47 protein-coding genes and 1 pseudogene (1 of these 48 cut by a window edge) are annotated in these 56,284 nt (G+C 67.9%); 16 read left to right on the top strand and 32 right to left on the bottom strand.

All coding sequences use genetic code 11. The features are described from left to right. Positions 1–564: the 5' portion of a methionine--tRNA ligase gene (metG, locus tag CJZ80_RS09935; RefSeq protein ID WP_094512864.1), read on the bottom strand. It extends 1,023 nt beyond the left edge of the window; the window shows 564 of its 1,587 coding nt (coding positions 1–564); the start codon lies at positions 562–564; its stop codon lies off the left edge, out of view. 201 nt (positions 565–765) lie between these two features. Here metG and CJZ80_RS09930 point away from each other — a divergent pair, with 201 nt between their 5' ends. Continuing rightward, positions 766–2,574 (top strand): FAD-dependent oxidoreductase, encoded by a 1,809-nt coding sequence (locus tag CJZ80_RS09930; protein ID WP_094513014.1) that lies wholly within the window; start codon positions 766–768, stop codon positions 2,572–2,574. 30 nt (positions 2,575–2,604) lie between these two features. Here CJZ80_RS09930 and CJZ80_RS09925 read toward each other — a convergent pair whose 3' ends face one another. The 3 genes from CJZ80_RS09925 to rpmG form a co-directional block, all read right to left on the bottom strand. Next, positions 2,605–4,671, bottom strand: a complete 2,067-nt coding sequence (locus CJZ80_RS09925) for an RNB domain-containing ribonuclease (protein WP_233132969.1) — start codon at positions 4,669–4,671, stop codon at positions 2,605–2,607. Between the two features lie 7 nt (positions 4,672–4,678). Beyond that, the gene (gene rpsR / locus CJZ80_RS09920) at positions 4,679–4,900 is read right to left on the bottom strand and encodes a 30S ribosomal protein S18 (RefSeq protein ID WP_094512863.1); all 222 of its coding nucleotides are present in this window, start codon (positions 4,898–4,900) and stop codon (positions 4,679–4,681) included. Between the two features lie 76 nt (positions 4,901–4,976). After that, positions 4,977–5,171 (bottom strand): 50S ribosomal protein L33, encoded by a 195-nt coding sequence (gene rpmG, locus CJZ80_RS09915; RefSeq protein WP_094512862.1) that lies wholly within the window; start codon positions 5,169–5,171, stop codon positions 4,977–4,979. A 109-nt stretch (positions 5,172–5,280) separates the two neighbouring features. Between rpmG and pheT the strand changes: the two genes are divergently transcribed. Continuing rightward, a complete protein-coding gene (gene pheT, locus CJZ80_RS09910; RefSeq protein ID WP_094512861.1) occupies positions 5,281–7,779 on the top strand; it encodes a phenylalanine--tRNA ligase subunit beta in 2,499 nt (832 codons plus the stop codon). Between the two features lie 22 nt (positions 7,780–7,801). Here the strand turns inward: pheT and rlmD are convergent, their stop codons facing one another. Next, positions 7,802–9,190, bottom strand: a complete 1,389-nt coding sequence (rlmD, locus tag CJZ80_RS09905; protein ID WP_198948284.1) for a 23S rRNA (uracil(1939)-C(5))-methyltransferase RlmD — start codon at positions 9,188–9,190, stop codon at positions 7,802–7,804. 135 nt (positions 9,191–9,325) lie between these two features. Between rlmD and apcD the strand changes: the two genes are divergently transcribed. Continuing rightward, positions 9,326–9,820, top strand: coding sequence for an allophycocyanin subunit alpha-B (gene apcD / locus CJZ80_RS09900; RefSeq protein WP_094512860.1), 495 nt, complete (start codon positions 9,326–9,328; stop codon positions 9,818–9,820). 1,434 nt (positions 9,821–11,254) lie between these two features. Beyond that, positions 11,255–11,398: a hypothetical protein gene (locus CJZ80_RS15340; RefSeq protein ID WP_158217466.1), complete on the top strand. Its 144-nt coding sequence runs from the start codon at positions 11,255–11,257 to the stop codon at positions 11,396–11,398. Between the two features lie 252 nt (positions 11,399–11,650). On the opposite strand, the gene CJZ80_RS09890 is transcribed toward CJZ80_RS15340, so the two are convergent. Beyond that, positions 11,651–12,718: a J domain-containing protein gene (locus CJZ80_RS09890; RefSeq protein ID WP_094512858.1), complete on the bottom strand. Its 1,068-nt coding sequence runs from the start codon at positions 12,716–12,718 to the stop codon at positions 11,651–11,653. Between the two features lie 61 nt (positions 12,719–12,779). Next, positions 12,780–14,447, bottom strand: coding sequence for a DUF3370 family protein (locus CJZ80_RS09885; protein ID WP_233132968.1), 1,668 nt, complete (start codon positions 14,445–14,447; stop codon positions 12,780–12,782). Positions 14,448–14,640: 193 nt separating this feature from the next. On the opposite strand from CJZ80_RS09885, the gene CJZ80_RS09880 reads away from it, so the two are divergent. Then, positions 14,641–14,835: a sigma factor SigF gene (locus CJZ80_RS09880; protein ID WP_094512857.1), complete on the top strand. Its 195-nt coding sequence runs from the start codon at positions 14,641–14,643 to the stop codon at positions 14,833–14,835. Here the strand turns inward: CJZ80_RS09880 and CJZ80_RS09875 are convergent. After that, on the bottom strand, positions 14,783–15,505 hold the full coding sequence (locus tag CJZ80_RS09875) for a sigma-70 family RNA polymerase sigma factor (protein WP_158217465.1): 723 nt from the start codon (positions 15,503–15,505) through the stop codon (positions 14,783–14,785). The two genes, CJZ80_RS09880 and CJZ80_RS09875, sit on opposite strands and share 53 nt — an antisense overlap. A gap of 34 nt (positions 15,506–15,539) precedes the next feature. On the opposite strand from CJZ80_RS09875, the gene CJZ80_RS15335 reads away from it, so the two are divergent. After that, complete coding sequence (locus tag CJZ80_RS15335; protein ID WP_158217464.1) at positions 15,540–15,833, top strand: hypothetical protein; 294 nt, start codon at positions 15,540–15,542, stop codon at positions 15,831–15,833. A 304-nt stretch (positions 15,834–16,137) separates the two neighbouring features. Here CJZ80_RS15335 and CJZ80_RS09870 read toward each other — a convergent pair whose 3' ends face one another. From CJZ80_RS09870 to CJZ80_RS09860, 3 genes are all read right to left on the bottom strand, one after another. Beyond that, entirely contained in the window at positions 16,138–16,980 is an 843-nt protein-coding gene (locus tag CJZ80_RS09870) for an ATP adenylyltransferase (RefSeq protein ID WP_233132967.1), read from the bottom strand. A gap of 19 nt (positions 16,981–16,999) precedes the next feature. Beyond that, a complete protein-coding gene (locus tag CJZ80_RS09865; RefSeq protein WP_094512854.1) occupies positions 17,000–18,094 on the bottom strand; it encodes a SpoIID/LytB domain-containing protein in 1,095 nt (364 codons plus the stop codon). A 149-nt stretch (positions 18,095–18,243) separates the two neighbouring features. Beyond that, positions 18,244–19,155 (bottom strand): NAD(P)H-dependent glycerol-3-phosphate dehydrogenase, encoded by a 912-nt coding sequence (locus CJZ80_RS09860; protein ID WP_369803024.1) that lies wholly within the window; start codon positions 19,153–19,155, stop codon positions 18,244–18,246. A gap of 49 nt (positions 19,156–19,204) precedes the next feature. On the opposite strand from CJZ80_RS09860, the gene CJZ80_RS09855 reads away from it, so the two are divergent. Continuing rightward, a complete protein-coding gene (locus tag CJZ80_RS09855) occupies positions 19,205–19,975 on the top strand; it encodes an SDR family NAD(P)-dependent oxidoreductase (protein ID WP_094512852.1) in 771 nt (256 codons plus the stop codon). Between the two features lie 116 nt (positions 19,976–20,091). On the opposite strand, the gene CJZ80_RS09850 is transcribed toward CJZ80_RS09855, so the two are convergent. Next, positions 20,092–20,502, bottom strand: coding sequence for a DUF2237 family protein (locus tag CJZ80_RS09850; RefSeq protein ID WP_094512851.1), 411 nt, complete (start codon positions 20,500–20,502; stop codon positions 20,092–20,094). 136 nt (positions 20,503–20,638) lie between these two features. Between CJZ80_RS09850 and CJZ80_RS09845 the strand changes: the two genes are divergently transcribed. After that, complete coding sequence (locus CJZ80_RS09845; protein WP_094512850.1) at positions 20,639–20,860, top strand: hypothetical protein; 222 nt, start codon at positions 20,639–20,641, stop codon at positions 20,858–20,860. Positions 20,861–21,125: 265 nt separating this feature from the next. On the opposite strand, the gene CJZ80_RS09840 is transcribed toward CJZ80_RS09845, so the two are convergent. From CJZ80_RS09840 to CJZ80_RS09830, 3 genes are all read right to left on the bottom strand, one after another. Next, positions 21,126–21,398, bottom strand: a complete 273-nt coding sequence (locus CJZ80_RS09840) for a DUF4090 family protein (protein WP_094512849.1) — start codon at positions 21,396–21,398, stop codon at positions 21,126–21,128. A gap of 71 nt (positions 21,399–21,469) precedes the next feature. Then, the gene (gene metH, locus CJZ80_RS09835) at positions 21,470–25,192 is read right to left on the bottom strand and encodes a methionine synthase (protein WP_094512848.1); all 3,723 of its coding nucleotides are present in this window, start codon (positions 25,190–25,192) and stop codon (positions 21,470–21,472) included. 47 nt (positions 25,193–25,239) lie between these two features. Next, a complete protein-coding gene (locus CJZ80_RS09830) occupies positions 25,240–26,157 on the bottom strand; it encodes a branched-chain amino acid transaminase (RefSeq protein WP_094512847.1) in 918 nt (305 codons plus the stop codon). 77 nt (positions 26,158–26,234) lie between these two features. Here CJZ80_RS09830 and cobN point away from each other — a divergent pair, with 77 nt between their 5' ends. Next, a complete protein-coding gene (cobN, locus tag CJZ80_RS09825; RefSeq protein ID WP_094512846.1) occupies positions 26,235–30,095 on the top strand; it encodes a cobaltochelatase subunit CobN in 3,861 nt (1,286 codons plus the stop codon). 60 nt (positions 30,096–30,155) lie between these two features. Here the strand turns inward: cobN and CJZ80_RS09820 are convergent, their stop codons facing one another. The 6 genes and pseudogenes from CJZ80_RS09820 to CJZ80_RS09795 all read right to left on the bottom strand — a co-directional run bounded on the left by CJZ80_RS09820 (position 30,156) and on the right by CJZ80_RS09795 (position 36,194). Beyond that, positions 30,156–30,698: a hypothetical protein gene (locus CJZ80_RS09820; protein ID WP_094512845.1), complete on the bottom strand. Its 543-nt coding sequence runs from the start codon at positions 30,696–30,698 to the stop codon at positions 30,156–30,158. A gap of 29 nt (positions 30,699–30,727) precedes the next feature. Next, the gene (locus tag CJZ80_RS09815) at positions 30,728–31,381 is read right to left on the bottom strand and encodes a PHP domain-containing protein (RefSeq protein ID WP_369803023.1); all 654 of its coding nucleotides are present in this window, start codon (positions 31,379–31,381) and stop codon (positions 30,728–30,730) included. Continuing rightward, the gene (gene hemJ / locus CJZ80_RS09810) at positions 31,371–31,961 is read right to left on the bottom strand and encodes a protoporphyrinogen oxidase HemJ (RefSeq protein ID WP_094512843.1); all 591 of its coding nucleotides are present in this window, start codon (positions 31,959–31,961) and stop codon (positions 31,371–31,373) included. The genes CJZ80_RS09815 and hemJ overlap by 11 nt, the downstream gene beginning before the upstream one ends. 27 nt (positions 31,962–31,988) lie before the next feature. Beyond that, complete coding sequence (locus CJZ80_RS09805) at positions 31,989–33,572, bottom strand: cryptochrome/photolyase family protein (protein WP_094512842.1); 1,584 nt, start codon at positions 33,570–33,572, stop codon at positions 31,989–31,991. Between the two features lie 155 nt (positions 33,573–33,727). Then, positions 33,728–35,725 (bottom strand): annotated as a pseudogene (gene uvrC, locus CJZ80_RS09800) (excinuclease ABC subunit UvrC); the annotation flags it as partial. Next, positions 35,676–36,194: a flavin reductase family protein gene (locus CJZ80_RS09795; protein WP_094512840.1), complete on the bottom strand. Its 519-nt coding sequence runs from the start codon at positions 36,192–36,194 to the stop codon at positions 35,676–35,678. The pseudogene uvrC and the gene CJZ80_RS09795, both read right to left, overlap by 50 nt. 130 nt (positions 36,195–36,324) lie before the next feature. On the opposite strand from CJZ80_RS09795, the gene coaD reads away from it, so the two are divergent. Both coaD and CJZ80_RS09785 read left to right on the top strand, forming a co-directional pair. Continuing rightward, the gene (gene coaD, locus CJZ80_RS09790) at positions 36,325–36,816 is read left to right on the top strand and encodes a pantetheine-phosphate adenylyltransferase (RefSeq protein ID WP_094512839.1); all 492 of its coding nucleotides are present in this window, start codon (positions 36,325–36,327) and stop codon (positions 36,814–36,816) included. 1 nt (position 36,817) lies between these two features. Then, complete coding sequence (locus CJZ80_RS09785; RefSeq protein ID WP_094512838.1) at positions 36,818–37,771, top strand: hypothetical protein; 954 nt, start codon at positions 36,818–36,820, stop codon at positions 37,769–37,771. On the opposite strand, the gene CJZ80_RS09780 is transcribed toward CJZ80_RS09785, so the two are convergent. The 4 genes from CJZ80_RS09780 to dapF form a co-directional block, all read right to left on the bottom strand. Then, positions 37,746–39,017, bottom strand: a complete 1,272-nt coding sequence (locus tag CJZ80_RS09780) for a D-alanyl-D-alanine carboxypeptidase/D-alanyl-D-alanine-endopeptidase (RefSeq protein ID WP_094512837.1) — start codon at positions 39,015–39,017, stop codon at positions 37,746–37,748. The genes CJZ80_RS09785 and CJZ80_RS09780 overlap by 26 nt on opposite strands. A gap of 1 nt (position 39,018) precedes the next feature. Then, positions 39,019–39,546: a DUF4330 domain-containing protein gene (locus CJZ80_RS09775; RefSeq protein ID WP_094512836.1), complete on the bottom strand. Its 528-nt coding sequence runs from the start codon at positions 39,544–39,546 to the stop codon at positions 39,019–39,021. A 96-nt stretch (positions 39,547–39,642) separates the two neighbouring features. Next, positions 39,643–40,461: a DUF1995 family protein gene (locus CJZ80_RS09770; RefSeq protein ID WP_198948283.1), complete on the bottom strand. Its 819-nt coding sequence runs from the start codon at positions 40,459–40,461 to the stop codon at positions 39,643–39,645. A 40-nt stretch (positions 40,462–40,501) separates the two neighbouring features. Continuing rightward, positions 40,502–41,704 (bottom strand): diaminopimelate epimerase, encoded by a 1,203-nt coding sequence (gene dapF / locus CJZ80_RS09765; RefSeq protein WP_094512835.1) that lies wholly within the window; start codon positions 41,702–41,704, stop codon positions 40,502–40,504. A 32-nt stretch (positions 41,705–41,736) separates the two neighbouring features. Between dapF and CJZ80_RS09760 the strand changes: the two genes are divergently transcribed. Next, a complete protein-coding gene (locus CJZ80_RS09760; RefSeq protein WP_094512834.1) occupies positions 41,737–41,958 on the top strand; it encodes a hypothetical protein in 222 nt (73 codons plus the stop codon). A 177-nt stretch (positions 41,959–42,135) separates the two neighbouring features. Then, positions 42,136–44,766 (top strand): leucine--tRNA ligase, encoded by a 2,631-nt coding sequence (gene leuS / locus CJZ80_RS09755; RefSeq protein ID WP_233133016.1) that lies wholly within the window; start codon positions 42,136–42,138, stop codon positions 44,764–44,766. A gap of 35 nt (positions 44,767–44,801) precedes the next feature. Here leuS and fghA read toward each other — a convergent pair whose 3' ends face one another. From fghA to CJZ80_RS09740, 3 genes are all read right to left on the bottom strand, one after another. Further along, positions 44,802–45,656, bottom strand: a complete 855-nt coding sequence (gene fghA, locus CJZ80_RS09750; RefSeq protein WP_094512833.1) for an S-formylglutathione hydrolase — start codon at positions 45,654–45,656, stop codon at positions 44,802–44,804. A 124-nt stretch (positions 45,657–45,780) separates the two neighbouring features. Continuing rightward, positions 45,781–46,899, bottom strand: a complete 1,119-nt coding sequence (locus CJZ80_RS09745) for an S-(hydroxymethyl)glutathione dehydrogenase/class III alcohol dehydrogenase (protein ID WP_094512832.1) — start codon at positions 46,897–46,899, stop codon at positions 45,781–45,783. 47 nt (positions 46,900–46,946) lie between these two features. After that, complete coding sequence (locus CJZ80_RS09740) at positions 46,947–48,548, bottom strand: glucose-6-phosphate isomerase (protein ID WP_094512831.1); 1,602 nt, start codon at positions 48,546–48,548, stop codon at positions 46,947–46,949. A gap of 210 nt (positions 48,549–48,758) precedes the next feature. Here CJZ80_RS09740 and CJZ80_RS09735 point away from each other — a divergent pair, with 210 nt between their 5' ends. Further along, complete coding sequence (locus CJZ80_RS09735) at positions 48,759–49,616, top strand: helicase DnaB (protein WP_233132965.1); 858 nt, start codon at positions 48,759–48,761, stop codon at positions 49,614–49,616. A gap of 60 nt (positions 49,617–49,676) precedes the next feature. Here the strand turns inward: CJZ80_RS09735 and CJZ80_RS09730 are convergent, their stop codons facing one another. From CJZ80_RS09730 to CJZ80_RS09720, 3 genes are read right to left on the bottom strand one after another with little or no spacing between them, the layout of a single operon-like run. Further along, the gene (locus CJZ80_RS09730) at positions 49,677–50,612 is read right to left on the bottom strand and encodes an N-acetylmuramoyl-L-alanine amidase (RefSeq protein WP_094512830.1); all 936 of its coding nucleotides are present in this window, start codon (positions 50,610–50,612) and stop codon (positions 49,677–49,679) included. Beyond that, the gene (locus CJZ80_RS09725; RefSeq protein WP_094513007.1) at positions 50,606–52,333 is read right to left on the bottom strand and encodes a M61 family metallopeptidase; all 1,728 of its coding nucleotides are present in this window, start codon (positions 52,331–52,333) and stop codon (positions 50,606–50,608) included. The genes CJZ80_RS09730 and CJZ80_RS09725 overlap by 7 nt, the downstream gene beginning before the upstream one ends. 14 nt (positions 52,334–52,347) lie before the next feature. Further along, positions 52,348–52,689 (bottom strand): DUF1257 domain-containing protein, encoded by a 342-nt coding sequence (locus CJZ80_RS09720; protein ID WP_094512829.1) that lies wholly within the window; start codon positions 52,687–52,689, stop codon positions 52,348–52,350. 7 nt (positions 52,690–52,696) lie between these two features. Here CJZ80_RS09720 and purN point away from each other — a divergent pair, with 7 nt between their 5' ends. Then, positions 52,697–53,362, top strand: a complete 666-nt coding sequence (purN, locus tag CJZ80_RS09715; protein ID WP_094513006.1) for a phosphoribosylglycinamide formyltransferase — start codon at positions 52,697–52,699, stop codon at positions 53,360–53,362. On the opposite strand, the gene argC is transcribed toward purN, so the two are convergent. Further along, positions 53,353–54,429, bottom strand: coding sequence for an N-acetyl-gamma-glutamyl-phosphate reductase (gene argC / locus CJZ80_RS09710; protein WP_094512828.1), 1,077 nt, complete (start codon positions 54,427–54,429; stop codon positions 53,353–53,355). The two genes, purN and argC, sit on opposite strands and share 10 nt — an antisense overlap. Before the next feature lie 247 nt (positions 54,430–54,676). Between argC and ribBA the strand changes: the two genes are divergently transcribed. Then, positions 54,677–56,269 carry a bifunctional 3,4-dihydroxy-2-butanone-4-phosphate synthase/GTP cyclohydrolase II gene (ribBA, locus tag CJZ80_RS09705; RefSeq protein WP_233133015.1) on the top strand — a complete coding sequence of 531 codons (1,593 nt, stop codon included), beginning with the start codon at positions 54,677–54,679 and terminating at the stop codon, positions 56,267–56,269. Positions 56,270–56,284: the final 15 nt, after the last annotated feature.

The raw sequence follows: 56,284 nt of genomic DNA, 5'->3' as shown, positions 1-56,284 counted from the left end.
CACCTCCTTCTGCCGGCCGGGCGGGGCGATGAAGCCAGGACGGCGGATCAGCTCCTCGATCGGCTGCTGGTAGCGGGAGAGCCGGAAGAAGAGATTGGTTTCATCGCGCCACTCCAGCGGGCGGTGGTGAATGCTGCAGTTGGGGGCATCGGCACCGGCGGCCTCGTCCTTGAATTCCTCGCAGGCCACGCAGTACCAGCCCTGCTGGCGGCCCTCCACCACGTCGCCGGCGGCCTCGACCCGCCGGAAGAACTGATCCACGAGTTGGCGATGGCGTGGATCGGTGGTGCGGATGAAGCGGTCGTTGCTGATCTCCCACGCCTGCCACAGCTCCCTGTACTGAGCGCTGACGCGGTCGCAGTGGGCCTGGGGCGTGAGCCCGGCCTGTTCTGCGGTGCGCTGGATCTTCAGGCCGTGCTCGTCGCAGCCGGTGATGAAGATCACCCGTTCCCCCTGGAGGCGCTGGAACCGGGCCAGGGCGTCACAGGCCAGGGTCGTGTACGCGCTGCCGAGGTGCGGCTTGTCGTTGACGTAGTAAAGGGGGGTGGTGAGCGTGTAGGTCATTCGGCGGGGATCAAGGGCTCGCTGGCCCGCCAAAGCGGCCCTGCGCCGGCGACGGATCCTACCGAGCGTCTCTTGGCGCCGGCCTTTCTGCCAACGGTGCCTCAGCACTTTCGGGCACTCTGACAACCTTTCCCCACCAGCCGCCCTGCCGCCGATGGCCTTGCTTCTGTGTGACCGCCTCCCGCTGCCCGGTTGCCGCTGATGGGCGCCGCAGCGGAACAAGCCCAGGTGGTGGTCTGGGGCGGTGGCAGCGGCGGCGTGGCAGCGGCGCTGCAGGCGGCCCGCGCCGGCGCCGACACCCTGCTGCTCACCCCCGGCGGCTGGCTGGGGGGAATGGTGAGCGCTGCAGGGGTCTGCGCGCCCGACGGCAATGAGCTCACCCCCTGGCAGACCGGTCTCTGGGGGGCGCTGCTGCGGGCCTTGCAGCAGGCGGAAGCCGAAGGGCTCGATCACAACTGGGTGAGCTGCTTCGGTTGGCGGCCGGCCACGGCCGAACGGATCCTGCGCGGCTGGGTGGCGGCAGAACCGCGCCTGCGCTGGTGGCCGTGCTGCACGCTGCGCGGCGTACGGCGCCAGGGACGGCGGGTCACCGCCGTGGAGATCGAGCGGGAGCACGAGCCCCAGTCGATCGCTCTGGAGGTGCTGATCGATGGCAGCGACCGAGGCGATCTGCTGCCCCTGGCGGAGGTGCCGTTCCGCTGCGGCTGGGAACCCCGCGAACAGTGGGGGGAACCCAGCGCTCCGCCACAGCAACAGCTGGAAAACGACGCCTTCTTCCAACGGCAGCCGGTGCAGTCGCCCACCTGGGTGGTGCTGGGCCAGCTCGGGCAGGGCCCCTGCCCCTCCGGCCGGCCGCCGGCCCCACCCTTCGCGCGCTCCACCGAGGCCCACGGCCTGCTGCGCACGCTCACCTATGGGCGCCTGCCGGGCGGGCTGGTGATGCTGAACTGGCCCTTGCACGGCAACGACTGGCACGACGGGCTGGAGCGGGCCTTCAGCGCCGATCCGCAGCAGCAGCAGGCGCTGCAGGCGGAGATGCGGGCCCACAGCCTCGCGTTTGCTGCGGCCCTGGGCGAAGCCAGTGACGGCTGGGTAAAGACGGCGGCGGTGTTCCCGGAGGCGGCGGCAGCGGCGGCCCTGCAGGGCTCCTCGGCCTTGGCGTTGATGCCCTACTGGCGCGAGGGCCGGCGCCTGCACGGTCTGGCCACTGTCACTGAACGGGATCTGTTGCCCCAGGCCTGCGCCGGCGGCACAGCCGAGGCACGCCTGGCCCCGCTGGCCACCGGCCCAGACGGGACGATCAGCTCCATTGCCGTGGGCAATTACCCCAACGATCACCACTACCCCGGCCCTGACTGGCCCCTGGCCCCGAAGAGCTGCCGTTGGGGCGGACGCTGGAGCGGCACCCCCTTCACGATTCCCTATGGCGCACTGGTGTGCGCCGACCTCGACAACCTGCTGGCCGCCGACAAGTCCTTCAGCACCAGCCACATGGCCAACGGCGCCACCCGGCTGCAGCCGCTGATCCTCAACATCGGCCAGGCGGCGGGAGCGGCGGCGGCGTTGTGCGTGGCCCACGCACTGCTGCCGGCCGAGCTGCCGGTGCGCCAGCTGCAGGAGGCCCTGATCAACGACCCGCAGGCGCCTGCCGGGCCGCTACCGCTCTGGGACACCCCCTGGCATCACCCCGAGTGGCGCCTGCGCCAGCACGCGGCGCTGGCCGCGCCCGAGCGCCTGTCGCCGGGTGGCGAGCTGCTTGGCGCCGCGCCAACGGATCCCGGTGTTGCCCCAGCGGAGCCCCACGAACGCCTGTTCCAGGGCAGCCTGCAGAGCGATGGCAACGGCGGCTTTCTCCTCGGCACCGGCGAGCGCCCCTGGCCTGTGATCACGCTCGAACCCGGTCTGCACCGCTGGCTGGCCGCTGTTGAGCTACCTCGCACGGTGCAGCTGATCGGCTGCGCCAATCCCTGGGGGCCCTGGCTGCGGGTGTCACGGCTCGTCGCAGACTGACGCCTGCGCTGGCCATCGCCTGAGGCCCCCTCAGCGCGCCTCGAGGCGCAGCAGATCCGACAGCGAATCCACCATCTGCACGTGCACGGTGAGGGTGGTGCCAGGTTCGGCGGCGGCGGGGCAGCGGGCAGCCACGTCCAGCGCCAGCGCTTCGAGATGCACGAGGCCCAGCCGGTCCTGCTCCCGCAGCCAACGCAGGAACACCCCCTCCAGACGTTCCTGGGGGTGCTGCTCAAACCACACCTGCTGCCAGTGGCGCTGGTCTTCGCGGCTGATCTGCACCCCCTCCCGCAGCGGCGGATCGAGTTGATCGAGCAGGGCGCCGAGGTCGGTTCCATCCAGGGGCGGCTGGTGCTGATGATGGGCCGCCAGCTGGCGTTGCACCACCAGATCGGCGTAGCGACGGATCGGTGAGGTGGCCTGCACGTAGGCGCTCAGCCCGAGGCTGAAGTGATGGCAGGGCTGCACACCGGTGACACCTCGGGTGAGGCAGCGGCGCAGGGCCATGTGTCGCACCGGACCAGGGGGCAGGGCCTCCAGCTGGGCAGCGGGCGGCAGCTCGGCGCTGGGCTGGCCCCGGTAAGGAAGGGCCAGACCCTCGCTCACGCCATAGGCGGCGATCACGGCGCCGTTGAGGATCATCGCTTCGGCCACCAGCGCCCGGGCCGGGCTCGGGTCGGTGATCTCCACGCTTGTCTGCCCGTCCACCGCGCGGATGCGGCCCTCCGGTTGCTCCATCTGCAGGGCACCCTGGCCCACACGCCAGCGGCGACGGCGCTCCAGCAGGGCGTCGATGCTGGCCAGATCCGGTTCTTCCTTTGGAGCCAGTTCGATCAGGGCATCGCCGTCGGCGTAGGAGAGGCGATAGGTGGGCAGCACCCAGCTGCGCACAATCTCCACGGCAGCCACTGCACCTTCGTCATCCAGCTCGATCGCGGTGCTCCAGGCGGCACAACGGTGACCCTGGCGCAGGCTGAAGGGGCCGGTGGCCAGAGGAAAGGGAAACATCGGCACCACCCGGTCGGCCAGGTAGAGGCTGGAGGCGCGGCGTCGTGCCTCCAGATCCAGGGGCGACTCCGGTGGCACCAGCCGCCCAGGATCGGCGATGTGCACCCACAGACGCTGACGGCCATCGCCCAGCTGCTCCAGGGAGAGGGCGTCGTCGATCTCCAGGGTGTCGGGATCGTCGAGGGTGTAGGTGCGCAGGGTGGTGAGGTCGCGGCGCTGGTCGTCGCCGGGTTGCGGGTCAGCGGCGGCCGCGATCAACCGCTCGGCCTCGGCCAGCAGCTCGGGCACGAAGCCCTGTTCCCACACGGTGCGCTGCAGCGAGGGAAGTGCGTGGGGCTCCCACTGGCCCAGATCCACCAGCAGGCGTCGCACCGCCCTCGGCTCCGCACTGCAGTGGGCGCCGTGCAAGGCCTGGCGCAGGGCCACCGGCAACGGCGTGGTGGTATCCCCGCCGGCCAGGGCCAGCAGGTGGTCGAGCTGGGCACGGGCCTGGGCGTCGAGGCTGCTCGGATCGAGCGGCTGACGTTGCTGCAGCAAGGCTTGCCAGCGCTGTTCGCGCAGCCGGCTCAGGCGTTCGAGGTGACGCTCCCGGCGCAGCTGGCGGAGATCCCGCAGCGTGCGGGGCTGAACCGCGCCGTGGCGCCAGCGAAAAAAGTGCTGCTCCTGGTGCTGCAGGACCAACCAGCAGGCGGCTCGAGCCGCCGGTGTGTCGGCAGGGGCCACCAGGGCCACGAGCTCCTCCAGTGGCATGGCAGCAGGAGGTGCGCCATGGGAAGAAGCCCCGGAGGCGGCAGGCGACGCCGGCTCACTGAGCAGCAGCCAAGCGGCGCCGAGATCACGGCTGGAGGGCCGTTGCTGTTGCAGCAGCTCCGCTGTGAGCCCCCAGGGGGGGGCGACCATAGAGGCGGGCGGGTTGAAGGTGCCTGGCAACGACACCAGGGGATCAAGCTCACGCAACGGCACCTGTTGGGGTCTGGCCTCAAAGCCGACCCGCAGGGCCGCTTTGCTGCCGGACAGGGTGTCGATGACGGCAAGCTCAGGCCCTCTGGTGCCGTTCAGACCGACCAGGTCGCCGGGCTGAAACGCCAAGGCGAACTCAGCCCTCTGGGTTCACGAAGGGAAGCAGCGCCAGGATGCGGGCGCGCTTCACGGAATTGGTGAGGTCGCGTTGCTGCTGGGCGGTGAGCCCGGTGAGCCGGCGGGGCAGGATCTTGCCGCGTTCGGTGATGAACTTCTTGAGCAGATCAACGTCTTTGTAGTCGATCGGATCGCCGGGTTTGATCGGCGAAAGACGCTTCTTGAAGAAGGAGCTGGACATGGGGAAGGGCAGAAAGGAAGAAGACGTGGGGAGAGGAAAAGCTGTGGGGCTGGCGGTGATAACCGCCAGCCCTCACTCACTTGATCTCCTTGTGGTTCGTGCTCTTGTTGCAGTGAGGGCAGAACTTCTTCAATTCGAGCCGTTCGGTGGTGTTGCGGCGGTTCTTCTGGGTGGTGTAACGAGACACACCAGGAGACCGCTTGGCGGGGTTGGACCGGCATTCGGTGCACTCAAGAGTGATCACGAGCCGGACGCCCTTGTTCTTTGCCATGGAAGGACGTGCGCCGCTGAAGCGAGGCGAGCTGACAGCTGAACAACATACTCTCCGGCCTGCACCGGGCCGGTCATTAGGATCTCGGCGACTGGACGCCGTGGATTCGATGCAGGTCTCGCTCCAATGGCTGCGGGAGCTGGTGGCCTGCTCCATGCCCGCCGCTGAACTGGCCGAACGTCTATCGATGGCCGGCTTTGAAGTCGATGCGATCGAGGATCTTGCTGCCCGCGCCGCCGGCGTGGTGGTGGGCTTCGTGGAGGAGCGCAGCCCCCATCCCAACGCCGACAAACTCAGCGTCTGCCGGGTGCGTTTCTCGGCCGCTCCAGGCGACGACCTGCTGCAGATCGTCTGCGGCGCCCCCAATGTGCGGGCCGGAATCCATGTGCCCGTGGCGATGGTGGGCGCCCACCTGCCGGCGGTGGATCTCACCATCAAACCCGCCGAACTGCGTGGCGTGGCCAGCAGCGGCATGATCTGCTCGCTGCGGGAGCTGGGACTGCCCGAAAGCAGCGATGGCATCGCCGTGCTCGACGATTTGCTCAGCGACGTGCCGCCCCTGGGCACCCCGGTGGGACCCAGCCTCGGACTTGACGATCAGGTGCTGGAACTGGCGATCACCGCCAACCGCCCCGATGGGCTTTCGATGCAGGGCATCGCCCGCGAGGTGGCGGCCCTCACCGGCGCAGCGCTCACGCTCACAGCGCCGGCTCCGCAGGTCTCCGCCGTGCCGTTGCCGGTGGCGGCTGCTGACGCCGCCGCGATCGAAGCCGGTGGTCTCTACAGCCTCACGGCCATCACCGGCGTGAAGGTCGGCCCTTCGCCGGACTGGCTGCAGCAGCGCCTGGAGCGGGCCGGCCTGCGGGCGATCAACAACGTGGTCGATGTCACCAATCTGGTGATGCTGGAATTTGGCCAGCCCCTGCATGCCTTCGACAGCGAGCGGCTCGCCCTGCTCGGCCCGGCAGGCTCTGTCAGCGCCGATCCCGGCGCCATCGGCGTGCGTCAGGCCGGCGACGGCGAGGCCTTCGAGGCGCTTGATGGCAGCAGCCATCGCCTCACCCCTGAAGCGCTGCTGATCACCTACGCCAACCAGCCGGTGGCCCTGGCGGGGGTGATCGGTGGAAGCAACGCCTCGGTGCACCCCGGCACCGGCGCCATCTGGCTGGAAGCCGCTGTGTTCGCGCCCCAGGCGGTGCGCCGCAGCGCCCGCAGCGTGGGCCTGCGCACCGATGCCAGCCATCGGTTCGAGAAAGGCCTGCCACGGGAGGTCACCCTGGCGGCGGCGGATCGTGCCGCCGCCCTGCTGGTGGAGCTTGCCGGCGGCGAGATCCAGGGCCGCTGGCTGCACCAGGCGCCTGTGGATCCCCGCCCACCGCTGGCCTTGCGCCGCGATGCCCTGCACCAGCTGCTGGGTCCCGTGCTCGTCGATGGCGTGGCGGACGACCTGGCCGATGAACGCATCACGGCCACCCTGGAGGCCCTGGGCTGCCAGCTGGAGGACAGCGAGGAGGGCTGGTGGGTCACAGTGCCCCCGTCGCGGGCGATGGATCTGCAGCGGGAGGTGGATCTGATCGAGGAGGTGGCCCGGCTCGTGGGTTACGACCATTTCGCCACCCATCTGCCGGACCCGATCTGCCCAGGCGGCCTGGAGCCTGCCCAGAAGGCCGAGCGTCTGTTGCGCCGTGCCCTTTGCGCCGCCGGACTGCAGGAATGCTGCTCGCTGTCGCTCGGGCCGGCCCACGCCCCGGTGAGCAGGGGCATTGGGCTGACGACGGCAGAGCGGGTGGCGCTGGCCAATCCTCTTCTGGCTGAATACGGCCACCTGCGTGATTCGCTGATCGACGACCTGCTGCTGGCGGCACGCCGCAACCTGCAGGCCTCACAGCCAGGCTTCTGGGCCTTCGAGATCGGCCATGTGTTCCGTGCCAACGGCGATGCCGCCGACACCGATGCGATCAGCGAGGCGAAGCTGGCGGGGGTGATCTGCGGGGAACGGCGCTCCGAGCTGTGGAGCAGCGCCGGCAAGCCCCGGCCGTTGGGGTACTACGAAGCGCGGGGTGTCCTGCAGCAGGCTCTCGGCCAGTTGTCGCTGACCTGCGACGACCGCCCCCTGCAGGGCCATGCGCTGCTGCACCCGGGCCGGGCGGCGGAGCTGGTGCTCGAAGGCCGCGCGGTGGGCTGGTTTGCACAACTGCACCCGGCCCAGGCCGAAGCCCTCGACCTGCCGGAAGCCACCCATCTGTTTGAGCTCTCGCTGGAGCCGCTGCTGCGCGCGGCCACCCGCAGCAACCGCTGGCAGCCCAGCTTCAGCCCCTATCCCACCGTTCCCGCCTCTGAACGTGACCTGGCCGTGGTGATCCCTGCCAGCGTTACGGCTGCCCAGCTGCTCACGGTGATGCGCAAGGCCGGCCGGCCGTTGCTGGAGTCGGCGGAACTGATCGACCGCTATGCCGGCAGCCAGGTGGCGGAGGGAGCCGCCAGCCAGGCCTTCCGCCTGCGCTACCGCGATGCGCGCCGCACCCTCACCGAAGCGGAGGTGGAGCAGGCCCACGCGGCGGTGCGCCAGGCCGTCGAGAAGCAGTTCGACGCCCAGCTGCGAGCCTGATCTTCAGCAGCGGGCCTGACACTCAGCTGGCGGTCAGCACCGCCAGCGCCTCCACATGGCTGGTCTGGGGGAAGAAGTCGACGGGTTGCACGCTCTGCAGCGTCAGCCCCCCGTCCTGTGTGAGGCGGGCCAGGTCGCGGGCAAGTGTGGCGGGGTTACAGCTGAGGTAGGCGACCCGTCGGGGGGGGCAGGCACGGATCACGGCCGTGACCTGCTCGGGAAGGCCTTTGCGCGGTGGATCGAGCAGCAGCCCATCCGCCTCCGGCAGCAGCTCCACCAGCGCAGTGGCCACGTCGGCGCTCTCCACCGACAACCCATTGAGACCGTTGAGCGCCGCATTGAGCCGGGCCTGCTCAACGCTGGGCAGGTGCAGCTCCAGCCCCCGCACGCTTGCCCCGGCGGCCGCCAGAGGCAAGCCGAAGGTGCCGATGCCGCAGTAGGCCTCCACCAGCGTGCGTCCGGCGCGTGGTTCAAGCGCGTCCAGCAGCAGCGGCACCAGCCGCTCGGCCTGGGGGGTGTGCACCTGAAAGAAGGTGTCCGGCGCGATGCGCAGCTCGTGCCCGCAGAAGCGTTCGCTCAGCCAGCCCCGCCCGGCGATCACCTCGGTGCGCGGACCCATCAAGGTGTTGGTGGGCAGGGGCTGGAGGTTCAGGCACACGCCCACCAGTTCAGGCCAGCGCTCCATCCAGGCGTCTGCACGTTCGCTCAGCCCGGGCAGCTGGCTGTGGCTGCTGATCAGGGTCACCAGCACCTCGCCGCTGTGATGCCCGACGCGCAGGCCCAGATGGCGAAGACCACCGCCTTCGCTCAGGTCCGAGTCCACGGGCCAGCCGCTGGCTTCCAGCTCCTGCTTCAGTGGCGCGATCAGCGAGTCGATGCGCGCATCGAGCACCGGACAGCGGTTCATATTGACGATCTTGTGGCTGCCGCTGCGGTAGAAGCCGGCTCTCAGGGTGCCGTCGGGCCCGCGCTCCAGCGGAATCACGGCCCGGTTGCGATAGGCAAGCGGCTCAGCCGCCGCCAGGATCGGCTGCACCGCCAGGGAAAAGCCACCGATCCGCTGCAGGGCCTGCTGGACCAGATCCTGTTTCCAGCGGGCTTGGGCCTCATCGACGAGATGCTGGACGCTGCAGCCGCCGCAGCGCTCGGCAAGGATGCAGGGAGGACGCCGGCGCTCTGCCGCCGTGTTGTGCCGCTCGATCAGCTCCGCCACCACGTGGCCTTTGGCCTGGTAGGTCACGCGGGCCGTCACCGCCTCACCGGGCAGGGCCTGTGGCACAAACACCACCACGCCCCGCTCGCCTCCCCCTTCCGTGGCTGCGCCCCAGCGACCGACACCCTCGCCGAGGTGGTTCAACCCGGTGATGCTCAGCTCCAGGGCCGTGCCGGAGGGGGGCAAGAGAAGGGCCATCCAAAGACCTGCGACACAACGGGCAGCCCCTGACCCTAAAGGCCCCCCCGGATGCAAAGGGCCGTTACACAAAGGCGCTTCCGGCCATCGCGAGGGACTCTTCTCGGTAAGATCGGCCCCAGCGTGGTGCTTTCGATGAGCGTCGTCAGGGACCTGATCCTGCAAGCCGATGATCAGTTGCGCTACCCCAGCGGCGGTGAATTGCGCTCCATGGCGGAGTACCTCTCCGGCGGAAACCAGCGCATTCGTGTCGCCCGCGTGCTCACGGAAAACGAGAAAAAGATCGTCAATGAGGCGGCGCGGCAGCTGTTTCTGCGCAAGCCCGAATACGTGGCCCAGGGCGGCAATGCCTATGGCCAGCGCCAAAGGGCCCAGTGCCTGCGCGATTTCAGCTGGTACCTCCGCCTGGTCACCTACGGCGTGCTTGCCGGCAGCACCGAAAAGATCCAGGACATCGGCCTGATCGGAGCCCGCGAGATGTACAACAGCCTCGGGGTGCCCATGGCGGGCATGGTCGAAAGCATGCGCACACTCAAGGAGGCGTCACTGGCGCTGCTTGCCACCGAGGATGCCGTCATGGCTGGCCCCTACTTCGACTTCCTGATCCAGGGGATGCAGACGCCCGGCTGATCTGCCTGCCCCGTCGGATCTGATCGTGTCTGGCCTGGCCTGATGATCTTCTGCTCTTGAGCCAGCAACCCAGCTTGCGTTGAGGTGTTTCATGGTCTCGTCTGCTTCGGTGGCGCCACCCTCATCGACAGGTGAAGGCCCTTCGCAAGCCCTCTGACATCTAGGCAACTGTTCAGCTGGCTGCGCACACCTCTGACAGGGAGTGCAGCGTCTGCACCTGCCCTGGGGTGAGATCAAAGCTGAGGTCTTCCAGGGAACTGGGCAGCACGATTTGAAGGCTCATCCCAGCTGCAGGGATCGGATCCAGGCAACCGGCCTCGAACTGGGACGACCTCATCGCAACCAAGGCGCCCAGCCTTTGGCTCGCACCGTTGTCAAGGTTCCAGTTGCCGGGCTCGTCCTCTTGAACGGCTGCCAAGAAGAAAAGCGCAGCGCAGAACAGAAGCGCCGTGCCTGCCATCCCTGTGCCGAATCAGGCCAAGCAGGATCGCCATTGCCTCTGTCCGGCAAGAGGTAATGAGTCCATTGGCTTCTGCGCTGAGGCCAGTCGTGGAGTCGTCTCTTCTCCACTGTCTCACTCTGGACATGTAGTAGGTCCCGAGCTGGTTCTGTCGTGAGGAACATGAGATCCAATGAAAGCCACAGCAGGATCGCCCTAAGCAGCGGTTAAGAGAACGATCGAGCCGCGCCTCGTGGATCGGTGAGGCGAGGCAAGGGCGTCATTTCCGGCTGTGTCTCGCACATCGGAAATCGTTCAGGTGCGCAGAAGAGGTTCGATAGGAACAACTCACCCAGACGTTCCCTCATCGCGCAGGCTTTGTCGGCAGTCACCTCGTCATGGCTTAGCTGCGTTGTTTCCTGGGTCGCCTGGCGCTGGACGCCCAGTGTTCGCCGAAGGCCGCACTCTCCCAGCTGTCTCATACGCGACCAGTAGCAGGTCCAGTACCGAGTCTTATCTGCGCTGCTTGAAAACCAGATTTTCCTGCGATTCCACCTGTGCAGACCGACCTTTTCCCCTCTGAGTCTGCAGAGATGGTCAGCCTGGTCATGGGGCTGGCTGGAGTTTCTTCCTGTTCATCTGTGCCGCCTTGGACGTTCAGTGCTGATCGCCGTCGACCGTGACCCATACAACCCCCGGCTCTCTGCGAGCCTGGCGGATCCTGAGCTGGTCCAGCCAGCAACATGGCACTCCACCACAGAGTCTTCGAGCCGGCTCACCCCTTCGCTGCCTGTGGCTTCATGCCACGCCATCGTGATTTCGCACGCGCTCACTCCGGTGCAGCCCGTCGAAGCTGCGCCTTGGTCAACCCTCTGCGTACCTGTGTCTTACGCAGGTACGCAGCTGAACTTTTGCTCGATGCTCCCCTGCTCTAATTGGGTTTTCAGGTCCTCCCGATTCCATGCCCACCTGCTGGACAGCTGCCCTGTTGGCTGGTGGACAAGCCGCTGCAGGACAAAGGTGTCATTGGCGCGGTGATCCGTAGCCAGACGATTGCGGAACTGATGGTCAGTGGTTGCCTCTTCTCATCAGCGATCCGCCCGGGGCTTTGGCTGGGTACCGAGTGCATGGCGCTCTGATGGTTTTCGATCTGGAGGGTGTTGTGTCTGTGCTGGGACGGTGCGGCTGCATCGTTTTGCGGCTGGGGGTGTTCCCCCTCAGGGGCGACAGAATCGCCACAATGTGCCACTAATCTCATACGGGTCCTGATGCGAGACTCTTACCGCGTCTCACCGTGGACAGATGAGCGAAGCCTTTCAGGCGGAGGCTGGCAGAGGCCTCCGCCTGAAAGGACCATGAGCCAAGCAGGAGCTCTGGGCCAGGCCAGAGGGTCAGCTGGATTTGCGATAAAGCTCCTTGAGCAGTTGGTAGGCCTCATTCAGGCGGCGCATCGTGTCGGCGCTGCCGCCGGAATCGGGGTGGTGCCGTTGGGCCTGCTCCCGATAGGCCTCGCGGATCCGTTTCAACGTGAGCCGTTCGCCGACCTCGAAGGGAATCTCCAGCACCTTGAGGGCTCCCTGCAGCGTCATCGTGTGCTCCAGCGTCTGGAAGGAGGTGCCCTGCCGGCGGCGGCGGAAGCGATGCACGAAGCGCCTGATCAAGGTGGGCAGTCGCAGGCTCAACGTGGCCGGGCTGAACGGATCCTCCAGCAGCCCGGCGCCCACCATCACCCGCTCGAAGCTGGGCGGGCCAGCCGGCCAGCTCGGAGCACAGCCCACGATCCAGTGTTCCAGCGCCGACCACGTGAAAGGTCGCCCTTCCGCCTGGTCGGACTGGGGCCAGATCTCCTGGCCCAGCCATACCATCGCCGCTTCCAGGACAGCGTCGTTGGCGGCCGTGCCGTACAGGCCCACCCAGTGGGCTGTGGCGGCAGTGAGGGCGGCGCTCAGATCGTGCTCAGAGATTTCTGGAAAAGGATCATTGGGCCGTGTTGGCGTGCTCGGCTGCGGGTGGAGGCTCTGGCGCAGCCGTGCCGACCGTTGCTGCACGAATCCAGGCAGATCGATGCCACCTCCCATGCCTCGGCTTCCGGATCCGCCGCTGCCAGTTGCGGCCGTCTCCCGCCCCTTGTGCGGACCCGGCAGTGTTCGAGGCTGTTTGCGGGTCTCACTTGAGACCTCTTCTGAGTCTCGTGTCAGGTCTAACCCGAATTCGGTGAGACCGTCCTCGGTAGTGAGCACGAGTTGCGTGCTTTCGCCGCTGGACGCCAGCACCAGAGCTCCCCGTTCAAGCAGCACCTCATGTTCTTGATCGTCGCCGTCGTCCTGCTCCGCCTCCTGGTCGGGGGATTCAGGCAGCAGTAACTCCAGCAGGTGCTCCATGGCCTGCCCGTGGGTGGAGAAGCCCCATTCGCGCTGGAGTTGCTTGAACTGCGCGATCCTTGCGGTCGGCAGCGTCATCGACAGAGTTTTGCGCTCCTTTCGTACCGGCTCAGCCACGTCGGAACCGATGGGAGTGGACCTAGCGCCCCATCATCTCCCTGAGGAACCGCTGTTGGGCCTCGGCCGCTTCCCGATAACGGCCAAGCAGCACGGTCTGGGTGCCGTCGTTGGGGCCCTCACCCGGCAGCTGGTTGAGCAGGGGGAGCGGGATGGCCGGCAGCGGGCGGATCCAGGCCGGCACCAAGGTGGGCAGAAAACGGGGGGCGGCAGCCGGTGCCGGGGGTGGAGGCGTGGGACGCGCGGGTGCTGGTGCCGGGGGCGGTGCGCTGGCGGTGCGGCCGGAGGCGGGACGGGTAACCGGCACTGGGGCCGCCAGGGTGGGGGGAGCTTTGGGAGCGGGCCGTTGGCGGGCGGCTTCCGCGGCGGCGGCACGGGCCATGGCGATGCGCTGTTCCCGCTCGCGCAGCTGAGCCAGCTGGTAGCTGGGCACCACGCTCAGCAGGTGTCCGGGCGTGGCATCGGCTGGGTACACCATGCTCACCCGCACAGGGTTGTTCACACCGGGGACCAGGTTCAACGAGGCCAGAGAAAGACTCTCGCCTGAACGCAGGCCTACGTGCACGTCGTTGTAGCCCTCCTTGGTACGGATGCCGATCGAGCCGCGGAAGGCCGTGAACTGGCGGCCGTTCGCGGTGGGATGGCTCATCACCAGCTCATGGGGCCCGTTGCCTTTGAGATTCAGATCCACATCGAAACGCACGCCATAGGTGCCCACGTTGTCGAGGGAGGAATCAATCATGCGGCTGGCCAGCGGGTTCACCTGCACTTCGCGGGTGCCGAAGGTGTGGCGGTTCGTGCTCGTGAAGGGCACGTGCAATGGGCCCTGATTGAGATCGTGCACCAGGCTCGCCTGGTACTCATCGCCGATCGCCACGCCACCGACCCGTGAGAACACCTGGCCGTAGTGGATCTTTGAGAGCATGTCGAGGTAGATGCGGCCTGGCGCGAGCATCCCTTGATCCAGCACTGCGAACAGATCGGCATCAGTTTCCGGATCCTCCGCTGCCACCACCGCCATCTGGAACGGCCCGTCACTGCGGCCTTTCAGTAGGCCATTGGCGATGCCCCGGGCGGGCAGACGGGTGTGGAACAGTACCCGGCGGCTATAGGGAGGAACCACCAGAGTTTCCGGCATCTTGGGATCCAGCTCCCCGCGCAACATGATCACCGAGGTGGCATCACCCGGTCCGGTGTTCCAGGGGCGCCGCCCCAGTGGTTTCACGCCCATCAGGTGGTTGCCTAGATAAGGCGCTTCAAAGCTGTTGCGAACGGCGCCGCGCTCCATCTCAAGGGTGACAGGACGCGAGCCCGGGTTCATCACGATCGTGGCGATCGTGAGCTTGCCGCGCACATAACGGCCGCCGAGACGGCTGGCATTTTCTGGGAAATACTTGTGATGAACGTGGAGCCCGAAATCTCCGTTGAAAGTGTAAGTAGCGTTGTTGAGATATTGACGGGTTTCCGTGGCGATAGCCTGGCCAGGCGCTGTGTTCACCAGAATTCCCGGGCCGAAGACCTCCTCAGGCTGGTTGGAATGCAGCACCGGCACGGTGTTGAACGCGCCGTTGAGTGGACGGGCTGACTGGCCCGCCATCAAGGCCACGTAGGCGTGGGCGGCAGGCGCCTGCAGCACGAGCGTGCCGGCGATCACCACCAGACAGGGGCGAAGAAACCTTGTGGGAATCATGGGTCCCATTTGATTGATCTGGCGGGGGGACAACGGCAAAACGGTGGCGGTGCGGGGGTGGATGTGGTGGGCCAGTATTCCCTGCCTGCCTTTGGTTTCGACGCTTGAAGGCCGAGTTCACCAACGGGTGGGGCAGGGAACGCATGGGCACCAGAGCACTGGCTAGAACCTTCAGGCACTGTGAAATTTTCCCATGTTCCCGCCCTTTGCCTGTTACGGATCCAGCAGCGGTGATCATGAAGCGATGCGCCGCCATCATCAGCAGCGCAAGATGCGCATGCTTACCTACTGGCGCGACGGAGTGGAGCGTCAGCTCGCTGCCGTGAATGCGGCGATCAGCACCCTGGAGAAGCAGATGCAGCGTGATGGGGTACAGCCGGCGGAGTAACCACCTGCTGAAGGCCGCGGTCCAGTTCCTGCCTGAGCCGCTCCAGACCTTTGTGCAGGGCCCTGTGCACGGTCATCGGGCTGAGCTGAAGCCGGCGGGCCGCCTCCCGCAGGCTCCGCCCCTCCAGCACCACCTGCTCCACCACTTGACGCTGCCGGTTCTCCAGCTGCGTCAGCAGGGCCATTGCCTGGGCGGTTCCGCCATCGACGCAGTCGTCGTCGTCATGGTCTGCCGCAAGGCCCTCCATCGAGGCTTCGAGCGGTGCCAGGCGGCGCAGCCGCTCCAGCCGCTCGAACGTGCACCATTGGCCCACGGACAGCTCCAGGCCGCTGCGCAGTTCGGCCTCACTCGGGCTCTGCCCGAATCGCGTCTGCCAGTCACGGGTGAACTGCCGCATCCGGTCCTGAAGCTCCTGCTGACGCCGCGGCAGCCGGATGGGCGGGGCCTGATCCCGCAGGTAGTGCAGGATCGCGCCCCGGACGTGCTGGCGAGCAAAGGCGGAAAACGGCGTTCCGGTGCACGGTTCGAACCGCTCCGCGGCGCGGATCAGGCCCAGCAGGCCCACCTGGATCAGATCGTCCGCCCCTTCCCGACAAAGGGCGGCGTAGTGGAGAGCGATCGGCCGTACCAGCTCCCTGTAGGCCTCCACCCGCTGGTTGCGTTGTCGCACGGTGGCGTGCTGGCTGGCATGAGTGCCGGCATTCGTGTTCGTCCTGCGCTTCGTGGTCGGCGTGTTCGCCTTGGTGACGTTTGTGGCCGTATGGACGGCGCTCAGGCGGCTTGCTGAAGCAGCGGTCTTGCTGCTGGTCGATCGGCCAGGCAAGAGCAAAGCCGATGCCGATGCTGCAGCCGAAGCGTTGGTGGGTGGAGTGTTGGTGGGTGGAGCGCTGGTTGGCGGGACACGTGTTGGCGCGACGCTCAGTGGGATGGTGGAGCGCTGGGCCGCCAGTGGGGAGCAGGTCATGATCAGGGAAGCGGAGATGAGAAGGAAGCTGTAGGGAGAACCGCCGGTCGTTCCGTCCGGTTCCTTTTCCAGAAAGATCCCTTGCTGCCACCATGTGCAACCGTGCTTTCACTGAACTTTTTTGAAGAGGGTTCAGGACGAGACCGAGTTCTTCACCCCCAGAGCACCAACTGGAGGGGGCTGCAGGCTCCTCGTCCACAGGCTCCAAGGCGCTGAGGGTCCTTGGTCAGCCTCATCCAGACCGTTTCCTTTGCGCCTACCGAAATCAGCCGCGGCGCACAGGGCTCGGCGAAGATCGGAGCCCACCTCCATGCCCAATCACTGGCCCACTGCCTCGCTCAGTGCCTCGTCTGAGGCGGGCCTTCTGCAGGCTCCAACGCGGCGTCCACGGCCGGCGCCACGGCGCGGAGCAGCTGCCATGGTCCATGTTCCTTCAGCCACGGCAGATCCGACTGTTCCGTCAGCAGCAGGTAGCCAGCGAAGCCCAGCGCATTGAGGCTGAACCCGGCGGCATGTTCGCGGGTTCGCAGGATGGTGAGAAACCAGGAGCTGGTGAACAGCAGGTTGTAGGGATGGCTGGGCTCCCCACCATCCGCCGGATCACCCAGCCCGAGCTCCAGGGCATGGCGGCGGTAGAGCATCGCCAGGTCGGCGGGTCCGCCGCCCTCGGGGCGCGGGCTGAGCCGGTAGCGCCAGGGCCAGGGTGGCGCCTGGCCCTGCAGCTGGGCGCGTAGGGCGGGCTCCAGCGGGCAGTTGGGTGCCCCGCGATGGCGGGGCAACAGCTGCAGATGCCGGTGAGGCTGGCTGGCGCCGGCCCGCCCGCTGCTGTTGAAGAACCACAGACCGGTGGTGTCCGCATCGACATGGGCCACCGCCTGCCAGTCGGCCGCTCTCAGCCAGCCGCTCTGCGGCGCCCAGCCCTGGGTGATCAGCAGCAGATGGCCGGCTTGCACCGGGTACTTGTTCAGGATCACCGCATGGCTGTCGCCCAGTCGCGTCACCTCCAGTTGCCGCTCCCAGGGGAGAAACGGGTTGGGCCGGGGCCCACCGCTGCGCAGGTGGCGCGGCACGGGCGAGTCGAGCTGGCGCAGCTGGAAGGGTGCCCAGGCTCCCGGCGGCAGCACCCTGGTGACGAGCGGCACCAGGGCACCGCGTTCGCGCGCGGCCTGGCTCTGCTGCAAGGCCGTTCGCCACAGGCGCTCAGTTCGCTCCACCGATCTGCAGGCGTGCCAGCGAGGCCCCACGGTAGTAGTGGCCCAGGATCTCGTTGTAACGCCGGCCCGCGAGGGCCAGTTCCTGGGCGCCTTCCTGGCTCATGCTCGCTCCCAGGTGCCCGTGCGCTTCCAGCGTGATCTGGCTGTTGGCCGCATACAGGCTTTCCACAATGCCCCCCTGGTAGCTGAGGATTAAGCCGTTGGTGCGCGCGGCAGCTTCGGTGGTGCGGCCATTCACCGAGGTGAGGCCCCGGTAGGCCTGCCAGCGGGTGGTGTCCCCCAGATGCCAGAACTTATTGGCCGGTCGGGCCAGGTGGGCCAGGGCGTAGGAGCGGGCCGCCACCGCCTGGGCCTTGAGGGCCTCCATCGACCAGGACGTGGGCATTTCCGCCCCCACCACCGAGGCGATGTAGGCCTCCAGTGGCAGGTGATTGATCGGTGTGATGCCTCCCCGCTCCGCCAGCAGACGCAGGCGACCGGTGTACGGCTGGCCGTTCACCAGCAACGCTTCCCCGGGTGCGGTGTCCAACCAGAGATCGTTGGCGCCGGTGCCGGCGCTGAGATCGACAGGGCTGCGGGCCTGACCCTGGGCCAGCACCTGCCCGTCGCCGTTGCGCAGCCACCAGGGGCCGGTGGCCGAAAAGCTGGGCTGGCCGGCCTGACGCAGCAGGGCCACCCGCACCTCAAGCGGAACCGGGCGGCCAGCGGCCGGTTCCACCAGGGAGGCGGGGGCATCCGGCAGCTGGGCCGGAGCGGGAGGCTGCTGGGCGCGGCGCGCTTCGATCGCCCGCAGGCGGCTCTCCTCCCCCGCCGGGTCGGTGGCTTCACCGGTGGTGCTGGCCGGCAGCAGCGCCTCCATCACTCGTGCGTCAAGGTCGGGCTTCGGCTGGCTGAACGATTGGGCATAGAAGCCGATACCCAGAGCCACCACGCTCAAGGGTGTGGTGAGCAGCAGCGTGGTGCGGCGTTGAGGGCTGAGAGTCCGCTGCAGGCGTCGCGCCAGCCGCTCGCTGCCGAGCTTCAACGGACGCAGGGCACGTGCGCCCTGTGCCACCAACTGCTGCCCTGCCGGCCAGTTCATGAACCTTTCCCTCTGTTCACATCCCTGTCCCACTAGTCGTTGGAGCGATCATGGCTGAGAACGGCCGCGAACATACGGTTGTCGCGCAGACGTGGGCCCTGGATGGGCGCTGGTAGGAGCTGTGGGGCCTCTGGATGTGGCCCTGCGACTCACACCCATTCCCGGCGCAGGTCACGCTCCATCAGCGCCCGCACGGCTTCCTGCGGGGTGTTGCGCCGCTGCAGCAGGCCCACCACTTGCTCACAGATCGGCAGGTGCAGGGCATGCCGATGGGCCAGCACCAGCGCGGCTTCGGCCGTGGCGGGTCCCTCCACCGTGGCGCCGATGCGGGTGAAGGCCGCCGCTGCAGAGTCACCTTCGGCCAGATGCAGCCCGAAGCGGTAGTTGCGGCTCAGGGGGCTGTTGGCGGTGGCCAGGAGGTCGCCAAGGCCGGCCAGGCCGTAGAGGGTGGCGGGATCGCCGCCCAGCAGCTGGCTGAGCCGCCCCATTTCGGCCAGCCCGCGGGTCAGCAGGGAGGCCTTGGCATTGGCCCCCAGCCCGAGACCATCGCAGATGCCGGCCGCCACCGCCATGACGTTCTTGAGCGCGCCGGCCAGTTCGGTGCCGATCGGATCGGCGTTGGTGTACAGCCTCAGCCGCTGGCTGCTGAGCTGGCGTTGCAGCTCGCTGGCCAGTTCGGTGTGGATGGAGGCCAGCACGCTGGCGGCCGGCAGGCCCTGATCCAGCTCAGCCGCCAGGTTGGGCCCGCTCAGCACCAGGCACGCCATCGACGGAATGGCCTGCTGCCACAACTGGCTGGCTGTGCAGTGCTGCTGAAGGTCGATGCCCTTGCTGCAGCTCACCAGGGGCACAGCCCCGGGCCAGCCGGCGCTCAGTTGCTGCGCCAGCGCCGGCACCCCGGCCATGGCCACCGCTGAGAGCACCAGGTCCTGCCGCTGGAGCACCGCGGCTGGATCGCTGCCGTGGGAGCGCGACCACACCGCGAGCTCATGGCCCTGCTGGCGCAGCACGCTGGCCAGGGTGCGCCCCCAGGCCCCTTGCCCCAGAACGGCGATCCTCATTGCCATCGCGCCATCATGCGCCATCCCCTCCACCGCTTCGCCCCAGGTGTTGCCCCCGCTCCCGTCCCGGCCGTCCCTCAGCAGCTGGAACGGCCATGCCCTGGTGGTGGGTGCCGGCGGCATCGGCCGCGCCCTGGTGCAGGCCCTGGCCGAGCGGGCCCCCGGGCTCTGCCTCTGGGGCGCCAGCCGCCGCGGCTGGCCTGCCCGGCCGGGAGAGCCGCAGCTGGGCGCGCGCGCCCTGCAGCTCGACCTCTGCGCGGACGCCAGTCTGCAGGCCGCTGCCGCCACGCTGCAGGCCCAGGCCGGCACCTTGCGCCTCGTGATCAACACGGCGGGCCTCCTGCACGACGGCCCGGCTCTGCAACCGGAAAAGCGGCTCAGCCAGCTGAACCGCGCCGCCCTGGAGCGAGTGTTCGCGGTGAATGCCTACGGTCCGATTCTGCTGGCCCAGGCCCTGGAGCCGCTGCTGCCGGCCGCAGAGCCGGCGCTGTTCGCCAGCCTGTCGGCACGGGTCGGCAGCATCGGCGACAACGGGCTGGGGGGCTGGTACGGCTACCGCAGTGCCAAGGCCGCCCAGAATCAGTTGCTGCGTTGCCTGGCCCTGGAGTGGCGCCGCCGCCGACCCCTCGCCACCGTGACCCTGCTGCATCCCGGCACCACGGCCACCGATCTCTCAGCGCCTTTCAGCAGCGGCGTGCCGCCGGAGCGCCTGTTCAGCCCCGAGCGAACCGCCCACCACCTCCTGGACGTGCTGGAACTGCAGGGGCCGGAGCAGAGCGGCAGCTTCCTGGCCTGGGACGGGAGCCCGGTTCCGTGGTGAAGGCGGGGTGTGAAGACGGTGGAGTGTTCGGCTGACGCGGGCTGATGTGACTGGGGTGACGTGAAGGGTGGTGCTGGTGGCGGGAGAAAGGTGATGCCGCGGCTGCGGCGCGGCGCTCACCCCACGTGGGCCAGCTCCTTCAGCAACTCCAGCGGGATCACCTCAAGTGCAGACGCTTCCGTGGCCTCCAGCCGCACCGGCGGCGCCACCCCGTCCTGGTAGGCCTCCAGCCAGCGGGCGGCACAGATGCACCAGTGGTTTCCGGGCTGAAGACCCGGAAAGCCGTAGGCCGGCATCGGTGTGGAAAGGTCGTTGCCGCGGGAACGGCTGTAGCGCAGGAAGACATCGTTCACCACACAGCAGACGGTGTGGCGTCCCGTGTCGCTGCTGTCGGTACGGCAGAAACCATCGCGGTACCAGCCGGTGCGGGGTGTGCATCCGCAGATCTCAAGCGTCTCACCGAGCACATTGCGGGCCACCACTGGCGCTGAAGAAGAACGCGGTTCCACGGATCGTGCCGAAATCATCCCAAAGTCTGCAGGACCAATGGCGGGAATGGCCCTGGGAGGTTGACGGAATCGGGGGGGCAGGCGTTAAAGGTCATTGTGCAGTGGTGCTGGAAGGCTCCCTTCTGCCGCCCTTACGACTTGCGATACCCCCTTCATGAGCTGGGATTTCACCGAAGATGCTGCCTTCATGGCGCTGCTCGACGCCTTCAAGGAAAGCGGTGAAAGCTCCGCGATGGAGTTTCTTGCCCACGGTGAAGGCGCTTTCCATTTCCAGGAGCTCACCCAGAATGCCGCCGGTGAGGGGGTTGACCTGAGTGATTCGACCGATCTCCAGGCGTTTCAACAAGAGGTGATCGACACCCTCGAAGATCTCTGATCCGGCTATGGCGCTGAAACCTCTCCGTTCAGTGCGTTGCCTTGATGGCTCGCTGACGGAGCTTCGGTGTTGGAGGTTCTGTGTCGAACCCGCATGACTGAATGCTGAGGGCCAGTGGCTCCCGGCCAAAGGCTTGGGGCTGAGATAAACGCATCGCTTGAACTGCCGCCTGCTGGTTGCGCTGACGCGGCGGACTCAAGCGCTGACGCAACGCAGGGCACGTCAGCGGCCCGGTTCCTCCAGTACCTGATTGAACCCAAGCGATTCAGCCGTAGAAGAAGGCGATTTCCTTGTCCTTGAGGCCATCCCAGCCGGCGGCCTTGAGGCGGGCATCAAGGCTGGCCTGATCGAAATGCTTGGCCCCGGTTTTCACCACCCGGTTGCGCATCGATTTCTTCACGCCGCTGCGGGCCCGTTGGGCCTCCAGTGCCATCACCTCGCGGTACAGGCTCAGCATCTCGGCCGGAATCGGCGAGCCGTCAAGGTCGAGTCCGGCTGCGATGGCCGCATCCACTCCGTCAGGTCCGGCAATGGCCATAGCAGCAGTGCAAGAGAGCCTCCCCAGCCTGCCACCGCGCCCCTACCTGCCATCGCCTCGGGATGGCTTCCTCAGGCGCTGAAGTAGCGCGCCTGGCTGTGCAGGGCCACCAGGGCGGTGGTGCTCTGCTCGGGCTCCAACTGGTCGCTTTCGTCCATGCTCAGCCCGATGCGCTCCGCCCCCAGCCACTGCAGCTGGGGACGGGAATCGGCCACGTTGGGGCAGGCGGGATAGCCGAAGGAGTAGCGGCTGCCGCGATAGCGCTGGGCAAGCACATCGCGCAGGGCGCTGGGTTCCTCGGCGACGAAGCCCAGTTCGCGTCGGATGCGTGCATGGGTCCACTCGGCCAGCGCTTCTGCCATCTGCACCCCCAGACCGTGGAAATAGAGATAGTCGGTGTAGCGATCGGCGGCGAAGAGTTCGCGCGCAAACCCTGTGGCCTTCTCCCCCATCGTGACGGCCTGCATCGGCAGCACATCGGTGGGCCGCCCCTGGCGGAGGTCGCGGTAGAAATCGGCGACGCAGTAGCGGTTGCCGCCCCTCTGGCGCGGCAGCTCGAAACGGCCCAGCTCCCGCTCAGGCGCGGCCGGATCGAAGACCACCAGCGCGTTGCCGAGCCGGCCACAGGGGAAGTAGCCGTAGGCCACCCGTGGAGTGAGCAACTTCTCCTCCACGCAGCGCTGCATCCAGTGCTGCAACACCGGTTCGGCCTTGGCCGCCAGCATCTGCTCGTAGTCGTCGCGGCTCTGCTGCTGCGTCTTGCGCAACTGCCACTGCCCGGCGAACAGGGCGTTGCGATCCAGGTAGCCGAATACCTCAGCCAACGGAATCGCCTGTTCATCGAGCACGCGGCTGCCCAGGAACGGCGGCTGGATGGTGGCCTCTTCTGGAACGGCCTCGGAGCGATGGTCGTTGAGCGGCCCTGCTGCGCTGGATGGCGTCTCTGGCACGACTGCGGCAGCCGCTGGGTCCTCGGCATCAGGGACTGTCTGGGCCGCTGCTGCTGATCCCGGAGCTGCCGGTGCCGGTGCCCCTTCCGTACCGGCGGGGGCGGTTGTCGTGGCGTCATCGGCCGTGTCTTCACCGCGCTCCAGCCCAAGTCCGGGCGGAATCTCACCGCTGAAGCCTTCCGCATCACTCCAGCGATTGTTCTGCTTGGCCTCCACCAGCGCGTCCATGAAGCGCAGGTCGGCGAAGGCATCCCGGCCGTAGATCACCTGACCCCGGTAGACCGCGCGGCAATCCTTGTTGACGAATCGGGGTGTCAGCGCCGCCCCACCAAGAATCACCGGCACCTGAATGCCCGCCTCATTGAAGGCCTGGAGGTTGTCTTTCATGAAGGCGGTGGACTTCACCAGGAGGCCGCTCATGGCGATACAATCGGCCTGGTGCAGCTTCTGGGCTTCGATGATCGCTTCCACCGACTGCTTGATGCCGAGATTCACCACCTCATAACCGTTGTTGGTGAGAATGATGTCCACCAGATTCTTGCCGATGTCATGAACGTCACCTTTTACCGTGGCGATCAGAAACTTGGCCTTGGCGCTACTCTCCCCTTCCACCCGTTCCATGAAGGGTTCAAGGAACGCCACGGCGAACTTCATCGTCTCAGCGCTCTGCAACACGAAGGGCAACTGCATCTGGCCGGAACCGAACAGCTCACCCACCACCTTCATGCCATCGAGCAGGAAGGTGTTGATGATCTGCAGCGGCGGGTACTTGGCGAGGGCTTCGTTGAGTGAAGCTTCGAGGCCGATGCGCTCCCCATCGATGATGTGCTGGGTGAGGCGTTTCTCCACCTCCAGATCCGCCAGCTGCGGCCCCGCGTCGCGTGCTTCCCGGGCGCTCACCCCCTCGAACAGGGTGCTGAGCGTGGTGAGCGGGTCGTAGACGCAGACATCCCCGTCGAAACGTCGTGCATCGGCGATCAGATCACGGCATACCTGTTGGTGTTCCTCGCTGATCTTGATCAGCGGCAGGATCTTGGCCGGGCTGATGATCGCCGCATCCATGCCGGCGGCACAGCACGCGTGCAGAAACACGGAGTTGAGCGTGATCCGCGCCGCTGGTGACAGCCCGAAGCTGATGTTGCTCACCCCCAGCACCACGTGCACGCCAGGAAGCTCGCTGCGGATGCGGCGGATCGCCTCGATCGTGGCGGCTCCATTGAGGCGGTCTTCCTCGATGCCGGTGGAGATCGGCAGCGCCAGGGGGTCGTAGAAGATTTCGTGCGCTGGAATGCCGAATTCCAGGGCATCGCGATAGGCGCGCTGGGCAATGGCGAACTTGCGCTCGGCGGTGCGCGCCATCCCCTCTTCATCAATCGTGCCGATCACCACGGCAGCGCCGTAGCGCCGCGCCAGTTCGAGCACCTTGAAGAAGCGCTCATCCCCATCTTCGTAGTTGGTGGAGTTCAGCAGACATTTCCCGCCTGCCACCTTCAGGCCGGCTTCCATCTTCTGCCACTCGGTGGAATCGAGCATCAGCGGCAGGTTCACGTTCGTGACCAGCCGGCTGACCAGCTCATGCATGTCACGCTCACCGTCGCGGCCCACATAATCAACGTTGACGTCGAGCACGTGGGCGTTTTCCTTCACCTGGCCGCGTGCCACGGCCACCAGCCCGTCCCAGTCTTCTGCGTTGAGCAGATCACGCACCTTGCGCGAGCCACTGGCGTTGAGCCGCTCACCGATGATCAGGAACGAGTTGTCCTGGTGGTATGGAGTGACGCCATAAATCGAGGCGGCCGCAGGTTCGTAGTGGAAAGCCGGCCGCTCCAGCCGTTGCTCCGGACGCCGCACGGCCCGCTGGCGGGGTAGCAGATCGGCGGTGAGCTCGGAGAGGGCTGCGATGTGGGCTGGGGTGGTGCCGCAGCAACCGCCGATCACCTGCACGCCGAGATCATTGACGAAGTGCATCAGCTGCAGCTTCAGCTCCAGCGGTGTCAGCCGGTAGTGGGCCACGCCGCCCACGTTTTCGGGCAGCCCGGCGTTGGGAATGCAACTCACCACGAACGGACTGTGCTCGCTCAGGTAGCGCATGTGCTCCTTCATCTGCTCGGGCCCGGTGGCGCAGTTGAGGCCGAGCACATCGATCGGGAACGGCTCCAGGATCGACACCACCGCGGCGATGTCGGAGCCCACGAGCATGGTGCCGGTGGTTTCCATCGTGACCGACACCATCAGCGGCCGCCGCTGCCCGGTGGCGCTGAAGGCCGCTTCAATTCCCTGCAGGGCAGCCTTGATCTGCAGCACGTCCTGGCACGTTTCCACGATCAGCAGGTCCACGTCGCCCGCAATCAGGCCTTCCGCCTGCTCCCGGAAGGCGTCGCGCATCGTGTCGAAGTCGATGTGCCCAAGCGTGGGCAACTTGGTGGTGGGCCCCATCGAGCCGGCCACGAAGCGGGGTTTGGCGGGGCTGCTGTATTCAGCAGCGCAGGCGCGGGCCAGTTCGGCCGCCCGCTTGTTGATCGTGAAGGCCTGGTCTTCCAGGCCGTATTCGGCCAGCACGATCGAGGCAGCGCCGAAGGTATTGGTTTCGATCACATCACAGCCGGCCTCCAGGAACTGGCGGTGCACGGCTTGCACGGCATCCGGCCGGGTGAACACCAGCTGCTCGTTGCACCCCTCCAGGGCTGCGCCACCGAAGTCGGCGGCGCTGAGATCCATCTGCTGGAGTGAGGTGCCGGTGGCCCCGTCAAACACCAGCACCGGCCGCTCAGGTGCGTGGAGACGCTCCAGAAACCCCATGCGCTGGGTCGCTGGCGCCCCTGCCTGCTGCACCGCTGCCGTCATCGATTACGCGCTCAAGGCCAGCTGTCACTGTAGGAAGTGCCGCTGGCTTACCCATCGAGCCGCACGCGGGTCACCCAGTGCTCGTAGGCCGGATCGCGGCCCTCGGTGATCGCGGTGAGGGCGCTGCGCAGCTTCTCCATGATCGGCCGCGGTCCAGCCAGATCCGTTGTTTCCACCCGGCGCACTGGCGTGACCCGGGCGGCGGTGCCGCTGAGGAACACCTCGTCGGCGACGAACAGCTCCGTTTTGTCGACCGCGCGTTCCAGGGTGGGGATGCCCATGGCCTGCGCCAGCTCGAGGATGCTGGCGCGGGTGATCCCCTCGAGGATGTCCTGGTCGACGCCGGGGGTGATCAGCACGCCGTCGCGCACCATGAACAGGTTCATGCCGCTGGCTTCGCTTACCTTGCCGCGGCTGTTGAGCAGCAGCGCTTCATCAAAGCCGCTCTTGACCGCTTCAGTTTTGGCCAGGGAGCTGGTGATGTACGCGCCGCTGATCTTCCCGCGCAAGGGCAGGGAGCGGTCCTCCTGGCGGCACCAACTGCTGATGCGGCAGCTCACCCCATCGGGGGAGAGGTAATCGCCGAGTTCGATGCCGTAGATCAGGAAATCTGTCTCGATGTCGTGGAGGCGTGGCGCGATTCCCAGATCGCTGGTATACACGAACGGCCGCAGATAGATCGGGGTGGTGGGTCGGTTCGCCTGCAGGAACTGCTGAATCGCATCGAGAATCGTGGCCTCCGGCAGCTCGGCCAACAGCAGCCGCGCGCTCTGGGAGAGGCGGCGCGTGTGCCGATCGGCGCGGAACAGCAGGATCTCGTTGGGATCTGCCGGGTTGGGCAGGGCCCGCATGCCGCCGAACGCGCCGGTTCCGTAATGGAGGGCGTGGGTGGCCACTGAAATCGTGGCTTCACCGAAGGGAACACAGCGGCCGCCGAACCAGGCGTAAGGAAGAAACTTCTGCATGCGGAAGCGCGTGGAGATGCGGCGCCGGCGGCGTTCGCTGGTGAGATCTTCTCACTGCCGGGGCCGAAGATGGCGTGATGCACCGTCTTGCCGTCGTTCCAGGCCTGCCTTCCGGCTTCGAGGACTCCGCCTTCGTGGAGCAGGAGTCCACGCCGTTGCTGGTGCTCAGCAGTTCAGACACCGATCTCCAGACCCTGGCCGCCGTTCTCGCCCGGCAGCCCAGTGCGGTGCCGGTGCGGGGGCTGAACCTGGCCGCGCTGGCTGCGCCGGCGGTCCTCGATCACTACATCGCCACCAGCCTGTCCACCACCCGCGTGGTGTTGGTGCGGCTGCTCGGTGGACGAGGCCACTGGAGTTACGGGCTGGAGCAGCTGCATGCCTGGGCGGAGCACCAACCCGGGCGCCAGCTGATCGTGGCGGCCGGCACGGCCGATCAGGAGCTGGAGCTGGCCAGCCTTGGCAACGGGCCTGAGGAGATGGCCGTGGCGATCAGCCGCTGCCTGCGCGAGGGCGGTCCTGACAACCTGCGCCGCGTGCTCGACAGCCTGGAGGCGCTCGCCGCTGGCCAGGCGGCGCCAGCGCCGGTGCCCTTGCCCCTGGCCGACCCCCTCCCCCACGACTGGCGGGCTGACCCGGGGGCACGGGTGGGGGTGATCCTCTACCGCGCCCTATTGCAGGCCGGCGACGATCAGCTGGCCACCGTCCTGCTCCAGGCCCTGCGCCGCCAGGGACTCTGCCCGCGGGCGCTGTGGGTGAGTGGCCTGAGGGATCCCGCTGTCCAGCAGGGGGTGGCCGACCTGCTGGACAGGGAGGGGGTGCAGGGCGTGCTGTGCACCACCTCCTTTGCCTCGGTGCAGTTCGAGGAAGCGGGTCTGGGTGCCCCGCTCTGGGACCGCCTCAACGTGCCGGTGATTCAGGTGCTCTGCAGCACCCGCAGCCGTGAGCAATGGGCTGCCAGCAGCATCGGCCTCGGCCCGCTCGATCTCAGCCTGCAGGTGGCTCTGCCCGAGCTTGACGGACGCATCACCAGCCGGGTCGGTGCCTTCAAGGAGCTGGAGCGGGCCGATGCCTCGCTTTCGGCAGCGCTGATGCACTACCAGCCGGATCCGGAACGGCTCGACTGGATCGCCCGCCTGCTGGCGGCCTGGGTGGAGCTGCGCCTCACCCCGGTGAAGCAGCGCCGTGTGGCCCTGGTGCTGGCCAACTACCCCACCCGCAACAGCCGCCTGGCCAATGGCGTGGGCCTCGACACCCCCGCCAGCGCCGCGGCGATGCTGCGCTGGCTGGCGGAGGCCGGCTACGACCTGGGCGTGACCCCCACGGACCAGCCCGCGGAACTGACGACAGACCTTCCCGCTGACGGGGATGCCCTGATCCAGCAGCTGCTGGCCGGACGCACCAACGACCCGGAAAGCCAGCACCGGCCGCCGCTCGATCACCTGCCCCTGGCGACCTATCTCGCCTGGTACCAGCAACTCCCGGCGGCGGGCAGGGCCGTGCTGGAGGCCCGCTGGGGGCCGCCCGCTGCCGATGAGGGCCTGGAGCAGGGGCCGGCGGGTGCCGGCTTCCCGATCCGAGGTCTGCGCTTCGGCGCCGTGGCCTTGCTGGTGCAGCCGGAGCGGGGCTACGGCCGCGACCCCAGCCTCAGCTATCACTCCCCCGACCTGCCGCCCACCCATGCCTACCTGGCCCAGTATTTGTGGCTGCGCCAGGTGGCCGCCAGCCAGGTGGTGGTCCACGTGGGCAAGCACGGCAACCTGGAATGGCTCCCCGGCAAGGGGCTCGGCCTCTCCGATCAGTGCTTTCCCGAGTGGGCGCTGGGGCCCATGCCCCACCTGTATCCGTTCATCGTCAACGATCCGGGCGAAGGCTCCCAGGCCAAGCGCCGCGCCCAGGCGGTGATCCTCGATCACCTCACCCCTCCGCTCGATCGGGCCGGGCTGCACGGGCCCCTGCAGGAGCTCGAAGCCCTGCTCGACGAGTACTGGGAGGCCCGCCAGCTGGGCAGCGAGCGCGTCGCTCCCTTACGGGAGCGGCTCGCCGGGCTGCTCGCCTCCCTGGAGCTGCCCGCGCATGCCGCTGCTGGAGACGGCACATCTGCAGATCGATCAGCTGCAGACAGATCATTCGCGGCCGGCGCTGCTGTGGGATCCGCCTCTGCCCAGGCCATCGATGATCTTGAAGTGCGTCTCGATGGCGCCGATGGCTACCTGTGTGAGCTGAAGGAAGCTCAGATCCGCACCGGCCTGCATGTGTTCGGCCACCTGCCTGGTCCCCAGCCCTTGCTGGAGCTGCTGCTGTGCCTGGTGCGGCCCCCCCTGGCCGAGGGCCCTGGTCTCACCCAGGCCCTGGCCGCTGATCTGCAACTGGAGCTGGACCCGTGGGCGGATGCCGAGGAGGCGCCACTCAGCGTGGCGGATCGCCTCCGCCTCCAGGCGTCTCCCGCGGCCGCCGTCTCTGACTCGGCCTCTCCCTCTGCCCCGACCGCCCTGCGCCGCTGTGGTGATGCCGTTGCCCTGCTGGAAGCACAGGCCCTCGATCTGCTGAAGCCGCTGCTGGCGCCCACCACCGCCACTGCCGCTTCTGCAGCGGTGGTGGTGGGACCAACAACCCAGGCTGTGCTGGAGCGTGTGCGGCGTCAGCTGCTGCCGCGCCTGCTGGCCTGCGCCAGCGCCGAGCGTCAGGCCCTGCTGCGGGGCCTGGCCGGGGAACGCATTGCCGCCGGGCCCTCCGGGGCGCCCACACGCGGCCGCCCTGATGTGCTGCCCACCGGCCGCAACTTCTACAGCGTGGATCTGCGCGGGCTGCCCACCGAAGCCGCCTGGGACCTGGGGCGTCGCAGCGCCGCCCTGCTGCTGGAAGCCCACCTGCAGCAGGAGGGAGACGACCTTCGCCACCTGGCCCTGTCGGTGTGGGGCACCGCCACGATGCGCAATGGCGGCGAGGACATCGCCCAGGCGCTGGCGCTGATGGGGGTGCGGCCGGTGTGGGACGGACCGACCCGGCGGATGGTGGATCTGGAGGTGATTCCGCTCAGCCTGCTGCAACGCCCCCGGGTGGATGTGACGCTGCGCATCTCCGGCCTCTTCCGCGATGCTTTCCCGCAGCTGGTCGACTGGATGAATCAGGCCAGCCGCCGGGTCGCTGCTCTTGACGAAGACGAGTGGCACAACCCGCTGGCAGCCCATGCCCGCCAGGAAGGCCACAGCGGCAGGGTGTACGGCTCGGCGCCGGGGGCCTATGGGGCGGGGCTTCAGGGACTGATCGACAGTGGTCAGTGGGAGCAGCGGGGCGATCTCGGTGAGGCCTTCCTCAACTGGAGCGGCTGGCGTTACGACGCCAGCGGTGACGGCCGTTGCGAGGCCAGCCCCGATCGTGAGGGGCTGGAGCAGCGGTTGCGTCAGGTGGAGGTGGTGCTCCACAACCAGGACAACCGTGAGCACGACCTGCTGGATTCCGACGACTACTACCAGTTCCAAGGAGGGCTCAGCGCCGCCAGCGAACGGGTGCGCGGCAGCGCTCCGGCCCTCTGGTTCGCCGATCATTCGCGCCACCAGCGGCCGCGCGTGCACCGGCTGGAGCATGAATTCGACAAGGTGCTCCGCTCACGCGTGCTGAACCCGCGCTGGATTCAGGGCATGCTTGCCCACGGATACAAGGGCGGTTTCGAGCTGGCCGCCAGCCTCGATTACCTGTTCGCCTACGACGCGAGCACGGGCCGGGTGCCGGATTGGAGCTATGGCGCCATCTGCCGCCAGTGGCTGCAGGACGACGACGTGTTGCAGGCGCTGCGGCGGTCGAACCCGTGGGCGCTGCGGGACATGGCCGAGCGGCTGCTGGAGGCTGCCAACCGCGAGCTGTGGCGGGGAGCGGATCCTGCCCAGCTTGAACACCTGAAGGCCTTGGTGATCGGCAGCGAAGGCCTGATCGAAACCTGAACAAGTGAGCCGCGGCCACTCACATTCGAAGGAGTGAACCGCGGCTGCTCACCAAGCCGATCAGTTGTTGAGGTCGCGGGCCATGGCCTTGAACGGGTCAATGTCGCCAGGCTTGGCCGGCTTCTGGGTGAACTGGGGCTGGGAACTGCCGGCGGCATCGGCCTTGCGCCCTGCAGAGCTGCCGCCGGGCGTGTTGACGGCGACTGCCGCGCCCTTGAGCCGCTGACCAAGTTCAGCGGAGGTGAGGCGGGCCGCGAAGGTTTTCTTCACCGGCTTGGGCACGCCACCGGTGAGGCTGGTGTTGGATTCAGGCGATGCGTTCACCGGCAGGCCGCTGCTGGCTTTCTCCAGCCGCGCCGACATCGAATCGACTTCCTGCACCATCTCCTTTTCACCCGGATTGTCGGCATTGCCGGGGAAGGTGCGCCGGATTTTGTTGGAGCGCCGCATGTACTCCACGTTGCCCATGGAGCTGGAGGTGTCGGGGTCGAGGAAGAACGTCTGTTCGCCAGCCTTGGCGGCGGGCTTCTCGGGTTTGGCCGGCTTGGAGGAGAAGCTGGCGTCCTTGGTACCGATGTTCAACAGACGATCGAAGAGACCCATGGTGAGGAAACGGAAACCTGTGATGAACCCTAGCGGCCTGACAAGGCCAGTCCATGGGTATCGGTGCCACAACTTCTCAGCAAACCCAGGCTCTGCAGCTGGCTGGCGATTGCGTCGCACACCAACGGTGTGGGCTGCCAGCGGCTGGTCAGGTCGTAGTCGTAGAAGGCTTCGGCCCCATCGAAGCCGAGCTCTGCCGCCGCCGCGATCAGCTGCTGGTGGGGACGCCGGTAGCGGGCCGGATGGGCCAGCAAGGCCAGGCCACCGGCGGCATGAATCGCTTCCCGCACCTTGCCGGCGCGCAGCCCTGGCCCCACCACCGCATGGCCGCGCACGTAAGGCGCCAGGGCCGGGTGGTGCAGCTCGAAGCCCAGGGCCAGCACATGCACCAGGCAGCCCTCCAGCAGGCAGCTGATTTCCACTCCACTCCAAAGCTGCGGCACCCGCTGCCCCAGTCGCTGGCGCTCCTCCAGGTGAGCCCGAGCCGGTTGGTAGGCCGCGATGCTGTGGTGATCGGTGACGGCGAAATGCTCAAGGCCCATCGCCAGCGCCTGGTCGGCCACGGCGGCCGGTTCGAGGCTGCCGTCGCTGCAATGGGTGTGGCAATGGAAGTTGAGCCTGGTGGGGCAGCTCTGCGCGTCCACCGCCGCCAGCACCTCCACGAGTGGGTGGTCAGCCGGCACCTGCGATCGCCTCCCGTTCGGAACGCAGCCGCCGCCAGCGGGCATAGAACTGGATCGAGGCCGCCATCGCCACCACCAGGGCCACCAGGAACCAGGTGGCAGCTCCCGTGGGGAACTGGGCCTTGAACACCACCAGCATCACCACCAGCACCAGCATCAGGGTGGGCAGCTCATTGAGCGCCCGCAGCTGCCTGCCACTCCAGCGACAGGTGCCCGCCTTGAGCTGCCCCATCAGGCGATAGCAGAACCAGTGGTACACGAGCAGGGCCAGCACCACGGCCAGCTTGGCGTGCATCCAGCTCTGTTTCAGCCAGATCGGCTGCACCAGCAGCAACCCCACCGCCATCGTCACCGCCACCACCATGCCGGGCGTGGTGATGATGTTGGCCAGCCGGCGCTCCATCAGCTCGTACTGGCTGTGGAAAGCGGCGCGCAGGGGCTCGTCCAGCGCTTCGGCTTCCACGTGATAAATGAACAGGCGCACCAGATAGAAGAGTCCGGCGAACCACACCACCACGCCCACAATGTGGAGGGTCTTGAACCAGAGGTAGGCCTCGGGGGGCAGGGCCAGGGCCGGCATCGGCAGCGAAGGGATGGCCCGTTCAAGTTAGGCGGCACCGGTGGGGGCCGATCCGGCCGCCCGCTCCAGGTGGGCCGCAGCGGCGACGGCGACCGCTTGCCGCTCCTCGGCAGGGAGGCGATCGAGCTGGGCGATCACCAGGGCCATGCGGGGATTGCCGCGCAGCAGAGCTTCGTGGCGATCCAGAAAATGCCAGTAGAGGGTCGTGAAGGGGCAGGCTGACGGCCCGGTCCGCTGTGCCGGGTCGAAACGACAGCCTTTGCAGTAGTTGCTCATGCGGGCGATGTAGCGGCCGCTGGCGGCGTAGGGCTTGCTGGCCAGCAGGCCGCCGTCGGCAAAGACCCCCATGCCCAGCACGTTGGTCTGCATCACCCAGTCGTGGCCGTCGATGAACAGACGGTGGAACCAGGCGGTGAGGGCCTGGGGATCGAGCCCTGCCAGCAGGCCGTAGTTGGCCAGCACCATCAGCCGCTGGATGTGATGGGCGTAGCCGGTGCGATCCAGTTCGCCGAGCACCTGATCCAGGCAGGCCATGCCGCTGCCGCCCAGCTGCTCGAACCAGAGGGGCAGGGGCCGGGTGTGGCCGAAGTGGTTGCGGCCTGCATAACCCTCGCCGAACCAGTGGTAGAGGCCGTGCATGTATTCGCGCCAGCCGAGCAGCTGCCGGATCACCCCCTCCAGGCTGGCGAGCGGCACCGGTGGCTCCACGCCGCTCGCCGCGCCCGTACCTGCCGACTCCAGCCGGCGGATCACCTCCAGCGGTTCCAGCAGGCCCAGGTTCAGGTAGGGGCTGATCAGGGCATGCCAGAGCGTGGGCTGGCCGCTGACCATGGCGTCCTGGTAGGGGCCGAAACCAGCCAGGCGGGTGGCCACGAAGTGATCAAGCACCTGCAGCGCCTGCTGGCGGGTGACCGCCCAATGGAAAGGCTCCAGCGCACCGGGTAGCGGCGCTTCCCCGGCGGCGGCCCGCTCCGCATCGAGACGCCGCACTTTCTCGATCACGGCCCGCGTGATCGCATCGGGGCTGAACAGCAGCGGGGCCGGCCCTTCCAGTCCCTGGCGCGGTGGCTTGCGGTTGTCCTTGTCGAAGTTCCACTGCTGGCCGCGCGGTTCGCCGTCCTCCATCAGCACGCCGAAGCGGCGGCGCCCCTCCCGGTAGAAGAGCTCCATGCGCAGCTGCTTGTAGCGGCCAGCCCAGGCCGCGAACGCCTCCCGGCTCCAGAGGAAGTGGTTGGAGGGCAGCCATTCGAGCTGCACGCCGGTGCGCCCGCCCAGATCAAGCCGTTCGATCGCCTGCCGGAAGGGGCGATCCGCCGGCTCCATCACGCGCAGGGTGCGGATGCCCTGCCTCTGGATCCAGTCGATCAAGGTGGTGCCGAATTCCGCCGCCTCCAACAGGTCCACCTGCCAGCCGAGCGCCTGCAGCTCGGCGCTGAAGTGCCGCATGGCGCTCCACACCAGCACCAGCTTCTGGCGGTGGTAGCGGCGGCGGGCCACCACACCACTGCTCTCGATCAGCACCACCCGCGCCTGGCCGGGGACGCTGCTGGCCAGAGCAGCTTGCTGCGCGTGCAGCTGGTCGCCCAGCACCCAGAGCCCGAGCCCCGCCATGGCTTGCCTCCTGCTCAGTGCACGAGGGCGGCGTCGGCGCCGCTGCCGATCCGGCCACCAGGCTCCTGCGCAACGCTTGGGGCTTCATGCCGCTCACAATCGGCGGCCGGCACCAGGTTGTCCGGATCGGGCCCGTCATGGTCAGCCGTGTCGTGGTCAGCCTCGGGGTGGAAGTAGCTCCAGATCTGCTGGGCCAGGGCGGGGCCCACGCCGGGCGCCGCAGCGATCTGGGCCGGGCTGGCCAGCTGGATCGCATCGATCGAGCGGAAGTGCCCCAGCAGCTCCTTCACCCGTTTGGGTCCCAGCCCGGGGATGTCGCTCAAGCGCGAACGTTTCATCCGCTCCCCCCGCTGCTGGCGGTGGAAGCTCACCGCGAAGCGGTGCGCTTCATCGCGCAGACGCCGCAGTAGCACGACGCCGAGCTGGTCGGGTTCGGTCTCCAGCGGCTGGCTGGTGCCGGGCAGGAACACTTCCTCCCGCTGCTTCGCCAGGGAGCACACCACCAGGTCTTCGTGCAGGTTCAGTTCCCGCAGCGCCTCCATCACCGCCGAGAGCTGTCCTTTGCCACCGTCGATCATCACCACATCGGGCCAGTCGTTGAGGCCGCCGGTGTGGAGTGCGGTGCCTGTGGCCTTGCGCAGTGCCACCAGATCGGCCCCCTCCGCCTTCGCCTGGGCCCAGCGACGGAAGCGGCGGCGCATGATCTCGGCCATGGCCATGAAGTCGTCGGAGTGGCCGGAGCGGATGCTGCTGCTCTGGATGCGGTACTTGCGGTAGTGCTGCTTGGCCGGCAGCCCATCCACGAACACCACCTGGGAGGCCACCGCGTCGCTGCCCTGGATGTGGCTGATGTCGTAGCCCTCCACCCGACGCGGCGGCTCGGGCAGATCCAGCAGTTGGGCCAGGTCTTCGGTGGCGAGCTGGTGCAGCTCGGCGCTGCGCTGGGCCCGGCCCAGCTCAAAGGCCGCATTGCGTTCCACCAGTTCGATCAGGTCGGCCTTCTGCTGCCGCTGCGGGTGCTGCAGCCGCACCTTGCGGCCCCGGCGCTCGCTCAGCCAGTCTTCCACCAGCGCCTGCTGCGGCAAGGGGTGCTGCACCAGCACCTCCGGTGGGATCTCCACCGGCTCCACCTGGCTGTAGTGCTCTTCCAGCACCCGTTGCAGGATCGCCCCGGGGCTGGCGACCGTGGCATCGGCGGTGTAGCCGAGCCGCCCCACCAGCTTGCCGGCCCGCATCTGAAACAGCTGCACGGCGGCCACGCGCGCATCGGCCGCCAGCGCCAGCACATCCCTCGACACGGAGGCATCGGGCAGGGCCATCTTCTGGTCGGCGGTGAGCTGCTCGAGCCCCTGCATCTGGTCGCGTACCCGGGCGGCCGCCTCGAAATCCTCCCGTTCGGCGTAGCGCTCCATCTGGGCACGCAGCAGCACAAGCAGTTCGTCGCTGCGGCCCTGGAACACCATGGCCACCTTGCGCAAGGTGTGCTGGTAGGCCTCAGGGCTGATCTTTTCCTGGCACACGCCGGGGCAGCGGCCGATCGCGTGGTTCAAGCAGGTGCGATCCCGGTAGAGAGGCTGGGGGCGCTGACGCAGCGGAAACACCCGCTTGACCAGAAACAGGGTGCGGCGCAGCAGACCCACATCCACATAGGGCCCGTAGAAGCGATCGAGCGGGCTGCGCAGCCGGCGGCGACGGGTGATGAAGATGCGCGGGTAGGCCTCGCTCCAGGTGATGCAGAGATAGGGATATTTCTTGTCGTCCTTGAGCAGCACGTTGAAGTGCGGCTGGTGGTTCTTGATCAGGTTGGATTCCAGCGCCAGCGCCTCGGCTTCGCTGTCAGTGACGATGAACTCGATCTCCGCCACCTGACGCACCATCAGGCTGATGCGGGGGCTGAGATCGTGGGAATCACGGAAGTAGCTGCGCACGCGGCTGCGCAGGCTCTTCGATTTGCCGATGTAAAGGATGCGGTCGTCGAGATCGCGCAGCAGGTAGCAGCCCGGCTCGGCCGGCAGCTCCTTCAGCCGCTGGGCCAGGCGCGCCTGATCCATCAGCAGCGGTTGCAGCGTGGCCCCCATGCCCAATGCTCCCGCGAGAGGTGGCTCAGCCGCCGTACTGCCAGCCGGTGGCGGACAGCTCCAGTGCGGCGCCATCGCGGTGCAGCTGGGCCGACTTCACTTCCGCCACGAACACGGTGTGATCACCGTGGGCCACCTGGCCCACCACCGTGCATTCCACGGCGCCGAGTGCGTCGTCGAGCACAGGCAGGCCCAGGGGCCCGAGCGTGAAGGGAGCGGCATCGAAGCGGCCACCGATGCCTTTCTGGGGCTTGAAGAACACCGCCGCCAGGTCTTTCTGCTCGGCAGAGAGCACGTTGAGCGAGAAGCGGCCCGTGCGGCTGATGATGCCGTTGCTGGTGGAATCGGCGCGCACGGCCATCACCACGAGCGGCGGATCGAACGACCCCTGGGTGACCCAGCTGGCGGTGAAGCCGTTGACGTCATCGCCCTCGGCCACGCCACAGATGAACACGCCGTGGGGGATCTTGCGCAGCAGGGTTTTCTTGGCGGCGCTGTCGAGCACGGGGGTGGCGGCGCCATCGACGTTGAGATCCACAGCCATGGCCTGGTTCCTGGAGGTGATTCCAACCTTAGGCAAGCCGGAGGGGGGGACCGCTCGCGCCCGCAGCCAGCAGCAGCCTCCATAGGATCCCCCCGCCGCTCCCGCCGCCGGGCCCCTCGCCCCCGCTCCCATGAAGGCCCTCTACCCCGGCAGCTTCGATCCGATCACCCTTGGCCACCTCGACCTGATCGAGCGCAGCAGTCGCCTGTTCGAGCAGGTGCTGGTGGCGGTGCTGCAGAACCCCTCCAAACAGCCCAGCTTTTCGCTTGACCAGAGGCTGGCGCAGATCCGCCGCGCCACCGCCCATCTCAGCAATGTGGAGGTGGGCAGCTTCGACGGCCTCACCGTGGAGTTCGCGCGCCGGACGGGCACGGGAGTGATCCTGCGGGGGTTGCGGGCGATGAGCGATTTTGAGTTCGAGCTGCAGATCGCCCACACCAATCTCAGCCTGGCGCCGGAGGTGGAAACGCTGTTCCTGGCCACCGCCGTGCCCCACAGCTTCCTCAGCAGCAGCGTGGTGAAGGAGGTGGCGCGCTTCGGCGGTGAGGTGCGCCACCTGGTGCCCGGCGGAGTGGCGGAGGAACTCGCCAGGCTCTTTAATCAGACATTCCCGCCCCGATGAGATGACCGAGACTCGGATCAGCGTGCTGGAACAGCTCGAACAACTCGAAGAGATCGTGCTGGAGGGCTCGCGCATCCCCTTCAGCGGCGGCCGGCTGGTGAACGAGCAGGACGCCATCGAGGTGTTCGACACAATTCGCGAGAAGCTCCCGGCAGAGCTGCTTCAGGCGCAGGAGCTGCTGGCTCAGCGCGACACGTTCATCGCCAAGGCGCGGCAGCAGGCCGAAGAGATCATGGTGCAGGCCCGCCGCGAGCGGGAGCAGCTGATCAATGCCGCTTCGGTGCGGCAGGAAGCGGAACAGCAGGGGGCGCAGATCCGGGAGCACACCCGCCAGCAGTGCGAGCAGATGCAGCTGACCACCCGTCAGCAGGTGGCCCAGGCAGAGCAGGAGCACCAGACCCGTCAGGCCCAGATGGAGCAGCAGTTCGGTGCGCGCCGCCAGCAACTGGAGCAGGAGGCGATCCAGCGCCGCCAGCAGCTCGACGCCGAGTACACCGAGCTCAAGCGTCAGCTGGGCGACCAGCATGAACGCAGTCGTCAGCAGAGCCTGCAGGAGATCGAGCAGATCCGCCAGGAAGGCTTGCGCATTCAGCGCGAGAGCCAGGCGGAGGCCGAACGCCTGCACAGCGACGCCCTGCAGTTCCGCCAGCAGACCCAGCAGCAGTGCGAACAGCTGATCACCCGCACGCGGCAGGAGGCGGGAGCGGTGCAGGAAGGCGCCAACCGTTATGCCGAGCAGGTGCTGACGGAGCTGGAAACGCGGCTCGTTGAACTCAACAAGGTGGTGCATGCCGGGCGGCGTGAGCTGGGCCGGCTGCAGACCAGCGAGACCCCTCCGGCCAGTGATCGTGCCGTCCTCCAACCCGCCGCTGAGGCTGAAGCCAAGGAGGCTCCCCTCACCAGCCGCGCCCGCCGCGCCGCCTCACGCCTCAGGCAGGTGGCTGGCAGAGGCTGACGATCTGCACGTCGCGGAGCACCCGGCCGATCGTGGTGTTCGGTGAACCGGCTCCATTGGAGATCAGGCTCACGTAGCGGGGGCCATCCGTGGTGTCGAGCACGCCGCTGATCGAACGCACGCCGGTGAGCGTCCCGGTTTTGGCGTGCAGCCGTCCGTCGAGGCTGGTGCCCTTGTAGAGGTTGCGCAGGGTGCCGCGCCGCCCGGCCACGGCCATCGAGGCGATGTAGTTGGAGCCGAAGGGGTGCTGGGCCATGCGCAGAAGCAGGCCGGCGAGCAGGCGGGACGTTAGCCGGTCGCCGCGGTCGAGGCCGCTGCCGCCCATCACCACCACACCTTCGGTGGGCAACCCCTGGGCCCGCAGCCACTGCAGGGCAGCCTGCCGGCTCTGGGGCAGCGACCAGGTGCCGCTTGCCTGCCGCAGCAACACCTCAGCGGTGAAGTTGTGGCTTTCGGAATTCGCCAGGCTGAGCAGGTTGTGCATCGGTGCTGAGGGTTCCTCGTGCAGCAGCACGGATCCTTCCGGCAGCGGCGCAAGGGACGACACCATGGCCAGCTGCACGTTCCGCCCTCCCTGGCTGGTCAGTGTGCGGGTGAGCAGGCGCTGCAGACGACCGGGTGGATTGGCCACAGCCATGTCGATCGCGTTGCTGGTGATGGCCAGCCGGGTGATCGGCGCCCCATAGGCGTAGGCGCGATCCTCCGGATGCCAGCCCTGGGGCCACCAGGCCTGGGGCGGTTCTTCGGCCAGCTCCAGGCGCACGTTGGCACCCGGCAGGCCTGGCCCACCTCCTGAACCAAGCGCCAGCTGGGCGAAGCGCTGCAGCTGGGGCAGATCGAGATCGGGATCCCCCTCGCCTGTGAGGCGCAGGGTGCCATCAGGCAGACGCCAGAGCCGGGTGGTGAGGCGGTAGTCGGGGCCCAGCCGGTCGAGGGCGAAGGCGGAACTGACCAGCTTCTGGTTCGAGGCCGGCACGCGTGGACGCAGGCCGTTCACATCGGCCAGCAGCCGGCCGTTGCCATCGGCCACGGTGACACTCCACACACCGATTTCGGGGCCGAGGTGGGCGCGCACCCGTTGCTGCAGGGCCGGGCAGCTGACCTGGTTCTGCAACTGGGGCAACCCGACGGCCGGCGGCGCCGCCGGCAGGCTCGCCATCGGCATGGCCATGGCCGGAGCGCAGGTGGCCAGCGCCAGCCCGAGGCTGAGGCCGAGGCGGCTGAGCTTCTGAGCGGAACGTGTCATGTCAGCTGACTCCGAGTTTCAGACCCGACACCGTGCCGCCGATGCGGAAGTCACGGCCCTCAAGCTCCACAGGGGCGCCGATCTTGAGGTTCTGGTTGCCGAACACCACGCCACCGCTGGTCTTGCGCCCTTTGCCCTCAAGGACGAAGCGGGCATCAAGCGAACCGAACACGGCCTGGTTGGGGTCGATGGCGGTCACCACCCGTCCGTCGGGCTGGACCGCCACGAGGCGGCGCTGCAGCGGCACCAGCTCCTGCAGCTTCACCGTGCCGTGGGGTTGGTTGCGGATCACGATGCTCACCTCCCCGTCGTTGCGGATCGAGCGGATCAGGGCCTGGGGATCCGCCACCGAGGCTCCTCGCACATCCACCATCACCGTGACCGGCTGCATGGCGCCGGTGGCTTCCGCCACCGCACCGCTGAGCTTCGGGCTCCAGATCACCCCGGCCAGGGCCATCAGCACGGCGGCGGCTGCTCCGACGTCAACCAGACTCCAGGAGCGGCGGGTGGTTTGGGGCTCGGCGGCCATGGCGCAACGTTCAGACACGCAAGCTTAAGGAGCCTGACCAGGGGCCACCAGGGGGGTGGAGCTCCTGAATTCGCACAGCGGTGCGGCCGCAGGCCGTCAGTTCCTCAGACTGCCGAGGAAGCGATCGAGGGCCTGCAAACCGCCCGCCACTGTGGCCGCCTGTCCGGGGCTGAGCGTCTCCGCCACCTGCTCCGCATCGGGCTTCTGCTCGAAGGTCTCCACCAGGCGGTGGCCATCGGGGTCGTTGCGGTACAGCTCCCACGGGCCGGGGAAGCAGCGGCGCAGGGCGCCCTCGGGCAGGGGTAGCAGGGCATAGGCACTGCGCCAGGTGGAGAGGAAGCCTCGCCGCCGCTCCCGCGCCACGCTGCCGATCCCAACGGCCGCATCCTCGAGGCTGCCGTTGAGCAGCACCACTCCGCCGCGATGGTTCAGGCAGAGGCGCTCGACCGCGTCGTAGTCCGACGGGCCTGGCGCCACCAGCAGCAGCAGGATGTCGCCTGGGGCGGCATCGCTCTTTGCGTCGCCGGCAGGGCCCTGAGGGGCGCTGGAATCCCCAGCCTCTGCGCTGGCGACGTCTGAATCCAAAGGCTCTGCTGCAGCCCCAGCTCCAGCAGCAGCCACAGGATCAGCGGCGGCGGCGTTCAACCGCTCCTGGTCCTTCAGGCTGCCGGTGCGGGCGGCCAGATCAGGGGCGTCGCGCTGGGCCAGGGCAGTGGCACCCGCATCGGGGAACACCAGGCGGAACTGCCGCTCCTGCGCCTGCAGGGCCTGGCCGAGCCGCAGCACCAGTGGCAGCAGACGCAACCCTTCAAAGCGGAACTCCAGGGTCCAGCGGCCGTTGGCGCTCTCCGCCAGGGCGGCGTTCAATCCCTCCATGGCCTGGGCTTCGGCGCTGAGCAGATCGGGAGGAAGCACGCTGAATCGGTGGCGGGCGCGCCGACCCTACTCAGGCTGCTCAGCCCTCCCGTTCCAGCCGTTGTCGCGTGCGCGCCTCCAGGGAGTTGCTGGCCAGGGTCACCAGATCATCAAGCGAGCGGCTGTTGAGCAAGGCCTCCACCCGGGCCCGTGCCGCCGCATTGGGGCAGTCGTCTGGTCGCTGACAGCCCCTGGTGCATTCCACCGCGCAGTTGACGGCTGGATCCGCAGGGGCCGCCTCGGGCAGGTTCGCTGGTGCGCCCAACGGGCTGGTGCCGGCAACGCCCGCGAGGCCGCCGCTCGGCGCGGAGGGGGCAGTGCCTTCGAGGCCATCGCTCTCCTCTGCCCGCTCAGCAGCTGCGGGCGCATCGGGCGGCAGCTCACCGAACAGCTCCGGCGCCAGCACCCCGTCGAACACCGGCTCTGCCGGCCCGCTCATGAACAGGTGGTCCGAGCTGGTGTCCCAGTCGATCCAGAGGGTGCCGCCGGGCAGATCGACGCGGGCCGAGCGTTCGCACAGGCCGAGGCGATGACTGGCCACGAGGGTGGCGCAGGCGCCGGTGCCGCAGGCGAGGGTGGGCCCGGCCCCCCGCTCCCAGACCCGCATCACCAGATGGCTGGGGCTGATCGCTTCCACGAAGTGCACGTTGGTGCGGGCGGGGAAGGCCGGGTGGCACTCCAGCAGCGGGCCGAGCCGTTCCAGATCCACCGCTGCCACCGCCTCCACCGGCAGCACCACATGCGGGTTGCCCATGCCGGCGGCGGCCACCGCGAAGCTCTCGCCCGCCACGCTCAGTTCCCCCTGGGGCAGGCCGGCCGAACCGATCGCCAGGGTGGTGGGCACCTGCTCAGGCACCAGGAACGGCGTGCCCATGTCGACGCGCACGGAGCCATCGGCCAGCAGCTCCGGCACGATCAGGCCGGCCAGGGTTTCCACCACCCAGCGGCGGCCCGGTGCATCGCCGTCGCTGTCGGCCAGGAAGCGGGCCAGGCAACGGATGCCATTGCCGCACATCTCAGGCTCGGTGCCGTCCGCGTTGAAGATGCGCATGCGCAGTTCTCCATCGTTCTCGGGAGGGAGCGCCAGGATCACCCCGTCGCCGCCCACACCGAAGCGGCGGTCGCAGAGCAGGCTCACCCGTTCTGGGGTGAGATCAAAACAGAAATCAACGGTGGTGGCGTTGCGACCGTCGAGCAACAGAAAATCGTTGCCCAATCCCTGATACTTGCTGAACGCCAGCATCCCGTTCTCCCAGCAGGCCTGGGTCCGATCTTATGGAGATCACCGCCCTTGATTCGAGCCTTCCGGGCGTACGCCAGCTGCAGCACTGGATCCGGGGCCGCAACCAGCTGGAACTGCTGCTGGTGGATTCCGTGCAGGTCACCGGCTCGTTGCTCTGGCAAGACCCCGAATTCCTGGCTTTGCGCGGTGAACACGAGGGCGACCCGGTTCTGATCAATCGCCGCATGGTGGTGTCGATCCGCTCCACGCCCTGAGCCGGGGGCGCCGGAAACGGCTGTGGCACGATCGGGCGTGAGAGTGAACGGCTGATCCCTGCGGCCGCCGCCAAGTCCGTCGTGCCCGAGAAGCTCGTGTCCGAGAAGGTCATCGCCGAGACCGGCCCCACCGATACGTCCCCTTTAGCCGAGAGCGGCCGCGCCACCGCTCCAGAGGTGGGTCGCTACCAGCCCGCGGCGATCGAGAGCCGCTGGCAGGCCCGCTGGCAGGCCGAGGGGCTGGATGCCACGCCAGAACCCGGCCCGTCGTCTGCCGACGCCCCCGCGGCGACGGAACAGACCTTCTACGCCCTTTCGATGTTCCCCTACCCCTCGGGGAATCTGCACATGGGCCATGTGCGCAACTACGTCATCACCGATGTGATCGCCCGCGTGCAGCGCCAGCGGGGGCGCAGGGTGCTGCATCCGATGGGCTGGGATGCCTTCGGTCTGCCGGCTGAGAACGCCGCGATCGAACGGGGCATCGACCCCGGTGACTGGACCGATCGCAACATCGCCCAGATGCGTCAGCAGTTGCAGCGCCTCGGTCTGTCGATCGACTGGAGCCGTGAGCTGGCCACCTGCCACACCGACTACTACCGCTGGACCCAGTGGTTGTTCCTCCAGTTTCTCGATGCCGGCCTGGCCTACCGCAAGGAGGCCACCGTCAACTGGGATCCGGTCGATCAGACCGTGCTCGCCAATGAGCAGGTGGATGGGGACGGCCGCTCCTGGAGATCCGGCGCGCGGGTGGAAAGGCGGCAATTGCGGCAGTGGTTCCTGCGCATCACCGCCTACGCCGATGCCCTGCTCGACGACCTGCCCCAGCTGCAGGGCTGGCCGGAGCGGGTGCGCACGATGCAGGCCAACTGGATCGGCCGCTCGGTGGGGGCAGAGCTGGAGTTTCCAGTGCTGGCGCCGGACGGCACCACCCAGGACACCACCATCACCGTGTTCACCACCCGTCCGGACACGGTCTACGGGGTGAGCTATCTGGTGCTGGCGCCCGAGCATCCGCTGGTGGCCACGCTCACCGCGCCCGAGCAGGAGGACGCGGTGCGGGTGTTCTGCGAGCGGGTGGGGCTGCAGAGCGAGCAAGAGCGGCTGGCCGACGACCGGCCCAAGCGGGGTGTGCCGCTCGGCCGTTCGGTGCGCCACCCGTTCACGGGGGAGGCGATTCCGCTCTGGATCGCCGATTACGTGCTGGCCGATTACGGCACCGGTGCCGTGATGGGCGTACCGGCCCACGACCCGCGTGATTTCGTCTTCGCCCGCCAGTACGAACTTCCCGTGCGGCGGGTGATCGTGCCGGAGGGAGCCGATGAACACGACTGGGACGGCACCGCCTGGACCGAGCCCGGTGTGCTGATCCATTCCGGGCCGTTCGACGGGCAGCCCTCGGGGCAGGCGAAGGCCGCGATCGTGGCCCATGCGGAAGCACAGGGCTGGGGCCGCGCCCGGGTGCAGTTCCGCCTGCGCGACTGGCTGATCTCCCGCCAGCGCTACTGGGGCTGCCCGATTCCGGTGGTGCACTGCGACCATTGCGGCGTGGTGCCGGTGCCGGCCGAGCAGTTGCCGGTGGAGCTGCCCCGCGGTGTCGCCTTCAGTGGCAAGGGAGCCTCACCGCTCGCCCAGTTGCGCGACTGGGTTAACGTGCCGTGCCCCAGCTGCGGCGGCCCTGCCCGGCGCGAAACCGACACGATGGACACCTTCATGTGTTCCTCGTGGTATTACCTCCGCTTCAGTGATCCTCACAACGAATCACTACCGTTCGCCAAGGCGACCGCCGATCAGTGGCTGCCGGTGAACCAGTACGTGGGCGGGATCGAGCACGCGATCCTGCATCTTCTCTATTCCCGATTCTTCACCAAAGTGCTGCGCGACCGCGGCCTGCTCAGCTTCGATGAACCCTTCCAGCGCCTGCTCACCCAGGGCATGGTGCAGAGCCTCACCTATAAGAATCCGCACACCGGCAAATACATTGCTCCGGCCGATGTGGCCGATGCCAATGATCCACGCGATCCGATCAACGGCGATCGGCTGGAGGTGTTCTTCGAGAAGATGTCGAAGTCGAAGCACAACGGCGTGGATCCCGCGGCCGTGATCGATCGCTACGGCGCCGACACCGCCCGCATGTTCATCCTGTTCAAAGCCCCGCCGGAAAAGGATCTGGAATGGGATGACGCCGACGTGGAGGGCCAGTTCCGTTTCCTGCAGCGGGTGTGGCGGCAGGTTCAGGGCGCCCGCAGCCGTGGCGTTTCGATGGCGGCCACGGTCACTGCCAGCGCCGATCCTGGCGCCGCGGCTGATGCGTCCGAGAGCGACCGGGAGCTGCGCCGTTGCGTACATGCGGCGATCGCTGCGATCAGCGATGACCTGGCCGACGGGCGCTATCAGTTCAACACCGCCGTGTCGGAGTTGATGAAGCTCAGCAATGCCATGGGCACTCACCTGGAGGCTGTCTCGGCACCGGTGGCCGAGGAGGCGGTGCGCACCCTGCTGGTGCTGCTCGCGCCCTTCGCCCCTCATCTGGCCGCGGAGCTGTGGGAGCAGCTGGGCGGGGCCGGCAGCGTGCACCGGCAGGGTTGGCCCGAGCTGGATCCCGCTGCCCTGGTGCAGGACACCATCGCCCTGGTGATCCAGGTGAAAGGCAAGGTGCGGGGCAGCCTCGATGTGCCCGCCGATGCCGATGCCGCCACCCTCGAGCGCCTGGCTCTCGACAGCGACATCGCCCGCAAGTGGCTGGACGGCCAACCGCCACGGCGCGTGATCGTGGTGCCCGGCAAGCTCGTGAACCTGGTGCCCTGAACCTTGCTCCCCTGCGCCCTTGCCCCATGGCCGGTTCAGGCCAGCAGGGCGGCGGCGTGGTGGCGCAGGTGGTCGTCGATGAAGCTGGCGATGAAGAAGTAGCTGTGGTCGTAGCCGGGCTGTAGCCGCAGCTCCAGTGGGTGGCCGGCGGCGGCAGCGGCGCTGCGCAGCTGATCGGGCTTCAGCTGCTGGTCGAGGAACGGGTCGGCGCTGCCCTGATCCACCAGGATCGGCAAGCGCTCGCTGGCCTGGGCGATCAGGCTGCAGGCCTCCCAGGCGGCCCAGCTGCCACGCTCAGGGCCCAGGTAGCGGCTGAAGGCTTTCTCCCCCCAGGGGCAGGTGCTGGGCTGGGCGATCGGCGCGAACGCCGACACCGAGCGATAGCGGCCCGGGTTGCGCAGGGCGCAGATCAGGGCCCCGTGGCCGCCCATCGAATGGCCGCTCACCCCGCGCCGCTCGTTGAGCGGCAGGGCGCTCTCCAGCAGGGCGGGCAGCTCCGCCACCACGTAGTCGTGCATGCGGTAGTGGGTGGCCCAGGGGGCTTCGCTGGCATTCAGGTAGAAGCCTGCCCCCAGGCCGAAATCCCAGGCGCCGTCGGGGTCATCGGGCACGCCCTCCCCCCGGGGGCTGGTGTCCGGGGCCACCAGGGCCAGGCCAAGGGCGGCTGCCAGCCGCTGCGCGCCCGCCTTCTGCACCATGGTCTCGTCGGTGCAGGTGAGCCCCGAGAGCCAGTAGAGGGCCGGCACCCGGGCGCCGGCGAGCGCCTGCGGGGGCAGAAACACCGACACATGCATGCTGCACCCCAGCACGCTGGAGCGATGGCGGTAGCGGCGTTGTGCGCCACCGAAGCACCGGCTTTCACTGATGGCTTCGAGAAGGGAGTCGCTCATGGACGAAAACGCCGCAGAAGGGGACGGATCGGTGCTGGGCTGCCGATGGCCAGTGACGATGCCGGAACGCCTGTGCTGAGGCCAGAGCGGCCGTCAATCGGGGTGGCGCGGTGTGCCCCCAGGTTCAACCGGCGAAATCAATCACCGTGCGGATGCTGGCTCCGGCGTGCATCAGATCGAAGGCTTCGTTGATGCGATCCAGCCCCATGGTGTGGGTGATGAAGGTGTCAAGCGGGATCTCGCCCCTCTGGTAACGCTCCACGTAGCCGGGCAATTCCGTGCGGCCGCGCACGCCGCCGAAGGCCGACCCCCGCCATACCCTGCCGGTCACCAGCTGGAACGGACGGGTGGAGATCTCCTGGCCGGCGCCGGCCACACCGATGATCGTGGATTCACCCCAGCCCTTGTGGCAGCACTCAAGGGCGGCGCGCATCACCGCCACGTTGCCGATGCACTCGAAGGAATAATCCACGCCTCCATCGGTGCGCTCGATCACCACCTGCTCGATCGGGGTGGTGCTGTCTTTCGGATTGATGCACTCGGTGGCACCGAGCTGGCGGGCGATCGCGAACTTGTCGGGATTGGTGTCGATGCCGATGATCCGCGCTGCTCCGGCCATCACCGCGCCGATCACCACCGCCAGACCGATGCCACCGAGGCCGAACACGGCCACCGTGCTGCCCGCCTCCACCTTGGCGGTGTTCAGCACTGCGCCGATGCCGGTGGTGACACCGCAGCCCAGCAGGCACACCTTGTCGAGCGGGGCGTCGCGGTTGATTGTCGCCAGGGCGATTTCCGGTACCACCGTGTATTCCGAGAACGTGGAGGTGCCCATGTAGTGATGAATGGTCTGGCCGTCCTTGGAGAAGCGGCTGGTGCCATCGGGCATCAGGCCCCGTCCCTGGGTGCCGCGGATCGCCTGGCAGAGGTTGGTCTTGCCGGACAGGCAGAAGCTGCAGCTGCGGCATTCCGGCGTATAAAGCGGAATCACGTGATCCCCCACCGCCAGAGAGCTCACCTCCGGCCCCACGGCCTCCACCACACCGGCGCCTTCGTGGCCAAGCACGGCGGGAAAAATCCCTTCCGGATCGCTGCCGGAGAGGGTGAAGGCATCGGTGTGGCACACGCCTGTGGCCACGATCCGCACCAGCACCTCTCCAGCTCGTGGCGGTGCCACGTCGATCGTGGTGATCTCCAGGGGCTGACCGGCCGCCCAGGCCACCGCCGCACGTGAACGGATCATGGACTGCCCCCCGAAACCAGCCCCATCCTGCCCCCAGGGGCTCCGGCTCAGGAGCGGCGAAACACCAGGGAGGAGGGCGTGCCCCAATCGCCGCTGGCCACATAGCCGCGGGGATTGCCGCAGAGGTGGCGCAGGATCCAGAACAGGGGCTCGGGGCTGTCGATGCTGAGCTGCCCCTGAAGGCTGGCCAGATCGTGGGGTTCGCCATCGGCCAGCAGTGCTTCCAGCCGGCTCTGCAGATCCAGGATCACGGCGGCCGCCTTCTTGCCCGCCTCCACGCCCGGCTGGTCGTAGGCGTTGATGTTCACAAGCTCCGCATAGAGCCCCACAGCGCGTTCGAACAGCGCCACCAGGGCGCCCAGCAGGCGGGCATCGAAGCGCCGCATGCTGAGCGTGATGCTCTGCCGCCCGCCTTCAGACAGGGCAGCGCGGGTGCCCTGCAAGAAGCCGTCCAGGTAGTCACCGGGATGTTCCCCGTGCAACGGCGGCACATCGGTGGGATCTTCCAGCACCTCGATGAAGGTGACGAAGAAGTTGTCGATGCCGTCGCGGAGCTGCTGGACGTAGGCGTGCTGGTCGGTGGATCCCTTGTTGCCGTAGACGGCGATGCCCTGGTAGGCGGGTTCACCGTTGCGGTCGAGCCGTTTCCCCAGCGACTCCATCACCAGCTGCTGCAGGTAGCGGCTGAACACCTCGAGGCGGTCGCGGTAGGGCAGCACCACCATGTCGCGGTGGCCCTTGCCGTTGCCCGCCACATACCAGGCCGCAGCCATCAATGCTGCCGGGTTGGCGGTGAGCTCGGGCACCCGGGTGGCCTCATCCATCTCAGCGGCGCCGGCCAGGAAGCCGCGCAGATCTGCCTGGATCAATGCGGCCGGCAGCAAGCCCACGGCGCTGGTGATGCTGGTGCGGCCGCCCACCCAATCGAACATGTCGAAACGGCGGAGCCAGCGCTCCTCCACTGCCAGCCGGTCGAGCTGGCTGCCCGCCATCGTGACCGCCACCGCCTGATCGGCCCAGCTGCCGCCCAGCGCTTCCAGCCGGGCCCGCGCCTGCTCCATGCCAAGCCGCGGCTCCGGCGTGCCGCCCGATTTACTCACCACCACCATCAAGGTGGTGCGCAGCCGCTCGCCGAGGCCGGCCAGGGTGCGGCTGAATCCCTGCGGATCGACGTTGTCGAAGAAGTGAAAGGGCAGGCCCTGACCCTGCTGCTGCAACGCCCGCAGGATCAGCAGCGGGCCGAGGCCGGAACCGCCGATGCCGATCCACAGCACATCGGTGAAGGGCGCCAGGCCCGGCGGCTGGATCTCACCGGAGAGCACCTGCTGGGCGAAGGCTTCAATGCCGTCGATCTCCTGGCGGACGTGGGCGCCGATTCCTGGCTCGGGCGCCAGCTGCGGCGCCCGCAGCCAGTAGTGACCCACCTGGCGTCCTTCATCCGGGTTCGCGATGGCTCCGGCCTCCAGCGCGGCCATGGCCGCGAACGCGGAGGTGAAGGCGGGGGCCAGCTCCTCGAAATGTTGAGGCCCCACTGCCATACGGCTCACATCCAGCCACATCCCCAGCCCTTCGTGGTGCCAGAGCAGCGAACAGAACCGTTGCCACTGTTCCGCCGAAGGCTGCGGCTTGAAGTCTGGAAACGTGGTCATGCGCCCTGGTGGAAGTGACAGGTTCTGGCGATGAACCTATCGGTGGAATCGCCCTCTGAACCGTGACACAGCCCATCGCCGTGAGCCGGAACACGCAAGCGGCGTAATTGTATGGACGGCCACACAAACGGCCCAAGGTGCGGGAGCAGCCAGTGGACGACGGTAGAGTTTATTTAACAATTGACTCCAAAACCCGGTTTGAAGGCCGCCTTGAAGCTACGCATTCCGCTTGGCTCCCTTCGCACACCGGCGTTGCTGCGAGCCTCCAGCTGGGTCCTCGCCCTCGGCCTGATCAATGCCCAGGTGGCCACCGTTCGCCACCCCGATGCTGCCTCGTTGCTCAAGCTGCACGAAGCTGCCCTCAGCACCAGTCTCAATGCCCGCAGCGGCAAACCCGCCAAGCTGGCGATGCAGGGTCTGCGGGCGAATCCGGTCGATTTCACCCCTGAAGAGCTGCGTGAGCTGCAGCGCCGTTTCGGCGTGCATGGTCCCCAGCCGAAGCTGGCCCAGTTGCTCACCCACGGCCTGGATCAGCTCACCCCGCTGCGTGCCCACACGGTCAGCCGCATTGAGGAGCTGAGGCCGGTGATCGTGAGCGAGTCACGTCGGCTCGGCGTGAACCCGATGCTCGTTGCCGCCGTGCTTTTCGACGAGATTCAGCGGGCGAAACCCGGTGAAGATCTGCCGATGGCGGCCGATTCCGGCCTCTTCAAGACCCACGGGCCTGCCCAGCTGGGGGTCGATGAGTTCGTGCATCAGGGCTTGCTGCCTGCCGATGCCAGCCCCGAGGAACGGGCTGCCGCCCGGCGTGAGCTGCTGGTCCCCGAGCGGAATGTGCAGCTGCTGGTGGGCAAGTTTCATCGCCTCTCCACCCTGCTGGGATTCCCCACCGACCGCCTCCTGCAAGCCAGCGCTGGTCCCCGCGATGCCAAGGCGCTCGCCACCCTGGCCTACCTCCACAACGGCAAGCTGGATTACCCCGCCCGCATCCTGAGCTACATGCAGGATCCCGCTCTCCACGCGCTCATCTACGGCGAGCGCAAGCCACAGTTTTCTCCGCTGATTTGAGGCGCAGACGCGATTGGAGCGTCGGTCCCAGAGCTGTTCGTAACGCCAGGTAGGCCTCCGTCAGCCGGACTTGCAAAGCATGCCGAGGGCTGCGAGACGCGTCTGCAGTTCCGACCATCTGAAGCTGCGGGGATCTGCCCGTTCACCCCCCAGATCCACATACCGGTGGGTGGTGATGTTCTGGGGAGCGATGCCGAAACGGCGCATCCAGTCGGTCAGCACCACCGCCAAGGCGTCGTACTGGGCGTTGCTGTAGCCACTGTGCTCCGCGTCGGCATCCTCACCATCAAGCGGTGTTTCCAGGCTCAGGTGCAGGGCGAAGTTGTTCACCGACCCCCCAACATCCGGGTTGGTCATCACCCACTGGCCGTTGAAGGCGGAGTTGCCAGCGCCGAAAGCACGATAAGCAGGATCTAGCGCCTGCACCACCTGCCCGTTCTCCCCGATCATCAGGTGGTAGCTCACCTGGTCTTCGTCGCGGGGGTGGGGGGTAAGGAAGGTCTGCACCGCCGATTGCATGCCGTAGACCGTTTCGTGCAGCACCACCACGCGAGGTGTGGGGTCCACCGGATTGCCGAACGCATCGCTGCGGAAGCGGCTGCCGTAGTTGGTGGGATCGATGGTGAGGCGCTCCATCTCCAGCGGCAGTGCGGCCACCTTCGCCTCCAGGCGACGGCTCAGCGCCGGATCGGCCGTGCATTGGCGCTTCAGAGGGCTCACCCAGCGGTCGTGGGCCGGTGGCGTGGGGGCTGGGCGGGCATTGAGCGACGGCGTGGCGGCCGGGGCCGAGGACCCGGAACGGGGGGCCCCTACCTGCTCGAGCAGCTCCAGCAGGGAGGGGCTGGCGTCGGAGGGGTTGCTGGCGGAGATCTCGCGCCCCAGCCAGCCCAGGCCACCGAGGCCCAGCACGGCTACAGCAGCCAGCGCCACCGCCCCGCCCCGCTCCGGCGCCAGCTGGCGGGCGCGCACCACCAGTCCGCGGACGTGGTTCAGCATGGAACCAACTGCAACCATTGCGTGCGCAGGGCCAAGGCCGCCGCCGGGCCGTCGGGATCCGGCTGCAGTCTCCAACTCTGAACCGCCGGCGCTGCGGGCTGCACAGAAAGACAACGCAGCCTGCCGTGCCGCCCGATCGTGAGGCTGTGGCTGCGGCCTTCCTGCCACCGGTGCGTGAGATCGCTGGGCGTGTGCAGCCGCCAGCCATCCAGGGCTATCAGCTCGTCCGCCACGCACAGGCCCGCCGCTTCCGCCGGGCTGTGGCGCGCCACCTTCTGAACGCTCAGGCTCGAATTGGACGTGCTGCAGGCCAGGCCGGTGAAGGGAGCGGTGTCCTTGTGCGGCACCAGCACCAGGCCCACGCTGTGCAGCGCCTCGTGCAGGGGCGGGTCCTCCTGCCCCTCCAGCCAGGCCGGCAGTTGCTTGCGAAGTTCGGGCAGCTGGGCGGCAAAAGCCTCGATCAGATCGGCTTCGCTGTAGCCCCGCCGCCAGCGGCCGTGCGTCTGCCAGAGCGCGCGCAGCACGGCGGCCAGGGACGAACCGGCCCGGCGCAGCTGCAGATCCAGCACCAGGGCCACGACGGCACCTTTGAGGTAGTAACTGATCTGATTGTCTCCGCTGTAGGCGTCCTGCCGGTAGAGCTTCACCCAGGCTTCCTGGCTGCTTTGGCGCAGGGTCTGGCCGAGCAGGCGGCCGGGAGTGAGCAGGTAGCGGCTGAGCTCAGCGCCCAGGTCGTCCCACAGGTCGGCGTCGGTGCCGATGCCGGCGAGCCGCGGCAGAAACTGGTCGTAGTAGCTGGTCACCCCCTCGGCGAACCAGAGGGTGGGAACGACCATCGGGCGGTCGTAGTCGATCGGGGTGAGCTCCGCTGGCCGCAGTCGCCGCACGTTCCATTGGTGCAGGTATTCATGGCCCACCAGTTGGAGAAACCTGCGGTAGCCGCCGGGCTTGGCCAGCTCCTCCAGGCCGTACTGCAGCACGGTGGCGTTGTCGTGCTCGAGGCCGCCGAAGCCCCGCTCCAGCAGGTGCAGCACAAACAGGTAGTCAGCAGCGGCCGGAGCCGGTTCACCCATCAGCCGGCAGCAGGCGGAGCACACCCCCGCCACGTCGTCGAGCAGTTGTGGGTAGCGCTCCAGCAGCGGATTGGGGTCTCCCCCCACCGCCGACCAGCACACCCAGCGGTGCGGCACCCCGTGCACTTCGAACCCATGCCAGCGGTGCGGGCCTGCCTCCACCGGGGTGTCCACCAGCTGGTCGAAGCTGGCTGCGATCCAGCGGTGTTCGGTCGGTCCGTCCAGACAGGGCAGCGGCACGAACGGCTCCCAGCCCTCTGGCAGCAGCAGGTGCAGGTGGTGCGGCGTCCAGCGTGCGCCGTTCACCTGCAGGGCCAGGGCGGCCAGGGTCAGGCAGGCGTGGTCGTCGTCGAGGTGGCAGGTGCGCACCGTGAGTTCGGTGGCCATGGCGCCGTAGTTCACCTCCACCGGAAGGAGCGGTTTGAGCTGGGCGGTCCACACAGACGGCTCGCGCCGCACCAGCGGCACCACGGCTCCCGCTTGTACCAGCTCCAGGTTCTGCAGCTGGCGCACGTAATCGCGCTGCAGGTAGGAGCCCGGCGTCCACACCGGCAGGTGCAGCTCCAGGGCCTGGTGGATGGGGGTGAAGCGAAGCCGACAGCGGATCAGATGCTGGCGAGACGCCGTCAGATCCAGCGTGAGCTCCACCGGATCCAAGGGCGTCAGGCGGCGAGATGGACGTGAGCCTGGGGCAGCTCGCGCATCGCCTGGGCCAGGGCGACGCGGGCGGCGTAGCTGCGGGTGACCGCCGCCAGGAAACGCTGCACATCAAGGGAGCGGCTCAGCCGTTGCAGATCCCCCACCACGGCCAGGGAGCCATCACGCTGGCGCTGCCAGCCGAGTGCAGCGCCATCCATGCGCACCTTCACAGCCACCGGCATCTGCTCGTCGTTGAAGCCCTGCAGCACACCATCGATTTGAGGGCTCGCACCGAGTTCCTCAAGGGTGGCGACCAAGTGATCGAGATCGCTCACGACCGTTGGCAGGATGGAAAGGTGGGACATGAACCCGATGCCTGCTGCGGCAGACCATAGCGACGTGAATGCCGGCATCCAGTGGCCGTTGTCACAGCCCTGGCCGGCGGCGCATCCTCCGCTGCGGCTGGGAGTGATGGCCTCAGGCCACGGCTCGAACTTCGAGGCGCTGGTGGCCAGTGGCCGCCACGGCGACCTCAACGCCAGCGTGGAGTTGCTGGTGGTGAACCAGCCGGGCTGCGGGGCCATCGAGCGGGCCGAGCGGCTGGGCATTTCCTGGCGTCTGCTCGATCACCGTCGCTTCAGCAGTCGGGAGGCGCTCGATGGCGCCCTGATCGAAGCCTTTGGGCAGGCACAGGTGGATCTGGTGGTGATGGCCGGCTGGATGCGGATCGTCACCCCCGTGCTGATCGAGGCCTTTCCGCAGCGCCTGGTGAACATCCACCCGTCCTTGCTGCCCAGTTTCCGCGGTGTCGACGCGATCGGCCAGGCGCTGGCGGCAGGGGTGACCCTGGCGGGCTGCAGCGCCCACCTGGTGACCGCCGAAGTGGATGGGGGTCCGATCCTGGCCCAGGCTGCCGTGCCGGTGTGCCCCGGCGATGACCATGCCCGCCTGGCGGCCCGCATCCAGCAGCAGGAGCATCGGATCCTGCCGCTGGCGGTGGCACTGGCCGCTGAGCGGCTGGCGCAGGCTCAGGGGTAGAAGGGCAGCAGCGGCAGGCCGGTGCAGGCGGGCAGCCCCGCCAGCAGGTTGAGGCACTGAACGCCCTGTCCGGCCTGGCCCTTCACCAGATTGTCGATGGCGCACATCACGATCAGCTGGCTGGTTCGCGCATCCACCTGCACCGACAGCAGGGCCCGGTTGGTCTGCCGCACCCACTTGGTGGAGGGGTAGGTGCCCACCGGCAGCACCTCCACGCAGGGGCTCTGGCGGTAGGCGGCCTGCAGCAGGGTGGTGCAGTCGGCGGCGGTGAGGCCGGGATCTCGCAGGCGGCCGTAGACGGTGGCCAGCAGCCCGCGCACCATCGGCATCAGGTGGGGGGTGAACTGCAGCCGGATCGGTAGACCGGCCGCGCGGCTGGCTGATTCCTCGATCTCACTGGTGTGGCGATGGCCCACCACGCCGTAGGGCGCCACCGCCTCGCCGGCCTCGGCCAGCAGCAGGTTCTCCTTGGCGGCCCTGCCCCCGCCGGAGGTGCCGGTCTTGGCGTCGATGATGATCCCGCTGGTTTCAATCAGGCCCTGGCTGAGAAACGGCATCAGCGCCAGCAGGCTGGCCGTGGGGAAACAGCCGGGGGCCGCCACCAGCCGGGCAGCGGCGATCGCCTCCCGCTCCCACTCCACCAGGCCGTACACCGCTTCTTCGCACAGGGCGTCGTCGTGGCGGGGATGCTCCTGGGCTTCCGCTGCATACACACTTTTCCACTGGTTCAACGAGCGGTAGCGGTAGTCAGCGGAGAGATCCACCACCTTCACCCCGCGCGCCAGCAGATCGGGCACGAGACGCGAGGCCAGGCCGTTCGGCAGGCTGAGCACCGCCAGGTCGGCCTCCGCGGCGATGGCGTCGGGTTCAGGCACGCGCACCACCAGATCCCTGGCCAGCGGCAGAAACGGCGTGATCGCATTCCAGCGCTTGCCGGCACTGCGTTCTCCACCCAGAAAGGTCACCTCCAGGTGGGGATGGTCATGCAGCAGCCGCAGGCTCTGCAGACCGCCATAGCCACTGGCGCCGATCACGGCCACGCGCCGGGCTGGTTCTGTAGGAGCCATGCGGTAGCAATTGGGAGGGGAAAGCGTACTGGTCGTCCAGCGATCTCTTCACGGTGCGCAGGTGTGCTGGTGGAGAATGAAGGTTGATGGTCCACGTCCCCTGGCTCTCCGTTCCGACCCACTCCACGATCGCGGCAGCGTTGAGGCGTCATCGCCAGCGGCGCAGGTGGGAGGCGTCGATGCTGCAGAAGCGGCCATCCGGTTTGATCCCGTAGCGGATGCCTTGGCGGCCATTCGCAACGGCGAGATGGTGGTGGTAGTGGATGACGAAAACCGTGAAAACGAAGGCGATCTGATCTGCGCGGCCCAGTTCGCCACGCCGGAACAGATCAACTTCATGGCCACCGAAGCCCGGGGCCTGATCTGCCTGGCGATGGAAGGGGAGCGCCTCGATGCGCTGGAACTGCCGCTGATGGTGGATCGCAACACCGACAGCAATCAGACCGCCTTCACCGTGAGCGTGGACGCGGGCCCCGAGAACGGCGTGTCCACCGGCATCTCTGCCGACGATCGGGCCCGCACCATCCAGGTGGCGATCCATCCCCAGAGCCGTCCCCACGATCTGCGCCGGCCCGGCCATATCTTTCCGCTGCGGGCCAAGCGTGGCGGCGTGCTCAAGCGTGCCGGCCACACCGAGGCGGCGGTGGATCTTTCACGTCTGGCTGGGCTGTATCCCGCCGGCGTGATCTGTGAGATCCAGAATCCCGACGGCTCGATGGCCCGGCTGCCGCAACTGCAGACGTATGCCCGCCAGCACGGATTGCGGCTGATCAGCATCGCCGATCTGATCAGCTATCGCCTCACCACCGAACGGTTCGTGCGGCGTCAGGCGGAAGCCATGATGCCCAGCGCCTTCGGTACCTTCCGCGCGATCGGCTATTGCAACGAACACGACGGCAGTGAACACGTGGCGATCGTGAAGGGACACCCGGAACGGGCCACCGGGTCGGTGCTGGTGCGGGTGCACTCGGAATGCCTCACCGGGGATGCCTTCGGTTCCCTGCGCTGTGATTGCCGCCCCCAGCTGGAAGCCGCTCTGCGCATGATCGAAGAGGCCGGCGAAGGCATCGTGGTGTATCTGCGCCAGGAAGGGCGCGGCATCGGCCTGATCAACAAGCTCAAGGCCTACAGCCTGCAGGATGGTGGCCTCGACACCGTGGAGGCCAACGAGCGCCTGGGTTTCCCCGCCGATCTGCGCAATTACGGCGTAGGCGCCCAGATCCTCAGCGATCTGGGGGTGAAGCGGCTGCGGCTGATCACCAACAACCCCCGCAAGATCGCCGGGCTGGGAGGCTATGGCCTCCAGGTCGACGACCGCGTGCCGCTGGAGATGGACGCGGGCCTGCACAACGCCGCCTACCTGAGCACCAAGCGCCTGAAGCTGGGGCATCTGCTGATGCAGCCCCCCGGCCTGGAGCCCCCCCACCCCACCAGCCTCGGCCTCACCGCGGTGCTGGCCTGGCAAGGCAGCGGCAACGATCCCGCCCGCACCGAAGCGGAGCACTGGCCCCAGCTGCGTGCCTGGGCCCAGCAGCGCAGCCTCGATCTGCGGCGGGAGGAGCATCCCCGGCTGCTGGCTCTGCTCCAGCAACCGGAGCTCGCGCTGCTGCTGGCTTCCACCGACGGCCACGCCCTCGGTCGCGGCGATCTCACGGCCTTGCTCGGCCTGCTGGCGGAATGGCCTGGCTGCAGGGCGATCACCCTGCTGCTCACCCCCGATGCCCAGCGGAGCAGCCACCCCAGCGCCACGCTGGAGCCGGAGCTGCGGCCGCTGCTGGAGTTGCGCCAGGACGGGCCCACCCTGCCCCGCCAGCCCGGCTCGCTGCTGCGCTGGCAGTGAGCTGGGCTGGCGGGG

This window comes from Synechococcus sp. MW101C3, assembly GCF_002252635.1.
GTDB lineage: Bacteria > Cyanobacteriota > Cyanobacteriia > PCC-6307 > Cyanobiaceae > MW101C3.
This window is presented reverse-complemented; position numbering and strand designations above follow the sequence as displayed.

What these genes read in the sequence shown, in the direction of transcription:
- CJZ80_RS09930 (WP_094513014.1), top strand. Translation starts at nt 766, where the DNA reads ATGGGCGCCGCAGCGGAACAAGCCCAGGTGGTGGTCTGGGGCGGTGGC.
- rpsR (WP_094512863.1), bottom strand. Translation starts at nt 4,900, where the DNA reads ATGTCCAGCTCCTTCTTCAAGAAGCGTCTTTCGCCGATCAAACCCGGC.
- rpmG (WP_094512862.1), bottom strand. Translation starts at nt 5,171, where the DNA reads ATGGCAAAGAACAAGGGCGTCCGGCTCGTGATCACTCTTGAGTGCACC.
- pheT (WP_094512861.1), top strand. Translation starts at nt 5,281, where the DNA reads ATGCAGGTCTCGCTCCAATGGCTGCGGGAGCTGGTGGCCTGCTCCATG.
- rlmD (WP_198948284.1), bottom strand. Translation starts at nt 9,190, where the DNA reads ATGGCCCTTCTCTTGCCCCCCTCCGGCACGGCCCTGGAGCTGAGCATC.
- apcD (WP_094512860.1), top strand. Translation starts at nt 9,326, where the DNA reads ATGAGCGTCGTCAGGGACCTGATCCTGCAAGCCGATGATCAGTTGCGC.
- CJZ80_RS09890 (WP_094512858.1), bottom strand. Translation starts at nt 12,718, where the DNA reads ATGACGCTGCCGACCGCAAGGATCGCGCAGTTCAAGCAACTCCAGCGC.
- CJZ80_RS09885 (WP_233132968.1), bottom strand. Translation starts at nt 14,447, where the DNA reads ATGATTCCCACAAGGTTTCTTCGCCCCTGTCTGGTGGTGATCGCCGGC.
- CJZ80_RS09880 (WP_094512857.1), top strand. Translation starts at nt 14,641, where the DNA reads ATGTTCCCGCCCTTTGCCTGTTACGGATCCAGCAGCGGTGATCATGAA.
- CJZ80_RS09865 (WP_094512854.1), bottom strand. Translation starts at nt 18,094, where the DNA reads ATGAACTGGCCGGCAGGGCAGCAGTTGGTGGCACAGGGCGCACGTGCC.
- CJZ80_RS09860 (WP_369803024.1), bottom strand. Translation starts at nt 19,155, where the DNA reads ATGAGGATCGCCGTTCTGGGGCAAGGGGCCTGGGGGCGCACCCTGGCC.
- CJZ80_RS09850 (WP_094512851.1), bottom strand. Translation starts at nt 20,502, where the DNA reads ATGATTTCGGCACGATCCGTGGAACCGCGTTCTTCTTCAGCGCCAGTG.
- CJZ80_RS09845 (WP_094512850.1), top strand. Translation starts at nt 20,639, where the DNA reads ATGAGCTGGGATTTCACCGAAGATGCTGCCTTCATGGCGCTGCTCGAC.
- CJZ80_RS09840 (WP_094512849.1), bottom strand. Translation starts at nt 21,398, where the DNA reads ATGGCCATTGCCGGACCTGACGGAGTGGATGCGGCCATCGCAGCCGGA.
- metH (WP_094512848.1), bottom strand. Translation starts at nt 25,192, where the DNA reads ATGACGGCAGCGGTGCAGCAGGCAGGGGCGCCAGCGACCCAGCGCATG.
- CJZ80_RS09830 (WP_094512847.1), bottom strand. Translation starts at nt 26,157, where the DNA reads ATGCAGAAGTTTCTTCCTTACGCCTGGTTCGGCGGCCGCTGTGTTCCC.
- cobN (WP_094512846.1), top strand. Translation starts at nt 26,235, where the DNA reads ATGCACCGTCTTGCCGTCGTTCCAGGCCTGCCTTCCGGCTTCGAGGAC.
- CJZ80_RS09820 (WP_094512845.1), bottom strand. Translation starts at nt 30,698, where the DNA reads ATGGGTCTCTTCGATCGTCTGTTGAACATCGGTACCAAGGACGCCAGC.
- hemJ (WP_094512843.1), bottom strand. Translation starts at nt 31,961, where the DNA reads ATGCCGGCCCTGGCCCTGCCCCCCGAGGCCTACCTCTGGTTCAAGACC.
- CJZ80_RS09805 (WP_094512842.1), bottom strand. Translation starts at nt 33,572, where the DNA reads ATGGCGGGGCTCGGGCTCTGGGTGCTGGGCGACCAGCTGCACGCGCAG.
- CJZ80_RS09795 (WP_094512840.1), bottom strand. Translation starts at nt 36,194, where the DNA reads ATGGCTGTGGATCTCAACGTCGATGGCGCCGCCACCCCCGTGCTCGAC.
- coaD (WP_094512839.1), top strand. Translation starts at nt 36,325, where the DNA reads ATGAAGGCCCTCTACCCCGGCAGCTTCGATCCGATCACCCTTGGCCAC.
- CJZ80_RS09785 (WP_094512838.1), top strand. Translation starts at nt 36,818, where the DNA reads ATGACCGAGACTCGGATCAGCGTGCTGGAACAGCTCGAACAACTCGAA.
- CJZ80_RS09780 (WP_094512837.1), bottom strand. Translation starts at nt 39,017, where the DNA reads ATGACACGTTCCGCTCAGAAGCTCAGCCGCCTCGGCCTCAGCCTCGGG.
- CJZ80_RS09775 (WP_094512836.1), bottom strand. Translation starts at nt 39,546, where the DNA reads ATGGCCGCCGAGCCCCAAACCACCCGCCGCTCCTGGAGTCTGGTTGAC.
- dapF (WP_094512835.1), bottom strand. Translation starts at nt 41,704, where the DNA reads ATGCTGGCGTTCAGCAAGTATCAGGGATTGGGCAACGATTTTCTGTTG.
- CJZ80_RS09760 (WP_094512834.1), top strand. Translation starts at nt 41,737, where the DNA reads ATGGAGATCACCGCCCTTGATTCGAGCCTTCCGGGCGTACGCCAGCTG.
- fghA (WP_094512833.1), bottom strand. Translation starts at nt 45,656, where the DNA reads ATGAGCGACTCCCTTCTCGAAGCCATCAGTGAAAGCCGGTGCTTCGGT.
- CJZ80_RS09745 (WP_094512832.1), bottom strand. Translation starts at nt 46,899, where the DNA reads ATGATCCGTTCACGTGCGGCGGTGGCCTGGGCGGCCGGTCAGCCCCTG.
- CJZ80_RS09740 (WP_094512831.1), bottom strand. Translation starts at nt 48,548, where the DNA reads ATGACCACGTTTCCAGACTTCAAGCCGCAGCCTTCGGCGGAACAGTGG.
- CJZ80_RS09730 (WP_094512830.1), bottom strand. Translation starts at nt 50,612, where the DNA reads ATGCTGAACCACGTCCGCGGACTGGTGGTGCGCGCCCGCCAGCTGGCG.
- CJZ80_RS09720 (WP_094512829.1), bottom strand. Translation starts at nt 52,689, where the DNA reads ATGTCCCACCTTTCCATCCTGCCAACGGTCGTGAGCGATCTCGATCAC.
- purN (WP_094513006.1), top strand. Translation starts at nt 52,697, where the DNA reads ATGCCTGCTGCGGCAGACCATAGCGACGTGAATGCCGGCATCCAGTGG.
- argC (WP_094512828.1), bottom strand. Translation starts at nt 54,429, where the DNA reads ATGGCTCCTACAGAACCAGCCCGGCGCGTGGCCGTGATCGGCGCCAGT.
- ribBA (WP_233133015.1), top strand. Translation starts at nt 54,677, where the DNA reads ATGGTGGTGGTAGTGGATGACGAAAACCGTGAAAACGAAGGCGATCTG.